At 69.1% G+C, this 56660-nt stretch carries 50 protein-coding genes, 2 tRNA genes and 3 pseudogenes (1 of these 55 running past the window's edge); 27 read left to right on the top strand and 28 right to left on the bottom strand.

Annotated elements, in window-relative coordinates:
• Positions 1 to 55: the 5' portion of an ABC transporter ATP-binding protein gene (locus tag M6G65_RS00280; protein WP_238197570.1), read on the bottom strand. The gene continues 689 nt to the left of window position 1, outside the view; 55 of the gene's 744 nt are visible here — the first part of the coding sequence; it begins with the start codon at positions 53 to 55; the stop codon falls past the left edge of the window.
• Positions 48 to 806, bottom strand: a complete 759-nt coding sequence (locus tag M6G65_RS00275) for an ABC transporter ATP-binding protein (protein WP_238197571.1) — start codon at positions 804 to 806, stop codon at positions 48 to 50. Before M6G65_RS00275 ends, M6G65_RS00280 begins: the two co-directional genes overlap by 8 nt.
• Positions 807 to 1006: 200 nt before the next feature.
• Here M6G65_RS00275 and M6G65_RS00270 point away from each other — a divergent pair, with 200 nt between their 5' ends.
• The 3 genes from M6G65_RS00270 (at position 1007) to M6G65_RS00260 (ending at position 3781) form a co-directional block, all read left to right on the top strand.
• On the top strand, positions 1007 to 1885 hold the full coding sequence (locus M6G65_RS00270; protein ID WP_238197572.1) for a 2-dehydro-3-deoxygalactonokinase: 879 nt from the start codon (positions 1007 to 1009) through the stop codon (positions 1883 to 1885).
• Positions 1882 to 2517: a 2-dehydro-3-deoxy-6-phosphogalactonate aldolase gene (locus M6G65_RS00265; protein ID WP_250103423.1), complete on the top strand. Its 636-nt coding sequence runs from the start codon at positions 1882 to 1884 to the stop codon at positions 2515 to 2517. Before M6G65_RS00270 ends, M6G65_RS00265 begins: the two co-directional genes overlap by 4 nt.
• A gap of 97 nt (positions 2518 to 2614) precedes the next feature.
• Positions 2615 to 3781, top strand: coding sequence for a DSD1 family PLP-dependent enzyme (locus M6G65_RS00260; protein ID WP_238197574.1), 1167 nt, complete (start codon positions 2615 to 2617; stop codon positions 3779 to 3781).
• A 15-nt stretch (positions 3782 to 3796) separates the two neighbouring features.
• On the opposite strand, the gene M6G65_RS00255 is transcribed toward M6G65_RS00260, so the two are convergent.
• The 5 genes from M6G65_RS00255 to M6G65_RS00235 all read right to left on the bottom strand — a co-directional run bounded on the left by M6G65_RS00255 (position 3797) and on the right by M6G65_RS00235 (position 6597).
• Complete coding sequence (locus tag M6G65_RS00255; protein WP_238197575.1) at positions 3797 to 4039, bottom strand: hypothetical protein; 243 nt, start codon at positions 4037 to 4039, stop codon at positions 3797 to 3799.
• 147 nt (positions 4040 to 4186) lie between these two features.
• Positions 4187 to 4360, bottom strand: a complete 174-nt coding sequence (locus M6G65_RS00250; RefSeq protein ID WP_238197576.1) for a hypothetical protein — start codon at positions 4358 to 4360, stop codon at positions 4187 to 4189.
• Between the two features lie 146 nt (positions 4361 to 4506).
• The gene (locus M6G65_RS00245; protein WP_250103422.1) at positions 4507 to 5427 is read right to left on the bottom strand and encodes a histone deacetylase family protein; all 921 of its coding nucleotides are present in this window, start codon (positions 5425 to 5427) and stop codon (positions 4507 to 4509) included.
• Positions 5424 to 6365, bottom strand: a complete 942-nt coding sequence (locus M6G65_RS00240) for an NAD(P)/FAD-dependent oxidoreductase (protein ID WP_238197578.1) — start codon at positions 6363 to 6365, stop codon at positions 5424 to 5426. The genes M6G65_RS00245 and M6G65_RS00240 overlap by 4 nt, the downstream gene beginning before the upstream one ends.
• A gap of 147 nt (positions 6366 to 6512) precedes the next feature.
• Positions 6513 to 6597, bottom strand: a tRNA-Leu gene (locus tag M6G65_RS00235).
• Positions 6598 to 6723: 126 nt separating this feature from the next.
• Here M6G65_RS00235 and M6G65_RS00230 point away from each other — a divergent pair.
• Both M6G65_RS00230 and M6G65_RS00225 read left to right on the top strand, forming a co-directional pair.
• Positions 6724 to 7305 carry a YqaA family protein gene (locus tag M6G65_RS00230; RefSeq protein WP_192706871.1) on the top strand — a complete coding sequence of 194 codons (582 nt, stop codon included), beginning with the start codon at positions 6724 to 6726 and terminating at the stop codon, positions 7303 to 7305.
• Positions 7306 to 7307: 2 nt separating this feature from the next.
• A complete protein-coding gene (locus M6G65_RS00225; RefSeq protein ID WP_238197579.1) occupies positions 7308 to 7796 on the top strand; it encodes a disulfide bond formation protein B in 489 nt (162 codons plus the stop codon).
• Between the two features lie 87 nt (positions 7797 to 7883).
• On the opposite strand, the gene M6G65_RS00220 is transcribed toward M6G65_RS00225, so the two are convergent.
• The 4 genes from M6G65_RS00220 to cpdR form a co-directional block, all read right to left on the bottom strand.
• Positions 7884 to 8339 carry a DUF1178 family protein gene (locus M6G65_RS00220; protein ID WP_238197580.1) on the bottom strand — a complete coding sequence of 152 codons (456 nt, stop codon included), beginning with the start codon at positions 8337 to 8339 and terminating at the stop codon, positions 7884 to 7886.
• Positions 8340 to 8359: 20 nt separating this feature from the next.
• The gene (locus tag M6G65_RS00215) at positions 8360 to 9217 is read right to left on the bottom strand and encodes a carbon-nitrogen hydrolase family protein (RefSeq protein ID WP_238197581.1); all 858 of its coding nucleotides are present in this window, start codon (positions 9215 to 9217) and stop codon (positions 8360 to 8362) included.
• Positions 9210 to 9479, bottom strand: a complete 270-nt coding sequence (grxC, locus tag M6G65_RS00210) for a glutaredoxin 3 (RefSeq protein WP_192706867.1) — start codon at positions 9477 to 9479, stop codon at positions 9210 to 9212. The genes M6G65_RS00215 and grxC overlap by 8 nt, the downstream gene beginning before the upstream one ends.
• Positions 9480 to 9619: 140 nt before the next feature.
• Positions 9620 to 9976: a cell cycle two-component system response regulator CpdR gene (gene cpdR / locus M6G65_RS00205; RefSeq protein ID WP_003603128.1), complete on the bottom strand. Its 357-nt coding sequence runs from the start codon at positions 9974 to 9976 to the stop codon at positions 9620 to 9622.
• 206 nt (positions 9977 to 10182) lie between these two features.
• On the opposite strand from cpdR, the gene M6G65_RS00200 reads away from it, so the two are divergent.
• Positions 10183 to 11085 carry an N-formylglutamate amidohydrolase gene (locus M6G65_RS00200; RefSeq protein WP_250103421.1) on the top strand — a complete coding sequence of 301 codons (903 nt, stop codon included), beginning with the start codon at positions 10183 to 10185 and terminating at the stop codon, positions 11083 to 11085.
• A gap of 385 nt (positions 11086 to 11470) precedes the next feature.
• Here the strand turns inward: M6G65_RS00200 and M6G65_RS00195 are convergent, their stop codons facing one another.
• On the bottom strand, positions 11471 to 12340 hold the full coding sequence (locus tag M6G65_RS00195; RefSeq protein ID WP_250103420.1) for a UTP--glucose-1-phosphate uridylyltransferase: 870 nt from the start codon (positions 12338 to 12340) through the stop codon (positions 11471 to 11473).
• Positions 12341 to 12516: 176 nt separating this feature from the next.
• On the opposite strand from M6G65_RS00195, the gene galE reads away from it, so the two are divergent.
• The 3 genes from galE (at position 12517) to M6G65_RS00180 (ending at position 16240) form a co-directional block, all read left to right on the top strand.
• A complete protein-coding gene (galE, locus tag M6G65_RS00190) occupies positions 12517 to 13509 on the top strand; it encodes a UDP-glucose 4-epimerase GalE (RefSeq protein ID WP_250103419.1) in 993 nt (330 codons plus the stop codon).
• Positions 13510 to 13513: 4 nt separating this feature from the next.
• The gene (locus tag M6G65_RS00185) at positions 13514 to 14722 is read left to right on the top strand and encodes a lytic murein transglycosylase (RefSeq protein WP_250103418.1); all 1209 of its coding nucleotides are present in this window, start codon (positions 13514 to 13516) and stop codon (positions 14720 to 14722) included.
• Between the two features lie 153 nt (positions 14723 to 14875).
• Positions 14876 to 16240: an SGNH/GDSL hydrolase family protein gene (locus M6G65_RS00180; protein ID WP_250103417.1), complete on the top strand. Its 1365-nt coding sequence runs from the start codon at positions 14876 to 14878 to the stop codon at positions 16238 to 16240.
• A 24-nt stretch (positions 16241 to 16264) separates the two neighbouring features.
• Here M6G65_RS00180 and M6G65_RS00175 read toward each other — a convergent pair whose 3' ends face one another.
• Together M6G65_RS00175 and gltB are read right to left on the bottom strand one after the other, a co-directional pair.
• Complete coding sequence (locus M6G65_RS00175; protein WP_250103416.1) at positions 16265 to 17698, bottom strand: glutamate synthase subunit beta; 1434 nt, start codon at positions 17696 to 17698, stop codon at positions 16265 to 16267.
• Positions 17699 to 17799: 101 nt separating this feature from the next.
• Positions 17800 to 22515, bottom strand: coding sequence for a glutamate synthase large subunit (gltB, locus tag M6G65_RS00170; protein ID WP_347710471.1), 4716 nt, complete (start codon positions 22513 to 22515; stop codon positions 17800 to 17802).
• 622 nt (positions 22516 to 23137) lie between these two features.
• On the opposite strand from gltB, the gene M6G65_RS00165 reads away from it, so the two are divergent.
• Entirely contained in the window at positions 23138 to 23920 is a 783-nt protein-coding gene (locus tag M6G65_RS00165; protein ID WP_238194470.1) for a hypothetical protein, read from the top strand.
• Between the two features lie 4 nt (positions 23921 to 23924).
• Here M6G65_RS00165 and fdhD read toward each other — a convergent pair.
• Positions 23925 to 24762 (bottom strand): annotated as a pseudogene (gene fdhD / locus M6G65_RS00160) (formate dehydrogenase accessory sulfurtransferase FdhD).
• Between the two features lie 298 nt (positions 24763 to 25060).
• On the opposite strand from fdhD, the gene coxB reads away from it, so the two are divergent.
• The 10 genes from coxB (at position 25061) to M6G65_RS00110 (ending at position 34448) form a co-directional block, all read left to right on the top strand.
• Positions 25061 to 25900 carry a cytochrome c oxidase subunit II gene (gene coxB / locus M6G65_RS00155; protein WP_250103414.1) on the top strand — a complete coding sequence of 280 codons (840 nt, stop codon included), beginning with the start codon at positions 25061 to 25063 and terminating at the stop codon, positions 25898 to 25900.
• Between the two features lie 55 nt (positions 25901 to 25955).
• Complete coding sequence (ctaD, locus tag M6G65_RS00150) at positions 25956 to 27584, top strand: cytochrome c oxidase subunit I (RefSeq protein ID WP_250103413.1); 1629 nt, start codon at positions 25956 to 25958, stop codon at positions 27582 to 27584.
• A 200-nt stretch (positions 27585 to 27784) separates the two neighbouring features.
• Positions 27785 to 28735 carry a heme o synthase gene (locus M6G65_RS00145; protein WP_238194467.1) on the top strand — a complete coding sequence of 317 codons (951 nt, stop codon included), beginning with the start codon at positions 27785 to 27787 and terminating at the stop codon, positions 28733 to 28735.
• Between the two features lie 5 nt (positions 28736 to 28740).
• Positions 28741 to 28905 carry a hypothetical protein gene (locus M6G65_RS00140; RefSeq protein ID WP_192706855.1) on the top strand — a complete coding sequence of 55 codons (165 nt, stop codon included), beginning with the start codon at positions 28741 to 28743 and terminating at the stop codon, positions 28903 to 28905.
• 10 nt (positions 28906 to 28915) lie between these two features.
• Positions 28916 to 29527 (top strand): cytochrome c oxidase assembly protein, encoded by a 612-nt coding sequence (locus M6G65_RS00135; RefSeq protein ID WP_238194466.1) that lies wholly within the window; start codon positions 28916 to 28918, stop codon positions 29525 to 29527.
• A 156-nt stretch (positions 29528 to 29683) separates the two neighbouring features.
• Positions 29684 to 30547, top strand: a complete 864-nt coding sequence (locus M6G65_RS00130) for a cytochrome c oxidase subunit 3 (protein WP_192706853.1) — start codon at positions 29684 to 29686, stop codon at positions 30545 to 30547.
• A gap of 149 nt (positions 30548 to 30696) precedes the next feature.
• Positions 30697 to 31071 (top strand): DUF983 domain-containing protein, encoded by a 375-nt coding sequence (locus tag M6G65_RS00125; protein WP_238194465.1) that lies wholly within the window; start codon positions 30697 to 30699, stop codon positions 31069 to 31071.
• Positions 31068 to 31826, top strand: coding sequence for an SURF1 family protein (locus M6G65_RS00120; RefSeq protein WP_238194464.1), 759 nt, complete (start codon positions 31068 to 31070; stop codon positions 31824 to 31826). Before M6G65_RS00125 ends, M6G65_RS00120 begins: the two co-directional genes overlap by 4 nt.
• Before the next feature lie 213 nt (positions 31827 to 32039).
• The gene (gene sfnG, locus M6G65_RS00115; protein WP_238194463.1) at positions 32040 to 33155 is read left to right on the top strand and encodes a dimethylsulfone monooxygenase SfnG; all 1116 of its coding nucleotides are present in this window, start codon (positions 32040 to 32042) and stop codon (positions 33153 to 33155) included.
• A gap of 39 nt (positions 33156 to 33194) precedes the next feature.
• Positions 33195 to 34448, top strand: a complete 1254-nt coding sequence (locus M6G65_RS00110; RefSeq protein ID WP_238194462.1) for an SfnB family sulfur acquisition oxidoreductase — start codon at positions 33195 to 33197, stop codon at positions 34446 to 34448.
• Positions 34449 to 34523: 75 nt separating this feature from the next.
• Here M6G65_RS00110 and M6G65_RS00105 read toward each other — a convergent pair whose 3' ends face one another.
• The 4 genes from M6G65_RS00105 to M6G65_RS00090 all read right to left on the bottom strand — a co-directional run bounded on the left by M6G65_RS00105 (position 34524) and on the right by M6G65_RS00090 (position 37725).
• On the bottom strand, positions 34524 to 35942 hold the full coding sequence (locus tag M6G65_RS00105; protein WP_238194461.1) for a TadE/TadG family type IV pilus assembly protein: 1419 nt from the start codon (positions 35940 to 35942) through the stop codon (positions 34524 to 34526).
• A gap of 323 nt (positions 35943 to 36265) precedes the next feature.
• Positions 36266 to 37153, bottom strand: a complete 888-nt coding sequence (locus M6G65_RS00100; protein WP_238194460.1) for a cation diffusion facilitator family transporter — start codon at positions 37151 to 37153, stop codon at positions 36266 to 36268.
• A gap of 97 nt (positions 37154 to 37250) precedes the next feature.
• Entirely contained in the window at positions 37251 to 37472 is a 222-nt protein-coding gene (locus M6G65_RS00095) for a hypothetical protein (RefSeq protein WP_238194459.1), read from the bottom strand.
• Positions 37473 to 37476: 4 nt separating this feature from the next.
• A complete protein-coding gene (locus M6G65_RS00090) occupies positions 37477 to 37725 on the bottom strand; it encodes a hypothetical protein (RefSeq protein ID WP_238194458.1) in 249 nt (82 codons plus the stop codon).
• A 98-nt stretch (positions 37726 to 37823) separates the two neighbouring features.
• Between M6G65_RS00090 and queA the strand changes: the two are divergent.
• Both queA and tgt read left to right on the top strand, forming a co-directional pair.
• Positions 37824 to 38882, top strand: a pseudogene (gene queA / locus M6G65_RS00085) (tRNA preQ1(34) S-adenosylmethionine ribosyltransferase-isomerase QueA).
• The gene (gene tgt, locus M6G65_RS00080; RefSeq protein ID WP_238194456.1) at positions 38879 to 40015 is read left to right on the top strand and encodes a tRNA guanosine(34) transglycosylase Tgt; all 1137 of its coding nucleotides are present in this window, start codon (positions 38879 to 38881) and stop codon (positions 40013 to 40015) included. The pseudogene queA and the gene tgt overlap by 4 nt, the downstream one beginning before the upstream one ends.
• Before the next feature lie 9 nt (positions 40016 to 40024).
• Here tgt and M6G65_RS00075 read toward each other — a convergent pair whose 3' ends face one another.
• The 3 genes from M6G65_RS00075 to M6G65_RS00065 form a co-directional block, all read right to left on the bottom strand.
• On the bottom strand, positions 40025 to 41071 hold the full coding sequence (locus tag M6G65_RS00075) for a hypothetical protein (protein ID WP_238194455.1): 1047 nt from the start codon (positions 41069 to 41071) through the stop codon (positions 40025 to 40027).
• A 50-nt stretch (positions 41072 to 41121) separates the two neighbouring features.
• Positions 41122 to 41198: transfer RNA gene (locus M6G65_RS00070), tRNA-Pro, on the bottom strand.
• Positions 41199 to 41282: 84 nt separating this feature from the next.
• Entirely contained in the window at positions 41283 to 41981 is a 699-nt protein-coding gene (locus M6G65_RS00065; RefSeq protein WP_250103412.1) for a 4'-phosphopantetheinyl transferase family protein, read from the bottom strand.
• Between the two features lie 129 nt (positions 41982 to 42110).
• Between M6G65_RS00065 and M6G65_RS00060 the strand changes: the two genes are divergently transcribed.
• From M6G65_RS00060 to M6G65_RS00045, 3 genes and pseudogenes are all read left to right on the top strand, one after another.
• Entirely contained in the window at positions 42111 to 43406 is a 1296-nt protein-coding gene (locus M6G65_RS00060) for an MFS transporter (protein WP_238194453.1), read from the top strand.
• 65 nt (positions 43407 to 43471) lie between these two features.
• Positions 43472 to 45905: pseudogene (gene ligA, locus M6G65_RS00050) on the top strand (NAD-dependent DNA ligase LigA).
• Between the two features lie 72 nt (positions 45906 to 45977).
• Complete coding sequence (locus M6G65_RS00045; RefSeq protein WP_238194451.1) at positions 45978 to 46847, top strand: 3'-5' exonuclease; 870 nt, start codon at positions 45978 to 45980, stop codon at positions 46845 to 46847.
• A gap of 7 nt (positions 46848 to 46854) precedes the next feature.
• Here the strand turns inward: M6G65_RS00045 and M6G65_RS00040 are convergent, their stop codons facing one another.
• Together M6G65_RS00040 and M6G65_RS00035 are read right to left on the bottom strand one after the other, a co-directional pair.
• Entirely contained in the window at positions 46855 to 47919 is a 1065-nt protein-coding gene (locus M6G65_RS00040; RefSeq protein WP_238194450.1) for a threonine aldolase family protein, read from the bottom strand.
• A 19-nt stretch (positions 47920 to 47938) separates the two neighbouring features.
• Positions 47939 to 48847 carry an amino acid ABC transporter substrate-binding protein gene (locus tag M6G65_RS00035; RefSeq protein ID WP_250103410.1) on the bottom strand — a complete coding sequence of 303 codons (909 nt, stop codon included), beginning with the start codon at positions 48845 to 48847 and terminating at the stop codon, positions 47939 to 47941.
• A 149-nt stretch (positions 48848 to 48996) separates the two neighbouring features.
• Here M6G65_RS00035 and M6G65_RS00030 point away from each other — a divergent pair, with 149 nt between their 5' ends.
• Positions 48997 to 49941, top strand: coding sequence for a LysR substrate-binding domain-containing protein (locus M6G65_RS00030; protein WP_238194448.1), 945 nt, complete (start codon positions 48997 to 48999; stop codon positions 49939 to 49941).
• Positions 49942 to 49943: 2 nt separating this feature from the next.
• On the opposite strand, the gene M6G65_RS00025 is transcribed toward M6G65_RS00030, so the two are convergent.
• Positions 49944 to 52145 carry a 3-hydroxyacyl-CoA dehydrogenase NAD-binding domain-containing protein gene (locus M6G65_RS00025; RefSeq protein ID WP_250103409.1) on the bottom strand — a complete coding sequence of 734 codons (2202 nt, stop codon included), beginning with the start codon at positions 52143 to 52145 and terminating at the stop codon, positions 49944 to 49946.
• 113 nt (positions 52146 to 52258) lie between these two features.
• Here M6G65_RS00025 and M6G65_RS00020 point away from each other — a divergent pair, with 113 nt between their 5' ends.
• Complete coding sequence (locus tag M6G65_RS00020) at positions 52259 to 53035, top strand: EAL domain-containing protein (protein ID WP_238194446.1); 777 nt, start codon at positions 52259 to 52261, stop codon at positions 53033 to 53035.
• A 31-nt stretch (positions 53036 to 53066) separates the two neighbouring features.
• On the opposite strand, the gene M6G65_RS00015 is transcribed toward M6G65_RS00020, so the two are convergent.
• From M6G65_RS00015 to dnaA, 3 genes are all read right to left on the bottom strand, one after another.
• Complete coding sequence (locus M6G65_RS00015) at positions 53067 to 53567, bottom strand: DUF2059 domain-containing protein (RefSeq protein WP_238194502.1); 501 nt, start codon at positions 53565 to 53567, stop codon at positions 53067 to 53069.
• Positions 53568 to 53686: 119 nt separating this feature from the next.
• On the bottom strand, positions 53687 to 54895 hold the full coding sequence (locus tag M6G65_RS00010; RefSeq protein ID WP_250103408.1) for an acetyl-CoA C-acetyltransferase: 1209 nt from the start codon (positions 54893 to 54895) through the stop codon (positions 53687 to 53689).
• Between the two features lie 271 nt (positions 54896 to 55166).
• On the bottom strand, positions 55167 to 56660 hold the full coding sequence (gene dnaA, locus M6G65_RS00005; protein WP_238194444.1) for a chromosomal replication initiator protein DnaA: 1494 nt from the start codon (positions 56658 to 56660) through the stop codon (positions 55167 to 55169).

Below are 56660 nucleotides of genomic sequence, written 5' to 3'. Positions count from 1 at the left end.
GGAGCGAGCCGGTCACGGCGGCCGGAGCCGGAGTCTTCAGGGCCGCTTCAGGCATGTCCCGCCCCGATATACGCTTCCACCACGCGCGAATCCTTGGAGACGGTGGCGTAATCGCCCTCGGCCAGCACCTGGCCGCGGGCCAGGACGGTGATGCGGTCCGACAGGGACGCCACCACCGAGAGATTGTGCTCGACCATCAGGATGGTCCGGTCCTTCGACACCCGGCGGATCAGCTGCGCCGTACGTTCGACATCCTCGTGGCCCATGCCCGCCATCGGCTCGTCGAGCAGCAGCATCTCGGGATCGAGGGCGAGCGTCGTGGCGATCTCCAGGGCGCGCTTGCGGCCGTAGGACAGCTCCACCGCCAGCACGTCGGCGAAGTCCGAGAGGCCCACGGCCTCCACCAGCGCCAGCGCCTCGCCGTTGAGCGCCCGCAGAACCCGCTCGGGTCTCCAGAAGTCGAACGAGTCGCCGCGCCGCCGCCGCTGAAGCGCGATGCGCACGTTCTCCATGACTGTCAGATGCGGGAACACCGCCGAGATCTGGAAGGAGCGCACCAGCCCGAGCCGGGCGACATCGGCCGCCTTCACGCCGGTGATGTCGCGGTCCTTGAAGCGGATCGTCCCGGCCGTCGGGATGAGGAACTTCGTCAGGAGATTGAAGCAGGTCGTCTTGCCGGCGCCGTTCGGCCCAATCAGCGCGTGGATCGTCCCACGTTCGACCTGCAAGGCTACGCCGTTGACGGCCCGGAATCCCTTGAATTCCATCGTCAAGCCGTCCGTCGCCAGGATCACGTCCCGTGCCAAGCGTGTCCCTCCCGGGTATGAATTCTTGCCTGCCATATCGCCGATGCAAGCGGGACCAGTCCATCGCAAACGCGCGATGCGGCGCGACAATCCCCCGGGAGTGATATTCAAACGTTCGCGCCGAAGCCGGTCCCGTATGCCGAGCTTGACCGGCTGACACCACGCGATTAACTCAGACAAATATCGACCGGGAGGGCTCGATGGCCGATCGCGCGGCCTACATCGCCATCGATTGGGGCACGACCAACCGCCGGGCCTACGCGATGACGCGTGAGGGTGCGGTGCTGGACAGCCTGCACGACGAGCGCGGGGTCCTCGCCCTCGCGACAGATCAGTATCCGGCCGAGATCGCGGCGCTCCGGGAGCGTCTGGGTACCTATCCGGTCATCGCCGTCGGAATGGTCGGCTCCACCCGGGGCTGGCTCGAGGCGCCCTACATCGCAGCTCCCGCAACACTGGAGAGCCTCGCCGACGCCTGTGCCGAGGCCGCCCCGGGCGTGCACATCGTTCCAGGCGTCGCCCTCCGCGACGGCAAACGGCCGGACGTGATGCGGGGCGAGGAGATCCAGATCTTGGGCGCGATCCGCGCCGGCACCGCACCGCCGACGGCGCTGTTCTGCCAGCCCGGCACACATAACAAGTGGATCGAAACCGTGGACGGCGCGATCACAGACTTCACCACGGTCATGACCGGTGAGGTCTTCGCCCTTCTTCGCCATCACGGCGTGCTGGCCGGGATGCTGGACGGCCCAGTCGCCGACGGCGCACCATTCCGGAGAGGGCTGCGCCGCGGGATCGCCTCGCACAACGTCGCCGCCAGCCTGTTCGAGGTCCGCGCCGGCGTCCTGCTCGGCTGGCTGGCGCCCGACGACGCCGCGGCCTATGCCAGCGGAATATTGATCGGCACCGATATCGGCACCCGGGAGGATCTCGCCCGCCGCCCGGTCCACGTGGTCGGCGGCGGGTTCCTGAGCGCGCTCTACGCCGTCGCCATCAGAGAGGCCGGCGGAATGCCGGTGCTCGTGCCGGACGGATCTACAACGGCCGGCATCCACGCCATCTGGAGTTTGCGGGCATGACCATCCGCGATCGGTTCGAGACGGCCTTCGCCGCCTGCCCGCTCGTTGCCATCCTGCGCGGGCTGACGCCCGACGCGGCACCTCACGTGGGCGACGCGCTGGTCGAGGCCGGGTTCACGCTCGCCGAGGTTCCGCTCAACTCGCCCGAGCCGCTGCGGAGCATCGGGCTTCTCTCCAAACGCCTGGCCGGACGCGCCCTCGTCGGAGCCGGCACGGTCCTGACGCCGGCGCAGGTCGGGGCGGTCGCCGACGCGGGCGGAACTCTGGTGGTCTCGCCCAATACCGATGCCGCCGTCATCGGCGCGACGGTGGGAGCCGGCCTCATCGCGTTGCCGGGCTATCAGACGCCGACCGAAGCCTTCGCGGCGCTCGCGGCCGGAGCCACGGCGCTCAAGCTGTTTCCCGCCGATGTCGCCACCCCCCTCGCCTTGAAGGCGCACCGGGCGGTGCTGCCGGCTGGCACGCGCGTTCTCGCGGTCGGCGGCGTCACGCCCGACAGCATCGCCGGCTGGCGTCAGGCCGGCGCCGACGGCTTCGGCCTCGGTTCGAACCTCTACCGTCCGGGCAAGGCGGCGGCCGACGTCGCCCGCGATGCGGCCGCTTTCGTCGCGGCCATCCGGCACGCCGGCTGAGAGACCCGCACCGCCCACTCCCGTCGAGATCCCGGCTTGGACCCGGATCCCGGGCAGCCTATCAGGCTGCTGCGTCAGCGAGGACAGGAGCGGGTCGATGATCGGTCAGAGCGGGACGAGTACGGAGCGCGACGGCCTCGACGGGCTCGACACCCCCTGCCTCGTCCTCGACGCGGATAAGCTGCAGGCGAATATCGACCGGATGCGCGGGCAGCTCGACGCGTTGCACGTCACCCTGCGTCCGCATCTCAAGACCGCCAAATCCCTCGACGTCGCGCGCGCCGCCATGGCGAGTCCCAATGGTCCGGCCACCGTATCGACCCTGCGGGAGGCCGAGTATTTCGCCGAAGGCGGGATCCGCGACATGATCTACGCGGTCGGGATCGCGCCGCACAAGCTTGATCGGGTCGGTGCGATTCGCCGGCGCTGGAACACGGACCTCGCGATCATCCTCGATTCGGTTGCGCAGGCGGAGGCGGTGGCGGCCTGGAGCCGTCAGAACGGCGATCCCCTGCCGGTGCTGATCGAGGTGGATGCCGACGGTCACCGCTCCGGTGTCGCGCCGCGCGATGCCGACACGCTCGTCGCCATCGGCCGCGCGCTCTCCGACGGCGCCGCCCTGCGCGGCGTGCTGCTCCATGCCGGCGACAGCTACGGGCTGAGCGACCCCGCCGCGCTGCGCGCCGCCGCGGAGGCCGAGCGCAGAGCCGCCGTTGCGGCCGCCGCGATCCTTCGCGAGGCCGGACTGCCCTGCCCGATCGTCAGCGTCGGCTCGACCCCGACGGCCCGCTACGCCAAGACCCTGGAAGGCGTCACGGAGGTGCGCGCCGGCGTGTTCATGATCGGCGACCTGTTCCAGGCCGGCGTCGGCTCCTGCGCGGTGGACGATATCGCGCTCACGATCCTCACGACGGTGATCGGGCACCAGCGCGACAAGGGCTGGATCATCACGGATGCCGGCTGGATGGCGCTCTCCCGGGACAGGGGCACGGCCCGCCAAGCGGTCGACCAGGGATACGGCCTCGTCTGTGACCGGGCCGGCCTGCCCTATCCGGATCTGATCGTGCAGGACGCCAATCAGGAGCACGGCATACTGGCGCTGCGAAAGGGCTCGTCCGCCGCCCTGCCCCACCTGCCGATCGGCACGCGCCTGCGCATCCTGCCGAACCACGCCTGCGCGACCGGGGCCCAGCACGACCGCTACCACGTGATCCGCGGTGGCGCGATGACCGGCCAGATCTGGCCGCGCATCAACGGCTGGTGAATCAGTTACGCGGTTTCAACGGCGGGCAGCCACCGACCGCATCGGAGCGTCGGATTCCTCCATGACGGTCCGGCATCCGGGGCTGAGGGTGGCGCGCCTCTCACGGAGGCAGGCCGTGATCGCGCCGGCATTCGGAATCTGGGCGGCGCATAGGCGCAGCACGTCGGGTTTGCATGCGGTGCGTTCGGCCCGCGTCCCCGCAAGTGCCGGCACCGCTCCGGCAACGATGGCCAGCAGGGCGAAGGTGGCGGACTTCATCGAGCCGTATCCTCTCCGGCGAAGCGGCAGGCGCGTACGCGCAGGTCGCGGGGCCGGGCAAGCACGCCGGTAACCGCCGGGGTTTCCGTCGGATCGGTGCACAATCTGTCGCAGAGCTGCGGAGAGCTTTGCGGGAGAGCCGCGGGCTTACGGGCGCCCGGCAGGCGTGATCGCGCCCGTGATGGCGGGCTCGCCCACCGCCACGCCAGGCACCGGCGACGTGCGCTGTCGGTCGAGCTTGTCGGCGGACACAAGTGCGGCTGCGATCAGGGCCGACACGGCGAGCGTCGCCTTCACCACGTCCCAGACCCGCGCGAGCATGGCCAAACCTCAGGGGCGTCACTGCGTGAAAGCCGCGGATGCACCTCGAAGGGCCGCGGTCCTGCCATCCTGTGAGGCAGCCGTTCCCAAAACCTTTCCCGATTCGGGCGCAAGCGCTGTCGCTCGCGACCTGATGCATTCAGGCCTCACCTGTGGGGTGGGCGCGTCGCGGCCTCGGCCGCCAGGGCCTCGAACACCAGCGCGTGCCGCTGGGCCAGCGCCTCCACATCCGTCGTGTATCCGCCGCCGATCACCGCCACGAGCGGAATGCCGCGGGCCCGGGCCTGCGCGACGACGAAGCGGTCGCGAGCCAGAAGGCCCGCGTCGGAGAGGCAGAGGCGCCCGAGCCGGTCATCCCGGTGGGGATCGACTCCGGCATTGTAGAAGACCAGATCCGGCGCCAGCGCATCGAGCAGCGGCGGCAGGCGCGTCCGCAGCACTTCGAGGTAGCCGGCATCGCCGAGCCGGTCCGGCAGACCGACATCGAGATCGCCGGCGATCTTCTGGGCGGGGTAGTTGTTCTCGCAGTGGATTGAGAGCGTGAACAGCTCCGGACACAGGGCGAGGCAATCCGCGGTGCCGTCGCCCTGATGGACATCCAAGTCAACCACGAGGGCCCGCCGGACCAAGCCCTCGGCCTGGAGCGTGCGGGCCGCGACCGCGACGTCGTTCAGCACGCAGAAGCCGGCGCCCTGCTGCCGCCGGGCATGATGGCTGCCGCCGGCGGCGCTCCCGGCCAGCCCCTCCGACAGCGCCAGGCGCGCCGCCAGCAGGGTTCCGCCCACAGACGCGCGCGAGCGCCGGACCACGGCCGGATCGACCGGCAGACCGATCGCACGTTCAATCTCGCGGGACACCGTGCCGGTCAGCACCGCCTCGACGTAGCGATGATCGTGCGCGCGGACGAGGATTTCGGCGGTGGCCAGCTCTGGCGTCACGAAGCCGAGCGGCGCGAGCCCTTTGGCGATCAGCGTCTCCGCCAGCAGCCCGTACTTGCGCATCGGGAGGCGGTGCCCGGCCGGCAAGCTCGCCTCGTAAGCCGGGTGGAACGCGATCGGCGGGATCATGCGTCCCCGTTCAGGTCGGCCGCAATCGTCCGGGCCAGCGCCGCCCCGCTGTCGTAAGCAGCCTCGATACGCGCCCCGAGGCACCAGTCGCCGGCCGCGCCGAGACCGAGAGCCGGATCGTACAGGCTGGCCACGTCCAGGGCCGTCTCGACCTGTGCGTAGCGCCAACGATGGGCTTCCGCATGGGTCGGCCGGAGCGATACGCGCAGTTGCCGCGCCGCAGCCTCGATAAGGCTGGCGATGATCGTCTCGCGCGGCTCTTCCAAATGGCGGCGCGACCAGCCGGCCGTTGCATGAATCGTCAGGCGAACGCCTTCCGGGCGACCCGGCTTCGACGCATCGGAAGCGATGAGGCCGACCGGATCCTCTCGCGGCTCGATCAGGCCGCCGGTCAGCCCGCCTTCGGCGGCCAGCATCACCGACCAGCAGGGCGCGTACGAGGCGCGTCCGACATCGGCCAGCGCGTATCCGGATCCGTCGAGCAGAGCGGCGATCTGCGGCGCCGGAAAGGTGACCGCCACGGCGCCGAACGGGCCGTGCACCCCACCGCCAGCGTCGTCGAGATACCACGCCCCGTCGTCCCGTCGGATCCGCATGATCGTGGTCGCAGATCGCACGGACAGGCCGGCCAGGAGATCGCCAACCGGCGCGGTCATGTCGGGGACGCCGACCCAGCGCTCCGACCCGACCCAGGGGGCGACGATCCCCCGTTTCTCCCACGCCGCGAGGCGCGCCGCGAAGGCGGATCCATGCGCCCGCATGAACTGGGCACCGTGGTCGAATTGCAGGGACGCGCTCCGGCGGGTCGCCATGCGGCCGCCGACCGCCCGCCCCTTGTCGAAGACCTGCACGGTCAAGCCGGCATCGGCGAGCGTTCGGGCGGCGGTCGCGCCGGCCATGCCGGCCCCGAGGATCGCGACGGTTCGGCGCTTCTTCACACCCTCGATCCACTCCCAAGATCGGCCCGCTCAGTCGGGCACGTCAGAAAGTAGGAGCGTGGCCAGCAAAGTCAGGGCGAAGGCTTGGATGGTTGCGCGGCACCGTGCGTGCAGGATGCCGCAGCCGTATCCCGATCAAGGGGCGCATGGTGCGGGTAGAGGGAATCGAACCCCCACGCCTTTCGGCTGGCGATTTTGAGTCGCCCGCGTCTACCAGTTCCGCCATACCCGCGTGCCCGGCGCTCTTCGCACGAACCGGCCGCGGGGGCCAAGTGGGTTTTTCGCGCCCGCGGTCGATCTGGCCAAGACCGGGCACCTATGCTCAAAGGGCGACCGGTCTTTCCATCCAGGATGTTGAATGCTCCGCCGGCTCTATGCGTGGATCCTGGCCCTCAGCGGCCGGCCCTCCGCGCCCTACGCGCTCGGCGCCGTGGCATTCGCCGAAAGCTCGTTCTTCCCGGTCCCGCCCGACGCCATGCTGGTGCCGATGGCGGTCAGCCGTCCGGACCGGGTCTGGTTCTACGCGACCATCGCCACGATCGCGTCCGTTCTCGGGGGTCTCGTCGGCTACGCGATCGGCGCGCTGCTGTTCGACTCCGTCGGCGAGTGGCTGATCCGCCTGTACGGCCTTCAGAACTCAGCCGCGACGTTCCAGGATTCGTACGCGCGCTACGGCCATTGGGTGATCCTGCTCAAAGGGCTGACGCCCATTCCGTACAAGCTCGTCACGATCACCTCGGGCTTCGCCCATTACAGCCTGTTCTGGTTCACGGTGCTGTCGATCGTTACCCGCGGCGCGCGGTTCTTCATCCTGGCCGGATTGCTCGGACGTTACGGCGTCCAGATTCGCGGCGTTCTGGATCGGCACCTCAACGCGGTGGCGGCGATCTCCGTCGCCGTCATCGTCCTCGGCTTCCTCCTCTTCAAAGTGATCCTGTAGTGATGAACACGGCGGCAGCACTGCGTGTGAAGACGGCTGGCCTGTGGCTTGCGATCTTCTCCGCCCTCACGGTGGGGACCGTTCTCGTGATGCAGTACGGATACGGTTACGCGCCCTGCAAGCTCTGCCTGACCGAGCGTCTACCCTTCTACGCCGCCCTGCCGCTCGGTCTTGTCGCCCTGCTGGCACCGGAGCGGATCGGCCGGATTGCCCTCGGTCTCGCCGCCCTCGGCCTCCTTTATGGGGCGGGCGTCGGGGTCTATCACGCCGGCGCCGAGTGGGGGTTCTGGCCGGGACCGTCCGATTGCGGCGGCGGCACCGGCGCCAACCCCGGTCAGGTGGGCGACTTCCTGAACGCGCTGGGATCCACGAAGGTCGTGGACTGCTCCGTCGCCGCGCTTCGGGTGCTTGGGATCTCCCTCGCCGGCTGGAACGCGCTCGTCTCCTTCGCGCTGGCCTCCCTCGCCGGCAGCGCGGCTGCGCGCCCCTGACCGGGCCCGTGTCTTCAGCCTGGATGATCCCGGTTCAAGGCATGCGCCTGAAGGCTTGGCCACCGCCCTGGAGGATGAACCGCAGGTTCAGTTGCGATCGTCGGGCAGGATCGGGATCGCGGCCACCTCGATGCCCTCTTCGATGAGCGCGCGCGCCTCTGCGGGGCTCGCCTCACCGTAGATCGAGCGGCCCTCCGCCTCACCGTAATGGATCTTGCGGGCCTCCTCGGGGAAGCGTGCGCCGACATGTTCCGAATGGGCGACGACGTGTTCGCGCAGCGCCCGCAGCATGGCCCGGACCTGTCGTTCCGGCTCCGCAATCAGGGTCTGCGGCTGGTCCGATTGCTCCGGGACTGGCACAGATGAGCGCTCGCGGTCCGTGCGGGCGACACGCGGGACCATAAGGGCCTTGCTGACTTTCGCGCTGTCGCAGACCGGGCAGGTCACGAGCCCGCGTGCGGCCTGTTCATCGTAGGAATCCGAGGACGGGAACCAGCTCTCGAAGCCGTGCCCGGTCTCGCAGACGAGACTGTACCGGATCATTCTCTTGCTTGCTGTTCTGTCTACTGTGCGGCCCGGATCTGAGGACCAACCCGTTCGACGGAGAAGGTGCGGCCGTGCTTCAGCGAAGGGATGCGCGCCCGGGCATCGGCGACCTGCGCGAGGTCGATCTCCGCCAGAATCACACCAGGCTCTGAGCCGCCCGCGTCGGCGAGGACGCGGCCCCAGGGATCGATAATCAGCGAATGGCCAAAGGTCTCGCGGCCGTCCTCGTGAAGACCGCCTTGAGCCGCCGAGATCACGAAGGAGCCGGTCTCGATCGCGCGCGCCCGTTGCAGGACATGCCAGTGCGCCTCGCCGGTCTGATGGGTGAAGCAAGCCGGCGCGGTCAGCACCTCCGCCCCCGCCTCGGCCAGGGCCCGGTACAGGCCCGGAAACCGGACGTCATAGCAGATGGTGAGCCCGAGCATGGCCCATGGCGTCGCCGCGACCACCGCGCAGGCGCCGCCGGTATAAGTCGCCGATTCCCGCCAGCGCTCGCCGCTGGGCAGGTCGACATCGAAGAGATGAAGCTTGTCGTAGGAAGCGAGGATCTCGCCGTCCGAGCCGATCAGGTAGGCGCGGTTGGCGATCTTGTCGCCCGACCGCACCGCGATCGAGCCGATCTGAACCACCGTGCCCGTCTCTCGCGCGGCCTCGCGCAGGGCGGACAGGGTCTGGTCCTGATCTTCGCCGGTGACGTGTGCGAAGAGACGCTCCCGGCTTCGCTCGACCAGAGACGTCATCTCGGGGGTCTGGACATAATCCGCACCGCGCGACGCCGCCTCACGGACGCCGGCCACAGCCGCATCGCGGTTCACGCCCGGATCGCGACCGGAGCGCATCTGCACGCAGGCGGCCGTGAAGCGCGCGTCAGGCATCGGCCGTGTCCTTCAGCAGCCGATCCAGCTTGCCCGCCCGATCGAGCGCGTAGAGATCGTCGCAGCCACCGACATGCGTGCCGCCGATGAAGATCTGCGGCACGCTCGTGCGGCCACCCGCCTTCTCCACCATGGTGCCGCGTGCGCCCTGCACGCGCTCGACGTCTATCTCCTGGAAGGCGACGCCCTTCTCCTTCAGCAGGCTCTTGGCCGCCGAGCAATAGGGGCACCAGGCCGTGGTGTAGATGGTGACCGGCTGCATGGCGTTCATCGTCCCGCGCGTGATCTCCTGCCATATAGGAGCGCGCCATCCGAATTGCCTATGCCCGTGTGGTCACAGGAGGACTCGCCCTCCTGCTGCGGCGTGCCGAAGGCCGGCACTCTGCTCCGCCGGTCTTGCTGTCAGGCCGCCAGCAGCTTCTCGACCTCGTTGACGAGGTCGCGCAGATGGAACGGCTTGGACAGGACCTTGGCGTCCTTTGGAGCCTTGGAATCCGGGTTCAGCGCGACAGCCGCGAAACCGGTGATGAACATGACCTTGATGTCGGGGTCCAGTTCGGTGGCCCGTCGCGCGAGCTCGATGCCGTCCATCTCCGGCATCACGATGTCGGTCAGCAGCAGCTCGAACGGTTCCTCGCGCAGCCGGTTGTAGGCCGAGAGGCCGTTGTCGAAGGACAGGACGTCGTATCCCGCATTCTGCAGCGCCTTCGCCAGAAACCGGCGCATATCGTTGTCGTCTTCCGCCAGCAGGATTTTCATCGGCCGGATCCGAGCCTTCGAGTCGCGTTGTTGATCCCATAAAGGGAGGCGATGGTAAACAAGGTGTTAGGATGGAGCCCGCAGCGCCCGCCGCGTGACCCTTTGGCGACGGCACCCTTGGCGGGCACCGAGTGGACAGGCGGTCGATCGCGCCGCACAGTGCGGACCTGCCGTGCTTTCACAACCGCCGGGGTGTCCACCAGCCGATGATCGCGCCCGTACCGGTCGAGCCAGACGTCTTCGGATTTGCCCCCGCCTTCGCGGTCGGCGAGCCGGCGGCGCACATCCTGCCCTTCGTCTTCAATACCGGCCATTCCGGAGCCGTCTACCCCCCCGACTTCGTCGCGGCGTCCCGGCTCGACGCGCTCACGCTGCGCCGCTCGGAAGACGCGTATGTCGATCGCCTGTTCGCATCGGTGGTCGCCCTCGGTGCGCCGCTCCTGCGGGCCAACTTCCCGCGCGCGTTCCTCGACGTGAACCGCGAGCCCTTCGAACTCGATCCGCGCATGTTCGAGGGCCGGCTGCCGTCGTTTGCCAACACGCGCTCGATGCGGGTCGCCGGCGGGCTGGGAACGGTTCCGCGGGTTGTTGCCGACGGGCAGGAGATCTACGCGCGCAGGTTGCCGGTGACCGAGGCGACGGCACGGATCGAGGGGCTCTACAAGCCCTATCACCGCGCGCTGCGCGGCCTCGTCCAGCGCACGGCGCGCAGCCACGGCCATTGCGTGCTCATCGATTGCCACTCGATGCCGTCCTCAAGCCTCGGGCGCGATCCGGAGATGAAGGCCGACGTGGTGCTGGGTGACCGCTACGGGACGGCCTGTGCCCCGAGCCTCATCAGCGGGTTCGAGGCCGCTTTTCGCGCGCGGGGTTTCCGCGTGGTTCGCAACAAGCCGTATGCAGGCGGCTTCATCACCGAGCATTACGGCGAGCCGAATCTCGGGCGCCATGCCTTGCAGATCGAGGTCAGCCGCGGGCTCTACATGAACGAAGGCAGCCTCGCGATGACGGCAGGCTTCGATGATCTCGCGGAGGCGCTGACATCCATCGTCGCCGAGGTCGCGTCCGATCTGGGCGATCTGACGCCCCGCAGAATGGCTGCGGAATAGAATCTGGAGACCCGGCGTTCGCCAAGAGAACGCGGCGCCCAAGAAAAAGGCCACTCCCGAAGGAGCGGCCCGAAGTCTAGGGAGGAAACGCCCAAGAAGGGCTGCGTGACCGCGACGCCATCGCGATCCCGCAACGCACAAAATAAAGTGCGCCGCACAAGACGCAAGGGCAATCTGAGCCCGGCCTCCGCCTTCAGTGCATACCTGAGCCGCGTGTCCGAAGCGTTCGCTGGTCTCCGGCGCTCAGCGAGCGGAGGGAGCGTGCCCACGCGTAGACATGGCTCGGCCGCGTTGCCGCGCCGAGCCATCTTGGCGTCATCAGGAATGATGCCGCGAGCGCCTAAGCCTTCCCTGCCGAGATCCGCAGGCCAGAAGGCCCGCCGCCTCAGCCTTGCTCCTTCAGGAGCTTGGCGATCTCGGACTGCAGGGGCCCTGCAAGATCCTCGCGCTCCAGGGCGTAGGCCAGGTTCGCCGTCAGGAACCCGAGCTTGGAGCCTGTGTCGTAGGTCCGGCCCTCGTAGTGCATGCCGAAGAAGTCCTGCGACTCCATCAAATCGATCATCGCGTCCGTGAGCTGGATCTCGCCGCCGGCCCCCTTCTTGCCATGCTCGAGAATCCCGAAAATCTCGGGCTGCAGGATGTAGCGGCCGGAAATGATGAAGTTCGAGGGCGCCGTACCCTGCTTGGGCTTCTCGACCATGCCGGTGATCTGGAAGGATTGCCCGTAGGTCTCGCCGACGCTCACGATCCCGTACTGGTGGGTCTCCTCGGGCGCGACCTCCTCGACGGCAATGACGTTGCCACCGTGACGCTCGTAAGTTGCCAGCATCTGCTGCATGCAGCCGCGGCTCAGCATGTCCGGCAGCAGCACGGCGAAAGGCTCGTCGCCCACAATCTCGCGGGCACACCACACCGCGTGGCCGAGGCCGAGGGGCGCCTGCTGGCGGGTGAAGCTGGTCTGACCGGCCTTCGGCAGATCCTTCTTCAACTCCTCGTAGGCCGCAGTCTTCCCACGCTCTTGCAAGGTGTGATCGAGTTCGAAGGCGATGTCGAAATGGTCCTCGATGACCGCCTTGCCGCGCCCCGTGACGAAGATGAAGTGCTCGATGCCGGCTTCGCGCGCTTCATCGGCGACATGCTGAACGACGGGTCGGTCGGCGACCGTGAGCATCTCCTTGGGGACCGCCTTGGTCGCGGGCAGGAAGCGCGTGCCCAGGCCCGCGACGGGCAGGACGGCCTTGCGGATCGGTTTCATCGAAAGGTAACCCCGGCAACGGAACGGAAGAACGTGGTCAACGGTGCGGCCTGTCAGATAGGCTATCGCGAAGCGTCGCAAGAGCGCTACGGCAATAGTAAGAGGCAAACCGCCGTAAATATACCGTCTGCATGGGCGTGCGCGGGCGTGGCGAGAACGGCACCGGAGGGGGTGACATGGCGGTTCTTGTGACGGGAGGCGCCGGCTACATCGGCAGCCACATGGTTCTGGCACTGCTCGATGCCGGCCATGAGGAGGTCGTCGTCCTGGACGATCTGTCGACGGGCTTCGACTGGGCTGTCCCGGAAGGCGTCAAGCTTGTGGTCGGCGACGTGGCGGACCAAGCGCTCGTCACACAGACGATCCTGCAGCACAGGATCGATGCGCTGGCTCATTTCGCCGCCCGGATCGTGGTGCCGGACTCCGTGTCCGATCCGCTGGGCTACTACCTTGCCAACACCGTGAAGACGCGCTCCCTGATCGAGGCCTCGGTGCGTGCCGGCGTGCGGCATGTGATCTTCTCGCCGACGGCAGCCGTCTACGGTGAACCGGAGGTCGTGCCCGTCCCCGAGGATCTGCCGCTGAAGCCGATCAACCCCTACGGCCGATCGAAGCTCATGAGCGAGTGGATGATCGCCGACGCAGCGGCCGCCCATGGCTTTTCCTACGTGATTTTGCGGTACTTCAACGTGGCCGGCGCTGATCCGGCTGGCCGCTCCGGGCAGTCGACGCCCAATGCCACGCACCTGATCAAGGTCGCCACGCAGGCCGCCCTCGGGCAGCGCGAACGGCTCGACGTGTTCGGGACCGACTACGCGACGCCCGACGGCTCCTGCCTGCGCGACTACATCCAGGTCTCTGATCTTGCCGCAGCCCACAGGGTCGCGCTCGATCACCTGAGAGCCGGCGGCGAGAGCCTGACGCTGAACTGCGGTTACGGCCGCGGCTACTCAGTGCTCGAGGTCATCGATGTGGTGAAGCGGTTGTCCGGCCGCGATTTCGAGGTGCGTCTTTGCCCGCGCCGGCCCGGAGATCCGGCGCAGATCGTCGCCGAGGCGGCGCTGATCCGCGATCGGCTGGGCTGGAAGCCCCGCCACGACGACCTCGACGCGATCGTCGCCCAGGCGCTCGCCTGGGAGCAGCATCTCGGCAAGCGCAATCGGCTCTGACCGGATGCCGTCGCGCAGAACGCTGCTGGCTGCCAGCCTGTACACGGCCGCTGGCCCGATCCGGGCCGCCGCGGCCGCAGGCGACGACGGCGCGTTTCGGGCCTTCATCGAGGCCCTGCGCCCCGACGCCGCTTCACGCGGGGTGTCCGCACAGACGTTCGACGCGGCCTTTCGCGGGATCGCTGCGCCGGACGAGGCGGTCCTGGCACGCATCCGGCGTCAGACCGAATTCGTGCGGCCGGTCTGGGACTATCTCGTCGGCGCCGTGTCGGCGGGGCGGATCAATCGGGGCCGGGCGCGAGCCGCGGCGCTCGCAACGACCCTGAGGCAGATCGAGGGTCGGTACGGTGTGCCGGGCCCGGTGATCCTGGCGTTCTGGGGCATCGAATCCGATTTCGGAGCGAGCGCGGGCAGCATCTCGACGGTCCGGGCCCTGGCGACCCTCGCCCAGGCGCAGCACCGAGGCGACCTGTTCCGGGACGAGCTCCTGGCCGCGCTGACGATCCTGGAGCGCAAGGACATCACCCCCGAGCGCATGAGCGGCAGCTGGGCGGGTGCCATGGGCCAGGTGCAGTTCCTGCCCTCCACCTATCTGGCCCACGCGGTCGATTTCGATGGTGACGGCCGCCGGGACATCTGGACGAGCGACGCGGATTCGCTGGCTTCCATCGCCGCCTATCTCAAGGATCTGGGCTGGGATCCGTCCGTATCCTGGGGCTATGCGGTGCTGCTGCCGGACGGCTTCGACCTGTCCCGCTATACGGGCGACCTGAGCGCGTTTGCGCAAAGAGGCGTCCGACGTGCGGATGGGAAACCGCTGCCGAAGGGCGGTCGCGCCAGCCTGTTCCTGCCGGGCGGGTTGGGTGCGCCGGCCTTCCTGATCACCGACAATTTCGAGGTGATCCGCCGCTACAACACGTCGGATTCCTACGCGTTGGCCGTCGGCCACCTGGCCGACCGTCTGGATGGCGGTCCGCCGCTCACAATGCCGTGGCCGGCGGCGGGAGCGCGACTGGATGGCGCCGGGTTGCGGGCCCTCCAGACCGCGCTCGCGGGGGCCGGGTTCTACGATGGACCGACGGACGGCCGTGCCGGCCCGAAGTTGCGCGAGGCGGTCCGGCGTTATCAGATCAGCGTAGGCCTGCCGGCAGACGGGTACGCCACACCGAACCTTCTCGCGCGGATTCAGGGCGGCACAGAGCGCCGCCCGTAAGGTCGCGCACAGGGTCTTGCCCGGGAGCCGGGCCGATTTCGCGCGAGCCGTTCCGCAATGGCGCCGTTCGGGATAAGGTCGCAGGATGCGCATGAAAGTCGCTGATCGGCGTCCCGCGATACGCCCTGTGCTTCACGGCCTGGAGACCTTGCTGTGCCGGCCTGCCTGTCGCTGCTCGGCAGCGTGCCGGCGCTGGCGCAATGGGGCGACGGCTACCAGCAGCCCGGTGCCGGTGCCACTTACGAGGCACCGCCGAGGCGGCGGTCCCGCGACGCGTATTACCGGGACGATGGGACCTACGGCCGCCAGCCTCGCTACGCGCCTCAGCAGGAGGCGCCGCGACAGTTCTACTGGCCCTGGGAGGACCGGCCCCAGCCCGTCGCCCCTCAGCCCGAGCGAACCTATCGGGCGCCGCGACCCCGGCCGAACTATGCCCCGGTCGAAGCGCAGCGCCCGGCGCCCGCGATCAAGCGGCGCGTGCGTCCGGCCCGGGCGCCGACCCCGCCCAAACCCGCCATCGCCAAGAGCGAGCCGAACGTCCAGATCGCGGTGTTCGGCGATTCGCTGGCCGATCATCTGGCGAAGGGCCTCGATGACGTCTTCGAGGACAATGCCGATGTCGCGGTTCTCGATCGTGCCAAGGGCGACAGCGGGCTTATCCGCAAGGACGTCGTTGATTGGCCCAAGGTCGCGCAGGATTCCCTGCAGGGCAATTCCAAGATCCGTTACGCGCTGGTCATGCTGGGCGCGAACGATCGGCAGCCGATCCGAGACGGCGACGAGACCGTCGATCCGCTCACGGATCGCTGGCGCGCCCTGTACCACGCGCGCGTCGACGCCCTCATCAAGGTCTTCACCGACAAGAAGGTGCCGCTGGTCTGGGTCGGCCTGCCGCCCGTCCAGAGTGAGGCCCTCAGCCGGGATCTCGCCGCGATCAACGACATCATCCGCGATAGCGTGACCAAGGCCGGCGCGACCTACGTCGATATCTGGCCCGGCTTCGTGGATGACCGGGACAGGTACGCCGCCTCGGGCCCGGACCCGGAGGGCCAGATTGCCAAGCTGCGCACGGCGGACGGGGTCCATTTCACGAAGGCCGGCGACCGGAAGCTGGCGCATTTTGCCGATGTCGAGCTGAAGCGGCTGATGGGCACGGCGCCGCAGCCGGCCGACCAGCCGCCGACAGCCACGATCGCGCCGAGCGCGCCGCCCGCGGCTACGGGTCCGAGCCTCGACGGGTCTCCGCAGCTCACCGACACGGCGGCGATCGATCGCCAGATCACCGCGATGCTTCCGAGCCTGCCGGAGCCTCCGGGCGTTCCGGCCCTGCCGGTGAAACCGGCGGCTGGACCGGTGGTCCCGCTCAGCCGGGCCGAGGTCTCACCCGGCGGCGCGCTGCTGAGCGGCCGGCCCCGCGATCCGGATAATCTCGGCACGGTCGAGCGGACGCTCCTGCGCGGGAACGCGCCCATGCCGCAGCCCGGCCGCGCCGACGATTTCCGCTGGCCGCCCGGCTGACGCCGGACGGCTCTTCGGATCGCCCTAGCGCGGCAGGACGCTCGAACCCATCAGCGTCTCGCCGATGGCGCGCGCCGCCTGCCGTCCCTCCCGGATCGCCCAGACCACCAGGGACTGGCCGCGCCGCATGTCGCCGGCTGCCCAGATCTTGGAATCCGACGTCCGGTAATCGTCCTCGTTCGCTTCGACGTTGCCGCGCTTGCTGACACCGATGCCCGACTGCTCGAGGAGCCCCTTCTGCACTGAGCCGGCGAAGCCGATCGCCATGAAGACCAGATCGGCGGGCAGCACGAATTCGGTCCCGGCGATCGGTTGGCGCTTAGCATCGACTCGGGCGCAGACCACGCCGGTCAGCTGCCCCTTCTTGTTGCCTTCGAGGCGGAGCGTCGCGGCCTGGAACTCGCGCTCGGCGCCTTCGGCCTGGCTGGAGGAGGTCCGCATCTTCGTCGGCCAATAGGGCCACACGGTCAGCTTGTCCTCGCGCTCCGGCGGCCGCGGGCGGATGTCGAGCTGTGTCACCGACAGCGCACCCTGCCGGAACGCCGTACCGACACAGTCCGAGGCGGTGTCGCCGCCGCCGATGACGACGACGTTCTTGCCGCTGGCCAGGATCGGCACCTCGCCGTTGCCGCGCATCGGCTCGTTGTTCACCCGCCGGTTCGATTGGACGAGGTACGGCATCGCGTAATGGACGCCCTCCAGCTCCTGTCCGGGAAGCTGCGGGTTGCGGGGATCCTCCGCGCCGCCGCAGAACATCACGGCGTCGAACTCGGCCTTGAGCTCGTCCACCGACTTCGTCACGCCGATGTTCTGGTTGTAGTGGAAGACGACGCCTTCGGCCTCCATCTGGCGCACGCGCCGGTCGATGTGGCGCTTCTCCATCTTGAAGTCCGGGATGCCGTAGCGCAGCAGGCCGCCGGCCTTCGGCTCGCGCTCGAACACGTGGACATCGTGCCCGACCCGGGCGAGCTGCTGGGCGGCCGCCATGCCGGCCGGCCCCGAGCCGACGATCGCGACGCGCTTACCGGTGCGGGTCTGCGCCGGCTCGGGCTTCACCCAGCCCATGTTCCAGGCGCGGTCGGCGATGGCCTGCTCGATCGTCTTGATCGCCACCGGCTGGTTCTCGAGATTCAGCGTGCAGGCCTCCTCGCAGGGCGCGGGGCAGATGCGGCCGGTGAACTCGGGGAAATTGTTGGTCGAATGGAGGTTGCGCGAGGCCTCCTCCCAATCCGACTGGAAGACGAGGTCGTTCCAATCCGGAATCTGGTTGTGGACCGGGCAGCCGGTCGGGCCGTGGCAGAACGGGATGCCGCAATCCATGCAGCGGGCCGCCTGCTTCGTGAGGTCGTGCTCGTCCAGCGGCAGCGTGAACTCGCGGAAGTGCCGAACCCGGTCGGCGGCGAGCTGATACTTCTGCTCCTGCCGGTCGAATTCGAGGAAGCCTGTGATCTTGCCCATTGGTCAGCCCCTGGGCCGGCCAGTCTGTGACTGCGCTGCCCGCATCGTCTCGTCTCGTGTGTGCGGGACCGGGCGGCGCACCGCCCGGCCTCGTGCGCCGGCTACTCCGCGGCCACCGGCATCCGCGCCATCTCCATCTCACGGAGCGCCCGGCGATACTCCACCGGCATCACCTTCACGAACTTGGTGCGGTAGGCCGACCAGTTGTCGAGGATGGTCTTCGCCCGCGGGCTGCCCGTGTACTTGAGGTGATTGGTGATGAGCTGCGTCAGACGCTCCTCGTCGTGGCCCGACATGTCGGCCAGAATGTCGACCCGGCCCTTGGTCTCCAGGTCGCCGTCCTGGTGGAAGCGGCGCATCAGGTCGTCCTCCTCCTCGACGGGCTCCAGATCGACCATTGACAGGTTGCAGCGCGCCGAGAATGAGCCGTCCTCGTCGAGCACGTAGGCGATGCCGCCCGACATGCCAGCCGCGAAGTTGCGGCCGGTCTCGCCGATCGACACGACCACACCGCCGGTCATGTACTCGCAGCCATGGTCGCCCATGCCTTCGACCACCGTGATGGCGCCCGAGTTGCGCACGGCGAAGCGCTCGCCGGCCGCGCCGCGGACATAGCACTCGCCGGCGATGGCCCCGTACAGCACGGTGTTGCCGACCATGATGGTCCGATCCGGCGGCGATTTCAGCGCATCGCTCGGCCGAATGATCAGCTTGCCGCCCGACAGGCCCTTGCCGACATAGTCGTTGCCGTGGCCGGTCAGCTCGATGGTCACGCCCGCCGCGACCCAGGCGCCGAAGCTCTGGCCGGCGGTGCCGGCGAGCTTCACCACGATCGTGTCGTCGGGCAGGCCTTCATGGCCGTGCGCCTTCGCCACCGCACCCGAGAGCATCGCGCCCGCCGCCCGGTCCGAGTTGCGGATCGTGTCGGTGAGGACCACCGGCTCGCCGGTTTCGATGGCGTGCTGGGCCCCGGCGATCAGGCGGCGGTCGAGGACCGTGTCGATCGGGTGGTGCTGCACATCGACGTGGCGGATCGCCGTGCCCTCGGCCACCGTCGGCCGGTGGAACAGCTTGGTGAAGTCGAGCCCGCGCGCCTTCCAGTGGGCGATGGCCTCGACCTTGTCGAGCACGTCGGAGCGGCCGACCGCCTCCTCCAGCTTGGTGAAGCCGAGGGACGCCAGGATCTCCCGCACCTCCTCGGCCACGAAGAAGAAGTAGTTCACCACGTGCTCGGGCGTGCCCTTGAAGCGCTTGCGCAGCACCGGGTCCTGGGTGGCGACGCCCACCGGGCAGGTGTTCAGGTGGCACTTGCGCATCATGATGCAGCCGGCCGCGATCAGCGGGGCGGTCGAGAAGCCCATCTGATCGGCGCCGAGGAGTGCCGCGATGATCACGTCGCGCCCGGTGCGGATGCCGCCGTCCGCCTGGAGGGCGACGCGCCCGCGCAGGTTGTTGAGCACCAGCGTCTGCTGGGTTTCGGCGAGCCCCGTCTCCCACGGACCGCCTGCGTGCTTGAGCGAGGTCAGCGGCGCCGCGCCGGTGCCGCCGTCGAAGCCCGAGATCGTGATGTGGTCGGCCCGAGCCTTGGCGACGCCGGCCGCGACGGTGCCGACGCCGACCTCGGAGACGAGCTTCACCGAGACGTCCGCCGACGGGTTCACGTTCTTCAGGTCGAAGATCAGCTGGGCCAGATCCTCGATCGAGTAGATGTCGTGGTGCGGCGGCGGCGAGATCAGGCCGACGCCCGGTGTGGCGTAGCGGACCTTGGCGATCTTGGCGTCGACCTTGTGGCCGGGCAGCTGGCCGCCCTCGCCGGGCTTGGCACCCTGCGCGACCTTGATCTGCATCATGTCGGAATTGACGAGGTATTCCGTCGTGACGCCGAAGCGGCCGGAGGCGACCTGCTTGATCGAGGACCGGCGCGAGCGCCCGTCCGGCAGCGGCTTGAACCGCTCGACCTCCTCGCCGCCCTCGCCCGAGTTCGAGCGGCCGCCGAACGAGTTCAGCGCGATGGCGAGCGTCTCGTGCGCCTCCTTGGAGATGGAGCCGTACGACATGGCGCCCGTGGCGAAGCGCTTGACGATCTCGGAGGCCGGCTCGACCGACTCGAGCGGAACCGGCGCGCGACCGATCTCGGCGGCGGACTTGAGGCGGAACAGGCCTCGCAGCGTCTTCAGCTGGTGCTCCTGCTGGTTCACCAGCGCGGCGTATTCCCGGTAGCGCTCGGGCACGTTCAGGCGCACCGCATGCTGCAGCGTCGCCACCGTGTCGGGCGTCCAGGTGTGGGTCTCGCCACGCAGCCGGTAGGCATATTCGCCGCCGACATCCAGCGCGTTCCGGTAGACCGGCGCGTCGCCGAAGGCGTCGCGGTGACGGCGAGCCGTCTCCTCGGCGATCTCCGCCATGCCGACGCCCTCGATCGTCGTCGCCGTACCGAAGAAGTCGCGGCCCACGAAGGTCGAGTTGAGGCCGACCGCGTCGAAAATCTGCGCGCCGCAATAGGACTGGTAGGTCGAGATGCCCATCTTGGACATCACCTTCAGCAGGCCCTTATCGATCGCCTTGATGTAGCGATAGATGATCTCGTCGTCGGTGAGGTCCGGCGGGAACTCATCCTTCATCTGGAGGAGCGTCTCGAAGGCGAGATACGGGTTGATCGCCTCGGCGCCGTAGCCGGCCAGGCACGCGAAGTGGTGCACCTCGCGCGGCTCGCCCGACTCGACCACGAGGCCGACCGAGGTCCGCAGACCCTTGCGGATCAGGTAATTGTGCACGGAGGCCGTGGCCAGCAGCGCCGGGATCGGGATCCGGTCCGGCCCGACCGCCCGGTCGGTCAGCACGATGATGTTGTAGCCACCGCGCACCGCCGCCTCGGCACGGTCGCAGAGCCGGTCGAGCGCCCCGTCCATGGCGGCCGCACCGGTCTCGGCCGGGTAGGTCATGTCGAGGGTCTTGGTGTCGAACCGGTCCTCGAAATGGCCGATCGAGCGGATCTTCTCGAGATCCGCGTTGGTGAGGATCGGCTGGCGGACCTCCAGGCGCTTGCGCCGGGACGCGCCCTCCATGTCGAGAAGGTTCGGCCGCGGCCCGATGAACGAGACCAGGCTCATCACGGCCTCCTCGCGAATCGGGTCGATCGGCGGGTTCGTGACCTGCGCGAAGTTCTGCTTGAAGTAGGTGTAGAGCAGCTTCGACTTCTCGGAGAGGGCCGAGAGCGGCGTGTCCGTGCCCATCGAGCCGACTGCCTCTTGGCCGGTGACGGCCATGGGCTGCATCAGCAGCTTGAGGTCTTCCTGCGTGTAGCCGAAGGCCTGCTGGCGATCGAGCAGGCTGACATCGCCGCGCGACTCGCGCGGCTGGACCGGGCGCAGCTCTTCCAGGACGATCTGGGTGTTCTTGACCCAGTCGGCATAGGGGTGCGCGGCGGCGAGTTCGCCCTTGATCTCCTCGTCGGAGACGATGCGGCCCTTCTGAAGGTCGATCAGCAGCATGCGGCCCGGCTGGAGGCGCCAGGACTGCACGATCTTCTCGTCGGGGATCGGCAGGGTCCCCATCTCGGAGGCGAGAACCACGAGACCGTCGTCGGTGACGATGTAGCGGGCCGGCCGCAGACCGTTGCGGTCGAGGGTCGCGCCGATCTGGCGGCCATCGGTGAACGCCACGGCGGCAGGACCGTCCCACGGCTCCATCAGGGCGGCGTGGTACTCGTAGAAGGCGCGCCGCTCCTCGCTCATCAGCGGATTGCCGGCCCAGGCCTCCGGGATGAGCATCATCATCGCGTGGGCGAGCGGGTAGCCGCCCTGCACGAGGAACTCGAGGGCGTTGTCGAAGCAGGCGGTGTCAGACTGCCCCTCGTAGGAGATCGGCCACAGCTTCGAGATGTCGTTGCCGAACAGGTCGGAATCGACGCTCGCCTGGCGGGCCGCCATCCAGTTGACGTTCCCGCGCAGCGTGTTGATCTCGCCGTTATGCGCGACCATCCGGTACGGGTGCGACAGCCGCCAGGTCGGGAAGGTGTTGGTGGCGAAGCGCTGGTGTACGAGGGCAATCGCAGAGACGAAGCGGTCGTCCTTCAGGTCGAGGAAGTAGCCGCCGAGCTGCGTGACCAGCACCATGCCCTTGTAGACGATGGTCCGGGTCGACACGGAGACCGGGTAGAACTCCTTCACCCGCGGGTCGCCGAGGCCGTAGACCTTGTTGGAGATCACCTTGCGGGCGACGTAGACGCGGCGCTCGAACGCGTCCTGGTCGGCAACCGAGGCCGGACGGCCAATGAAGACCTGACGGTGATGCGGCTCGGTCGCCTTCACGGCCTCGCCGAGATCCTCCGGATCGACCGGCACGTCGCGCCAGCCGAGCAGCGGCAGCCCCTCGGCGGCGAGCGCTGATTCGACGATCTCCTGAATGATCGCACGCGGCTCCTCAGCCTTCGGCATGAAGAACTGGCCGATGGCGTAGTCGCCGGCCGGCGGAAGCTCGAAGCCGAGGCGCGAGCACTCCTCGGCGAAGAACCCGTGCGGAATCTGCGTGAGGATGCCGCAACCGTCGCCCATCTTGGGATCGGCGCCGACCGCCCCGCGATGATCGAGGTTCTCGAGGATCTTCAAGCCCTGTTCGACGATGGCGTGCGAGCGCCGGTCGTGCATGTCGGCGATGAAGCCAACGCCGCAGGCATCGCGCTCGTGCGCCGGGTCGTAGGCACCCTGCGCTTTCGGCAGGGCGGGATCGCGCACCGTGAGCGGCATCGCGCCACCGCGCGGAGCCGCAGCCTGGACCGTGGAAGCAGCAAACTCTTCAGCGGGTCTGCGATGTGACATGCTTCGTCTCGTCCTCAACCTCGACACCGTCCGCCGAACCTTTGGCTCACGAGCACGTTTCGTGCCCGTCAGCCGTCGGTGCCCGCCGCTCCGACCTCATGTCGCAGGCCATGCGGCCGGTCCCTCCCGGGACACGTCCGCCACCCTGCGTTCATCGAGGACCCAGACCGCTCGAGGAGCGGTGCGCTGGCGCGCCCGTATCCGTCTGCCGGATTTCTCGCCCGCGCGCGAGACGGCGACGGCCGGGATGCACGGCCGATGGGACAGTTCTGCTGTCCTAAGTCGCGAAATTGCCAGATTGAAATGTTTTCAGCAAGTGACCGCGAGACGCAGCGGACCGATCGCTGCGGAAGGCCGGTCCAGCCCTGCTCTTCCGCCTCCGCAATCTCGCCCGAATCGCACGCTCTACCCGGCTGGCCGAGCACAAGCGGCATGCGGGGCAACGACCTCGCCGGCATGGTCGTGGTCCGGATCAACCGGTCCGGGCCATGCCGGAACCGGGTACTCTGCCGGGTCTCCAAAACGGGAACGCACCAGAGTGACAATCAAGCTCAGAACGGCTTCACGCTTTCGGATCGCCGCAAGGACGGCGGTCTGTGCGGCCCTCCTGTCGGGCGCAGGCGTGCTGGGATTGTGTCAGAGCGCCAACGCCCAATTCGCCTTCGAGGAAGAGGTCCTGCCCCCGCGGGTCGTGGCGTGGCGCCTCGCCGACCGCGGCTTCACGGGTGTGAGCCGCCCGCGCTTCGACGGCCGGGTCTACGTGGTCGATGCGGTCAGTCCGACGGGCGTGCCGGTCCGGCTGTTCGTCGATCCGGGCATGGGGGCGATTGTGGGCCGGCAGCGTCTCGGCGCGCCGGAGACCTATGCGAGGCTCGAGCGTCCGGCCCCCGGATTCGGTTGGACCGAGGAGGATGCCGGCCCCCGGCGCGTGGCGCGGCCACTTTCCCCGGAAGATGACCCAACTCTGCGGCCTCAGCGTCGGCCTGCGGGCGAGGCTATGCGTCCTGAGCCGAATCCCGATGGTGTGAACCCCGACAGCGTCGGCCGGCCGGCGCCGGCGCGGAAGATCGCCCGGGTGAATCCGGTCCGCCCGCCGGAAAAGGCAGCCCGCCGAGTCAGCCCTGAGGCGCCGGCACCGAAGCTCGCGCCCGCCGAAGCGGCGAGGACCGAGTCGGGCCCGGACGCCAAGCCGGAGACCAAGTCGGCGGCCATCGACAAGGCGCCGCCGCCAAACCCCGCACCCACCCCGGCGGCGAAGACCTCCGAGAGCACCCTGGCCGCAACCTCGAAGCCGCCGGCTCAGGACTGGAAGGACCCGCCGGCCGACAAGAAGCCCGTGCGGGTGATCGGGGGCGCCACCGTCGTTCCCGGTACTGCGGAGAAGGACCAGGGCGCGGCACAGTGATCCGCTAGGGCACGAGCAGCCGCTCCGCGCCGGTAAAGACCGTGACCGTGTCGGCGCGGGCGATGGCGCAGAGCGTCAGCCCGTTCGCCCGGGCCCGTTCGAGCGCCAGCGAGGTCGGAGCCGAGATGGCGACGATGACGGCCGCGCCGAGGCGGGCCGCCTTCTCGACCATCTCGAACGAGCAACGGCTGGTGATCACCAGGAAGCCCTGATCGACCTCTGTGCCGGACCGCATCAAGGCGCCGATCAGCTTATCCAGAGCGTTGTGCCGGCCAACATCTTCACGGACAGCTGCCAAAGAGCCGTCGAGCCGTGCCCAGGCGGCCGCGTGGACCGCCCGTGTCTCAGCGCCGAGAAGCTGGGCCGCGTCGAGATTCGAGAGCGCGGCGGCAATCGCCGGCAGCGTGACCCGAACGGCCGGGGCATTCCGCAGCTGTGCCTGCGGGAGCTGCGCCAGATCCTCGATCCCGCAGACACCGCAGCCGGTGCGGCCGCTGATCGCGCGTTTGCGCGCGGTGTTCGCGGAGACGTCCAGGCGCGAGTTCGACATGGAGACGCAGCCCATCCTCGCCGACCTCGACGCGCGTGGACCGGATCTCCGACGCGCTCTCGGCGATGCCCTCCGTCAGGCTGAAGCCGTAGGCGAAATCCTCGAGGTCGGCGGGTGTCGCCATCATGACGGCGTGCGGGACGCTGCCGTAGACCAGGTTGACCGCCGACTCGACCGCAAGGGCCCGCGTATCGGAGCGCGGCGGCGCGCCCGTATAGGCCAGGACCTGCATCGGAACGCGCACCGACGCGGAGGGCAGTTCAGTGGGCAGGCTCTCGGCAACCGTCGACATTCAGAACTCCGATGGCGGACGTGAACCGTATTCATCGGCCGCTCCGCGATGCAACGGCCCGGGTACGAATTGCACAAACGGCCGGTGCGACCGCGCCACGCACGGTCTTGAAGTGCTTGGAAAGCGCGCGATGCGACGCTTGTGCGGTTGCACCGCGTCGGCCCTTGTGGTCTGAAGCGCCGGTCGGATAATGCCGGGTGACACAACCGGTACTCCGTCACGTCGGTACAATCCCGCACGCAATCAAGACGGGAAGGTCCGGCGTCAGCCAGATTGTCAGGGGAGCCACGAGAGGCAGATGCGGACGGTGCGGACGATCAACCGGTCACTCTGGAGCCTCGCCGCCTTCGGCGCCCTGCTCTCCCCGATATCGCTTGCTCACGCCGCGGGCTTCGGTCAGCCCGTGCCGTGGGAAATGAGCCGTCAGGTTCAGGTGACCGAGAACGGTCGCGACATCCTCAGCTTCGAGATCGGCCTGCACTGGCTGTCGCTCGGCATCTCAGTGTTCGTGCTGGGCCTGATCCTGTGGTGCATCTTCCGCTTCGGCGAGAAGCGGAACCCGACGCCGTCGCGCACCACCCACAACACCGCCATCGAGGTCGCCTGGACCATCGTTCCGGTGCTGATCTTGGTCGCGGTGGCGATCCCGTCCTTCCGCCTGCTGCGCACGCAGCTCTCGGATCCGAAGGCCGACATGATCGTCAAGGTCATCGGCCACGCGTGGTACTGGTCCTACGAGTACCCGCAGACCGAGGCCGGCGGCGGCTTCACCTTTGACGCCAACCTCGGCGAGGACAAGCAGCCCCGCCTGCTGCAGACCGACAACGAGATGGTCGTCCCGGTCGGCAAGATCGTGAAGATCCAGGTCACCGCCGCCGACGTGCTGCATTCCTGGGCGATGCCGGCCTTCGGCTTCAAGATCGACGCCGTGCCCGGCCGCCTCAACCAGATGTGGTTCAAGGCCGACAAGGAAGGCACCTTCCACGGCCAGTGCTCCGAGCTGTGTGGCCAGCGCCACGCCTACATGCCGATCGTGGTCCGCGTGGTCAGCGAGCAGGCCTACGCCGACTGGCTGAAGGAGGCGAAGACCAAGTACGCCCGCATCGACAACGGCACGAGCTTCGCCGAGGCGCGCTGAGCCCCGGCTGACCGGACCGAACCGAACCCATCAGATCCACAAGGCACCCGAATCCATGGCTACAGCCGCAGCCCATGCAGAGGCCCACGAGGTCCACGACCATAAGCCGTCGTTCTTCGCCCGCTGGTTCCTGTCGGCGAACCACAAGGACATCGGCACCCTCTACCTGCTCTTCGCCTTCTGCGCCGGCATGATCGGCGCCTTCCTCTCCTTCGGCATCCGGATGGAGATGGAGCAGCCCGGCCTGCAGTACTTCTCGAATCCCGCGACCTACAACGTGTTCGTCACGGGCCACGGCCTCATCATGGTGTTCTTCATGGTGATGCCGGCGCTGATCGGCGGCTTCGGCAACTGGTTCGTGCCCCTCATGATCGGCGCGCCCGACATGGCGTTCCCGCGCATGAACAACATCTCGTTCTGGCTGACGGTGGCGGGCTTCTGCTCCCTGCTCTGCTCGCTGTTCGTCGAGGGCGCGCCCGGCGCGTCCGGCGCCGGCACCGGCTGGACCGTCTACCCGCCGCTCTCGACCGCCGGCCATCCCGGCCCGGCCGTCGACTTCGCGATCTTCGCCCTGCACCTCTCGGGCGCGGGCTCGATCCTCGGCGCGATCAACTTCATCACCACGATCCTGAACATGCGCGCCCCGGGCATGACGCTGCACAAGATGCCGCTCTTCGCCTGGGCCGAGCTGGTCACTGCCTTCCTGCTGCTGCTGTCGCTGCCGGTGCTCGCGGGCGCCATCACGATGCTGCTCACCGACCGCAACTTCGGCACGACCTTCTTCGACCCGGCCGGCGGCGGTGACCCGATCCTGTACCAGCACCTGTTCTGGTTCTTCGGTCACCCCGAAGTGTACATCATGATCCTGCCGGCCTTCGGCATCGTCTCGCACATCATCGCCACGTTCTCGCGGAAGCCCGTGTTCGGCTACCTCGCGATGGCCTACGCCATGGTGGCGATCGGCGTCGTCGGCTTCGTCGTGTGGGCCCACCACATGTACACGGTCGGCCTGTCGCTCCAGACGCAGTCCTACTTCGTGTTCGCCACGATGGTGATCGCAGTGCCGACCGGCGTGAAGATCTTCTCGTGGATCGCCACCATGTGGGGCGGCTCCATCCGCTTCACCGCCGCGATGCACTGGGCGGTCGGCTTCATCTTCCTGTTCACCGTCGGCGGCGTGACCGGCGTCGTGCTGGCCAACTCGGCCGTCGATAAGTACCTGCACGACACCTACTACGTGGTCGCCCACTTCCACTACGTCCTGTCGCTGGGCGCTGTGTTCATCATCTTCGCCGGTGTCTACTACTGGTTCCCGAAGATGACCGGCCACATCATCCCGGAATGGGCCGGCAAGCTGCACTTCTGGCTGGCCTTCATCGGCGCGAACGTCCTGTTCTTCCCGATGCATTTCCTCGGGCTCGCCGGCATGCCGCGTCGTTACGCCGACTATCCGGACGCCTTCGCCCAGTGGCACAAGGTCTCGACCTACGGCGGCCACATCTTCGGCCTCAGCATGTTTGTCTTCGTGATCGGCGTGGTCCTCGCCTTCCGCTCGAAGGAGCGGGCTGCGGACAACCCGTGGGGCGAAGGTGCGACGACCCTGGAGTGGACGCTCCCCTCGCCGCCCCCGTTCCACCAGTTCGAGACGCTGCCCCGCATCGTCGACGAGCCGGGCGCACACTGATAAACCCTCCGCGAGGGCCGCATCGGCGGCCCTCGCCCTTCCCCGGAGGCCGGATCCCGACCTCCCGGCAAGGGCGACCGATAAGGGCGATACGCCCGGGCCGCGCTCAACGCGCGCCCACCCTTGTAACAAGTCGATTTCGAGAGACGACTCGGCCGTGACGCGCGCGGCCGGGCGCCGGCACAGCAGCGGCAGACGCGATGACAAGCCTCACGAACAGCATCGGACCGGACGTCCCGGCCCCCGCCCTCTCGGCGGCCGGCGGCGACGTTCCGGACTATTTCGCCCTGCTGAAGCCGCGGGTGATGGTGCTGGTGATCTTCACCGCGCTCGTGGGCATGGTCGTCTCGCAGGGCCACGTGCAGCCGGCAATCGGCGCGATCTCGCTGCTCGCCATCGCGATCGGTGCCGGTGCGTCGGGCTGCCTCAACATGTGGTGGGACGCCGACATCGACGCCGTCATGAGCCGCACCGCCACTCGGCCGATTCCATCGGGCCGGATCACGCCGGAGGAGGCCCTCGGCTTCGGGCTGTTCCTCTCGGTGGCCTCCGTGCTGGTGCTCGGCCTCACGGCGAACTGGCTGTCCGCGGGGCTGCTGGCCTTCACCATCGTGTTCTACGCGGTGGTGTACTCGATGTGGCTGAAGCGGGCGACGGCGCAGAACATCGTCATCGGCGGCGCTGCCGGCGCCCTGCCGCCCGTGATCGGCCAGGCGGTCGTCACCGGCTCGGTCGGCATCGAGTCGCTGATCCTGTTCGCGATCATCTTCATCTGGACGCCGCCGCATTTCTGGGCGCTGGCGCTGATCAAGGCCGACGAGTACGCCCGCGCCGGCATCCCGATGATGCCGAACGTCGCCGGTCCGGCCTCCACGCGCCGCCAGATCGTGTGGTACTCGCTGTTCCTGGCGCCGCTCGGGCTCGCGCCGGTCGCGCTCGGCTTTGGCGGCCTGCTCTACGCGGTAATCGGTGTGGTTGGCGGCCTCGGCATGGTCGCCTTCAGCATCCGCGTGCTTCGGAACCGCGAGGGCGAAGCCGAGAAGCGCGCCGCCATGGGCATGTTCGGCTTCTCGATCCTCTACCTGTTCGCGCTGTTCTCGGCGCTGCTGGCCGAGCAGAGCTTCGGCCTGTTCCGCCCGGTCCTGGGCTGATCGCCATGCCCGAGCCCGACGTCCAGTATCGCCCGCTGACCCCCGCCGAAGAGGCACGCCGCCGGAAGCGCTCGGTGGCGATCGCCCTGGCGCTCGGCGCCTGGGTCTTGCTGTTCTTCGTGCTGACGATCGTCAAGCTCGGGCCGCAGATCCTCAGCCGGCCGCTCTGAAGAGGTCGCGATGACCGCAAACCGTCCCGATCCCGCCCGCGGCGCAACACGGACCGCGTTCGCTTGCGCCGGGCTCGCGGTCGGCATGATCGGCCTCGCCTTCGCGTCGGTGCCGCTCTACGACGCCTTCTGCAAGGCCACAGGCTATGACGGCACGCCGCGCCAGGGACCGGCGCTCGCGGCATCGGCGGCGCGCACCGACGACAGCATGGTCGTGCATTTCGACACGAACGTCGCGCCGGGGCTGCCCTGGAAGTTCGCGCCCGAGGCGAACAGCATCGACGCGAAGCTCGGCGAGACCAAGACCGTCTTCTTCCGGGTGCAGAACACCGGCAGCAAGCCGTCCACCGGCGTGGCCACGTTCAACGTCCAGCCCGGTCTAATGGGCGGCTACTTCGTCAAGATCGCCTGCTTCTGCTTCAACGAGCAGACGCTGCAGCCGGGCGAGACTCTGGACGTGCCCGTGGTCTTCTATGTCGATCCGGCGGTCCGCGACGATTCCAACACCGCGCATCTCTCGGAGATGACGCTGTCCTACACCTACTTCGCCTCGAAGAACGGTCAGCCGGTGACGGCCGCCGTGGCGAATTCCGGTTCTTCGGGCACGAAGCGGGATTTCTGATCGCGGACCCGTGACAAGACGGGCCCGCACCGACTACACGTGCGGACAAGCTTGGGTGTGGTCCGTGCCGCGCCCGGCCAACAAGTCTGCCAAGAGCAAGCGACAGGCCGGAAGCCGGGAACGGCGCAGGGCGCGAGGGTGAGGAGCGACGGGACGATGGCCGAGGCGCACGCCAAGAATCATGACTTTCACATCCTGAATCCGAGTCCGTGGCCGCTGATCGGCGCCTTCTCGGGCTTCCTGATGGCGTTCGGCGCCGTCTTCTGGATGAAGAGCCTGCAGATCGGCACCCTGACCCCGGGCCCGTACATTTTCGGCGCCGGGACGATCGGCGTCCTCTACACCATGTTCTCGTGGTGGAAGGACGTGGCGCACGAGGCCAATTCCGGCGATCACACCCGCGTCGTCCAGCTGCATCACCGCTACGGCATGATGATGTTCATCGCCTCCGAGGTGATGTTCTTCGTCGCGTGGTTCTGGGCCTATTTCGAGGCCGCGCTCTACACCGCCGACCCGATCCAGGTCTCCCGCGTGGAGTTCACCGGCGGCGTCTGGCCGCCGAAGGGCATCGAGGCGTTCGATCCGTGGCATCTGCCGCTTCTCAACACGCTGATCCTGCTCACGTCCGGCACGACCGTCACCTGGGCGCACCACGCCCTGCTCCACGGCGACCGGAAGGGGCTGAAGTACGGCCTGTGGCTGACCATCATCCTCGGCGTGCTGTTCACGGCCTGCCAGGCCTACGAGTACAGCCACGCCGAGTTCGGCTTCTCGGGCAGCATCTACTCGTCGACCTTCTTCATGGCGACGGGCTTCCACGGTGCCCACGTCATCATCGGCACCATCTTCCTGGCCGTCTGCCTGTTCCGCGCCTATGCGGGCCAGTTCACCCCGCGGCAGCACCTCGGCTTCGAGTTCGCCGCTTGGTACTGGCACTTCGTCGATGTCGTGTGGCTGTTCCTGTTCGCCGCCATCTACGTGTGGGGCTCGGGCGTCTTCCACGGCGGCGGCGCCCACTGAGGCGATCCATCCCGCCGCTGCATGGCGGCTTTGCGAAGGGCGGCTCCGGCCGCCCTTTTCGTATCCGGCCGCCGCGAATCCCCATATCGCGGTGGAGGGCCCGGACGCCGCGTGATCGCGGTATCCCCGGCCTGGTCTGGAGTGTGCACGTGGATCAACGACATTATGCGGCGCTGCCCCCGATCCCGACGGGCTTGCGGGGCCGCTGCCCACGCTGCGGCGAGGGCCACCTGTTCAAGGGCTACCTGACCCTGCGCCCGTCCTGCGAGGCGTGCGGGCTCGATTTTGCGAGCTTCGATTCGGCGGACGGTCCGGCCTTCTTCGTGATGTCGATCGTCGGCCTGATCGTGGTCGGTCTCGCCCTCTGGATGGAGATCACCTACGAGCCGCCGATCTGGGTCCACGCGCTCGTGGCTGGCACGCTCTCGATCGGCCTCAGCCTGATCCTGGTCCGGCCGCTCAAGGGCATGCTGATCGCGCTCCAGTACAGCAACAAGGCCGAAGAGGGACGCTTCGAGCGGTGACCGGATCGCGTTGCGCTGCGTGGCGGGACCTCGTCGCGCCGGGGCTAGCCTCCCTGATCGCCCTGGCGATCCTCCTGGGCCTCGGAACCTGGCAGCTCCAGCGCAAGGCCTGGAAGGAGGATCTGATCGCCCGGATCCTGCAGCAGAGCCGCGCCGAGCCAGTCGCGCCGCCGGCACCGGATACGTGGAACGAGGCTCGTGACGAATTCCGTCACGTCCGCGTCTCGGGCCACTTCCTCAACGATCGCGAGACGCTGGTCCACGGCCTCGCCGCGGGAGAGACCCCGGGCCGGGCCTTGCAGGGCTATTACGTGCTCACGCCGTTCGCGCGCGTCGAGGGCGGTACCGTTCTGGTGAACCGCGGCTTCGTGCCGACGGAGCTGAAGGCGAAGGCTGACCGGCGCGACGGGCTGGTGGAGGGGCCGGCGGTCGTCACCGGGATCCTCCGCGCCAGCGAGGCGCGCGGGATGTTCGTACCGGAGCCGGACCCGGCGCGCGGCGAGTGGTTCAACCGCGACGTCCGTGGCATCGCGGCCGCCCGGGGCCTGACCGACGTGGCGCCCTACCTGATCGAGGCCGATGCGGTCCCCGGCCAGACCACGTGGCCGCGCGGCGGCCAGCTGCGGGTCGATCTGCCCAACAACCACTTGCAATACGCGTTCACGTGGTTCGGCCTTGCGGCCTGCCTGGTGGCGGTCTTCTCGGTCTTCGCGTGGCGGCGTTTGCACGATGCCGACGCGTCGCGGACCGCATAGAACAAAGCCGCGTCGGGTGCCGCTCCCGAAAGAAAAGTGTCGTCCATTGGCGCGCCAAAAAAGCAGCGCATTCCTTTGACCTGAGACGATCGCGACGGAATACTTTCCGTGTTCTTGAGCGATCGACCGCCTTCTGCATCGTGTATTCAGTTTGCGGCGATCATCCGAAGAGAACACGACGCGCTGACGTCGTGCAATCAGAGGTTACGCCGGATGACCAGCCATTTCGTCGACCAGGCGCCGCGGGAGCCGATCCGCTTCGCCTATTGGGTGCCCAACGTGTCGGGCGGCCTCGTGATCAGCAAGATCCCGCAGCGGACCAGCTGGGACGGCGCGTACAACCGCCGCCTCGCGCAGATCGCCGAGGAGGCCGGGTTCGATTACGGCCTGACCCAGATCCGCTTCACGGCCGGCTACTGCGCGGAGTACCAGCACGAGTCGGTGGCCTTCAGCCATGCCCTCCTGGCCGCCACGTCGAAGCTCAAGGTGATCGCCGCGATCCTGCCGGGGCCCTGGAACCCGACGCTCGCCGCCAAGCAGATCGCCACGATCTCGCAGCTCAGCGGGGGCCGGATCGCGGTCAACATCGTCTCGGGCTGGTTCTCGGGCGAGTTCCGGGCGATCGGCGAGCCATGGCTCGACCATGACGAGCGCTACCGCCGCTCCGAGGAGTTCATCCGCAGCCTGCGCGGGATCTGGACCCAGGACAGCTTCACCTTCCGCGGCGACTTCTACCGCTACAGTGACTACACGCTGAAGCCGAAGCCCCTGGAGCCGCTGCCCGAGATCTTTCAGGGCGGCTCGTCGCGGGCGGCGCGCGACATGGCCGCCCGGGTGTCCGATTGGTATTTCACCAACGGCAACACGCCGGAGAACATCCGCGCCCAGGTGGACGACATCCGCGCCAAGGCCGCCGAAACCGGCAACCATCCGCGGGTCGGCGTGAACGCCTTCGTGATCGCGCGCGATACCGAGGAAGAGGCCCGGGCGGTCCTGCAGGAGATCATCGATCACGCCGATCCGGATGCCGTGAAGGCCTTCGGCCACGAGGTGAAGAATGCCGGCAAGGCCTCACCGGAGGGCGAGGGCAATTGGGCGAAATCCAGCTTCGAGGATCTCGTCCAGTACAACGATGGCTTCAAGACCAACCTGATCGGGACGCCCGACCAGATCGCCGAGCGGATCCTGGCCCTCAAGGATGCCGGGGCCGACCTCGCGCTGCTCGCCTTCCTGCACTTCCAGGAGGACGTGGCGTATTTCGGCCAGCACGTCATTCCGCGGGTCCGCGCCCTCGAATCCGCGCGCGAGAAGCGCGCCGAGGCGGCCTGACCGGTCCGCATCGAAGCCACCTGTCTGTCGGAGTGAGCCATGAACATTGCTGTCGATGCGCGCACGCTCGAACCGCAGCGCCCGGGGGCACCTGGTCCTGCGCGTCCGCCCTCCCCCGCCCACGTGATTCGTGACGATGCCGAGGCGCTGGCCGTCGCCCGACGCCTCGCCGGCGCGTTTCGAGCCGGCGCCTCCGAGCGCGACCGGGATGCGATCCGGCCGCTCGCCGAGCTCGATGCCTTCTCCCAGAGCGGCCTGTGGTCGATCAACGTGCCGCGCGCCTATGGCGGTCCGGAGGTCTCCTACCGGACGCTCGCGGCTGTGATCGCCATCATCGCGGCGGCCGATCCGGCGATCGCGCAGATCGCCCAGAACCATCTGGGCATCGTGGCGGCGATCAGGACCGTCTCGGACGAGGCGCAGAAGCGGCTCCTGTTCGGGGCGGTCCTGCGCGGCACCCGCTTCGGAAACGCCTTCTCGGAGCGGGGCACCAAGCGGGCGGCCGATTTCGAAACCCGCTTCACCGACCACGGCGACTATGTCGTGGTGCGCGGCCAAAAATTCTACGCCACCGGGGCGCTCCTCGCGCATCTCGTGCCGATCGTCGCCCTCGATGACCAGGGGCGTGCCTGGTACGCCATCGCCGAACGGGACGCGCCGGGGCTTACGGTCATTGACGACTGGTCGAGCTTCGGCCAGCGCGGCACGGCAAGCGGCACGGTGCTGATCGAGGATGTGCGTGTGCCCAAGACCCATCTGGTCCCGGCGTGGAAGGGGTACGAGGCGCCCAAGGCCGATGGTGCCGTGTTTCAGATCATCCAGGCGGCGGTCGATGCCGGGATCGGCCGCGAGGCCCTGGACGACACCGTCCGGTTCGTCCGCGAGAAGGCGCGGCCCTGGATCGACAGCGGGCTGGAGCGCGCCTCCGACGATCCTTACACGATTCAGGCGATCGGCGACCTGACCATCCGCCAGCACGCCGCGGAGGCGCTCCTCGACCGCGCCGGTCTCGCCCTGGATGCGGCGGTGGCTCAGCCGAGCGCGGAGAGCGTCGCGGCGGCGCAGCTCGCCGCGGCCGAGGCGAAGGTGCTGACCACCGAGGTCGCGCTGGCCGCCGCCAACAAGCTGTTCGAGCTGTCCGGCACCCGCTCGACGCTGGCCGCCGAGAATCTCGACCGGCACTGGCGCAACGCCCGCACGCACACGCTGCACGATCCGGTGCGGTGGAAATACGCGATCATCGGCAACCACGCCCTGAACGGCGTGAACCCGCCGCTCCACGCCTGGAGCTGAGGGAGGACGGTCGCGCGGCCACGATGCTCACCAGAGACCGGGATGACGACGCGGCGCGACGGGCGCCGCGTTTCGTCACTGCGTCAGCAGGATCTTCCCGTTGACCGGCCCGACGCCCTTCGGCACCGGAACGCTGGTCGCGTCGTAATTGGCGTTCAGATACAGGGTCGGCCCGTCGTAGAGGTCCAGCAGCTGCACGACGATGACGGTGTAGGCGGACTGGTCGCTGACGGCCGCGCTGCCGTCGATGATCAGCCGGCCGGAGGGCAGGTAGATCGTGCCCAGCATGGTGCGGGCATTGTTGCTGATGATCCGGTACTCGCGCAGGGGTTTGGACGGCGGTCCGGGCGGTGACGGCGGCGAGCCGGCCGGCCCCGGCGGCGGCGGCACGGGCGCGGAGACGCCGGGCTGCTCGGTCATCAGGAAGCCCGCGAGCGGTCCGCTGACCGGCGCCGCGAGGCTGATCGTCGTGTTGGCATCGAAGCGCAGGCCGGCGGCGTCGCCCATAAAGTAGAAGCCGACATCCTGACCCGTCATGCTCGCTTGGCCGTCCACGATCAGCGGACCATCCTTGATGATGTAGACGCCCGGGTTCAGCGTGACGTTTGCAGACCCCGAGATGTGCAGCCCGCCGCAATAGGTGCCGGGATCGAGCGTCGTGCTGGCGGTGATGGCGACGTTGCCGGCGGCCGGTCCCCCGGGCCCCTTCCCGGGGCCGGGCCCGGCCGACGCGCTCACCGTGACGCAGCTGCCGGGCACCGGCGCCTTGACGGTCACGGCCAACGGGTCGGCGATGGCCGGGCATCCCGACGTGACGGGCGGCGCGAAGTTGGCGCGGCTCGTGTTCGAGCCACCGACGCTGCAGATCGTGTCGGCTTTGGCGATGGCGTTGTCGTCGCCCTGGATGGCCTTCGGACTATTCGAATCCGCGTAGAGGGAGCAGGACGTCGCCGACAGGTTCGCGTTCTTCTCAAGATGAAGGCTGCCGACGGCGGCCGGGTCCAGCGTGAGCAGGCACAGGCGCATCTTCCCCATGATCGTCGCGGTTGAGCGCACGGTGATCGGCACAACCTTGAGCCCGACGAAGGCGCCGAAGGCCAATTTGAATTGATCGGTTGCGGTCGCCGAGACGCTGGTCTTGTCGCTGCTGACGCTGACCACCACGGAGAGCGGTCGATCCGGCGGCGATGGCGCGTTTTCCGCGACGAGACGCTGGACAATGCTGGCCACAGCCGTGGCGTTCGAGGGGGAAAGCTTCAGCGTATTGCCTCCGCCGAGCACCGCTGCATCGACGGCATTCTGCATTTGGCTGCGGCGGTAGACCATGCGGCTGTAATCGATGCCGCCCCCGACGAGGCCGAGAAGGACGGTGCCGGCGAGTCCGAAGATGAGGGCGACGGCGCCGCTTCGATCGGCGGTAAGTCGTGACCAAGCGCGGCGCGTTCGGTTTTTGCGGATTTCGGAGCGCGTCGGAATCCTGCGCGGCCTGGCCATACCGGCCTCATGTGCGATTGTGTTCCCCCGAACACCGTAGCGACACCACAAATACGTAAAGATTATCTTCGTTCAGATTGTAAAGGCGGGATCTCAAGCTGATTTGTCTAATCGGGGAAGAAGGATTTGTTTCTGAGCGACCAGCTGTGGCAACACAGGCTCGGAACGCCGCTCTGTTTGCCAGCCGGATAGAGAGCCCGCTGACTCGTAGATCGCCCGTTCGGGCGGCCGACCAGCGGCCCTGCGCAATCGGCGCCGAGCGCTGAACTGACCGCTGAGACCGGTGTGTCGTCGCATCAAGGCTCTCGTGCCGTTCGAGACAGCTAGAGCACCGGCAGGCCCCGCGCCTTCGCCTCTTCGCCGGGCTCGACGTGGATCGTCACGACCGCTCCTGGAATCGTGGTCTCAAGCGCCGATTCCAGCCGGTCGCAGATGGCGTGTGAATCCTCGACCGTCATGGCGCCCGGCACCACGAGATGGAAATCGATGAAGGTCGCCTGCCCGGCTGAGCGGGTCCGGACGTCGTGGGCTTCCAGCGCCCCCTCCCCGTGCCGCGAGATGAGCGCGCGGATCTCCGACACCATCTCGGCGGGAGCAGCCCGGTCCATCAAGCCGTCGACCGATTCGCGCACCATCCGGAAGCCCGACCACAGGATATTGAGCGCGACCAAACCCGCCACGACCGGGTCGAGGACCGGGTACCCGGTGAGCACAACGGCACCGACGCCCACGAGGACCCCTCCGGAGGTGACCACATCGGCGAAGACATGGCGCGCATCCGCGATGAGGGCCGGGGAACGCCACCGGCGCCCCCAGCGCATCAGGGCGACAGCCCAGACGGCGTTGACAATGCTCGCGCCGACATTGACCGCCAGACCCACGGCCGGCGCGTCGAGGGGCCTGGGGGCGAGCAGACCGAAATACGCCTCGCGCAGAATCAAGAGCGCCGCCACGACGATCAGCGCACCCTCGATCACCGCGGAGAAGAACTCGGCCTTGTGGTGACCGTAGGGGTGATCCTCGTCGGCCGGACGCGCGGCGACCCGCAGGGCCACGAAGGCGCCGACCGCCGCGACCACGTTGATGATGCTTTCCAGCGCGTCCGAGTACAGCGCGAGGCTGCCGGTGAGCCACGCGGCGTAGAACTTCAGGGCCGTGACGGCGCCGCCGATACCGGCACTGAGCAGGGCGGCTTTCTGGGTGCGGTCCATGGGATCTGCCGAGCAGGTGTCGACGGGCCCATACGGGAACAGCGGCGGCCAAGGCCACGGCAAAGGTTCGACGCTGCCGAATAGAAATTAGCCTCGGCTAAGCCTCTGGGTCGCGCAACGCGGGATCGCGCGCGGCCTCGCGCGCGCGACTGACCTGCGCCTTGGCGCGCGCGGCCTCGGCCTTTCGCAGGTAGCGGCGGCGCTGCCACGCAAAGCGCGCGCTGCTGGCCAATCCGTCCAGGCGCGCGGCCTCGCGCTCCCAGTAACCGAGAAGCTGCCCGTCCAGGGTGACCCTGCGCGGGCGTCCCGCCATCGTCATGGTCTTAGCCTCGCTCGGCGGGCGGCTCGCCCGTCTCGGACACCATCAGCGCGTCCGGATCGTTGCGGAAGCTGCCGGCCCCGGCATCGGGCACCGGCACCGCCGGGCTGCCGAAGGGCTGGCTCGGATAGGCGGCCTCGAACTTGTCCCGGGCCTCGTCCGGATTCGCGGCCTTAAGGACGATCTCCGCCGTCCCGGGCAGAGGCCAGCGTGGATCGGCTTCGTCACGGGGGCGCACGGCGAACCAGGGCATCGGGGCAGCGTCTCGCGTCTCGGTGACGCGTGAAACGGGCGGGTCTCGAACCGGTTCCGCGGTTGAAACTGGGTGCCGTTCGGTGCAGGCAGCCGGCGATGCGCGTGGATCTGTTCGATTTCGACCTGCCGGAGACCAGCATCGCCCTGCGTCCGGCCGAGCCGCGGGATGCGGGGCGAATGCTGATCGTGCGTCCGGGCGAGGCGCCGGTCGACCGGTTCGTGCGCGACCTGCCCGGCGCCTTGCGGCCCGGCGATGCCCTGGTCTTCAACGACACGCGGGTGATCCCCGCCCGGCTCAACGGCGTGCGCACCCGCCCCGGCGCGCCGGTCAGCGGACCGAGGTGCTGCTGCACCTGCGCGAGGCGCCCGACCGCTGGCGTGCCTTCGCGCGTCCGGCCAAGCGGCTGAGCCCCGGCGACGCGCTGCGCTTCGGCGACCTGACGGCCACGGTGGTTGAGAAGGGCGAGGCCGGCGAGGTCGTGCTCGCCTTCGATCGGGCCGGACCGGACCTCGACGCCGCCATCGCGGCCGGGGCGCGCTGCCCCTCCTTACATCGCTGGCAAGCGCGCCACCGACGCGCGCGACGCCACCGATTATCAGACGGTCTACGCTCGGAACCCCGGGGCGGTGGCGGCGCCGACCGCCGGCCTCCATTTCTCCGAAACGCTCCTGGCGGATCTCGACGCGGCCGGCCTGCGGCGCCATCACGTCACCCTGCATGTCGGCGCCGGCACCTTCCTGCCGGTCAAGGCCGACGACACCGAAGGGCACCGGATGCACGCCGAGATCGGGCTGCTCGACGCGGCTACGGCAGAGGCGCTCAACGCCACCCGGGCCGCCGGCGGCCGGATCGTTGCGGTCGGCACGACGGCGCTGCGTCTGCTGGAAAGCGCTGCCCGGCCGGACGGTACGCTCGCGCCGTTCTCCGGTCCCACCGACATCTTCATCACCCCGGGCTACCGCTTCCGCGCGATCGATGCCCTGGTGACGAACTTTCACCTGCCGCGCTCGACCCTGTTCATGCTGGTCTCGGCCTTCTCGGGACTGGAGACGATGCACGCCGCCTACGCGCACGCGATCCGAGCCGGCTACCGGTTCTACTCCTACGGCGACGCCAGCCTGCTCTTCCCGGGCCCCGGCGCGGATACCCCATGACCGATCCCGTTCCCTTCGGCTTCACCCTGCTGGCGCAGGACGGCACGGCCCGCACCGGCGAGATCGCGACGCCGCGCGGCACCATCCGCACGCCGGCCTTCATGCCGGTCGGCACGGCCGCGACCGTGAAGGCCATGTATCCTGGGCAGGTCCACGAGCTCGGCGCCGACGTGGTGCTCGGCAACACCTACCACCTGATGCTGCGTCCCGGCCCTGAGCGCATGGCGCGGCTCGGCGGCCTGCACCGGTTCATGAACTGGGACCGGCCGATCCTGACCGATTCCGGCGGGTTCCAGGTCATGTCGCTGTCGGCGCTGCGGAAGATCGACGAGCAGGGCGTCACCTTCCGCTCGCATATCGACGGTACCGCCCATCACATGAGCCCGGAACGCTCCATCGAGATCCAGGGCCTGCTGGGCTCCGATATCCAGATGCAGCTCGACGAGTGCGTCCGCCTGCCGGCGGATCACGCGGCGATCGAGAAGGCCATGCACCTGTCGCTGCGCTGGGCCGAGCGCTGCCGCGTCGCCTTCGGCGAGCAGCCGGGCCGGGCGATGTTCGGAATCGTGCAGGGTGGCGACGTGCCGGCGCTCCGGGTCGAGAGCGCGCGCGCCCTGACCAACCTCGACCTGAAGGGCTACGCGGTCGGCGGCCTCGCGGTGGGCGAGCCGCAGGAAGTGATGTTCGCCATGATCGAGACCGTCGAGCCGCACCTGCCGCAGGCCAAGCCCCGCTACCTGATGGGCGTCGGCACGCCGGACGACATCCTGGGCGCGGTCGCCCGCGGCATCGACATGTTCGACTGCGTGATGCCGACCCGCGCCGGCCGTCACGGCCTCGCCTATACCCGCCACGGCCGGGTCAACCTGCGCAACGCCCGCCACGCCGAGGACACGGCGCCGCTCGACGAAGCCTCGACCTGCCCGGCGGCACGGGACTATTCCAAGGCCTACCTGCATCACCTCGTCCGGTCGAACGAGATCCTGGGCATGATGCTGCTGACCTGGAACAACCTCGCCTATTATCAGGACCTGATGAAAGGCGCCCGGGCCGCGATCCGCGAGGGCCGGTATGCGGATTACTGCGCCGCCACGCGCGAGGGCTGGGCACGGGCCGAGCGCGCCGCCGCCTGAGCGCCCGCGTCAGGGATGCGCGAGCACGCGGTAGACACCGTCCGGATCATCCGCTCCCGTCGTCGCCGCGGCCTTGAGATCCGCCACGATCCGGGCGGCCACCGGCAGCCGGTAGTGCAGCGCGTCCCAGTAATTCGCGTCTGAGGTCGTGAGCGGCGAGACGCGGCGGAAATCCACCACCACCGCGCCGCGGCGGGCGCCGACCGCCGCGACCCGGGCCTTGCACGCCGCCTCGCGCCATCCGGCGGGCGTGCCGGGCGCGCCCTGGGCCACAGCGTGCACCGGCATGAAGGCGATGAGCTTCAGCGCTCCCGCCGGGACGCGGTCGAGGATCGCGCCGAGCCGGGCGATGGCTGGCATGGGCTCGTCCGGCCCGTCGGCTCTCGCTGCGGGATCGACGGCGCCGGCACGGATATGGGCGCGGGCGCGCGCGGGATCGTAGCGGTCTTCCGGCGGCGTGAAGACCGCGTAGCCGTCGCGGCGGATGCGGGGACGCGTGAGGCCGAGTCGGGCGAGACCGGCCTGCACGGCGACCGTGGCGGAACGCAGGCTCACCTGCCGCAGCACGCCCCACGGCGCGCCCTCCGCGTAGAGCCAGTCCGGGAAGGCGTTGGCGGTCCGCGCCGGCGGATCGGCGGCGCACCATGTGACGTCGAGTCCGAACAGGATTGCCCGCACCGGCCGGTGCGCCAGGAACAGGTCCGCGAGGCGGATCTGCTCGTCGGGCGTCGCGGCGTTCACCGCGAGGTTGGCGAACCGCGCGTCGAACGCGGGGTTGAGGGCGGCGGGATCGAGCAGGCGCGCCGTCGATGTCCCGAAGACCGCCGCGTCGAACCGGCCGCCGCGGGCGATCTGCGGATAGGAGAGCCGCTGGTTGGCGTCCATGATCGGCCCCGGCGGCCGTCCCGGCCCGGCCCGCAGGCCGTAGGGATCGAGCATGGCGATGAGGACGACCACCGCGATGCCCAGCAGGGCGGCGCAGCCGACGAGGGTGCGGGCGAAACCGGACCAGTCGGCGGGCCGAGCCGCCGCGGGGTCGCGCGCAGGCGTACCCATCGACCCAAGAGAGCCGGTCTGATCCATCTGCTGAGGCTGGCGGGAAATCTTGGTCGGAGTGGCAGGATTTGAACCTGCGACCCCCACGTCCCGAACGTGGTGCGCTACCAGACTGCGCTACACTCCGAAGGCCGTCCTGCGTCTCCGCCAGGGCCGGCGAGCGGGTGTATAGCCGCGCCTTTCCCGGGCCGCAAGCGCACTCTTGCGGGATTCAGCCGAGATCCTTCGGCCAATCGGCCGGAAGCCTGTGCGACGTCACCTTTGCGTCGGACGACCGGACGGCGACCGTCGCGGCGTAGTCGGGGCCGACGTCGAGCTCCGCCAGGGTCCAGCCGCCCGCACCGGGCCACCGCAACAGGCGCGGCGGCGCGGGCGGCAGGGTGACGCTGAAGCGGTCGAGGGGAAGCGACAGACCCGTGCCATGCGCCTTCACGACGGCCTCCTTCCGGGTCCAGAGACCGTAGAACACGCCCTCGATCGCGTCCGGCGGCAGCGCCATCAAGGTGGCCACCTCGTCGGCGGCGAAATGCGTCCGCGCGATCTGGCCCGCATCCGGGATCGGCCGGACCAGCTCGACATCGACCCCGATCGCGGCCGCGGGCGCGAGGCCGATCAGCGCGCGCGCCCCGGAATGAGACAGGTTGAAACTGAGGGCTCCCCGGGCGGATCCGGCGAGTTCGGGCTTTCCATCGGCGCCGGCCGCGAACCGGATCTCGGCCGGATCGCAGTCGAGCGTTTCGGCGAGGATCCGTCGGAGCGCGGCGTGGCTCGCCACGTAGCGTGCCCGGTCCACGGGCCGCAGGAACCGGTCCGCCCGGTCGCGCTCCGGTCGATCGAGCACGGTCCAGCACAGGTCGAGCTGATCCGGAGAGACGGCGAGATCGGCGATCCAGACGTCGGCCGCGCTCACGCGACGCCTCGCCGCGGTGGTGGACAGAGGCTAACGTCGTCGGAGTGAGGCGGCACGGGGGGACGCGTCCGGTGAGAGCGGGATGAGGAGCATCGTCGTCCTACGCCGGGCCGGCAAGGGCCGCCGGACGTGAGCACCCCGACGGCCGCTCTGATCCGCAGCGCCCCCTGGACGCTGCCGAGCCTGGCGACACGCCGCGCCCGCTACGGCGTCTTCTTCGCGACTTACCTGTATCAGGGGCTGATCGCCGGTTTCTCGCTTACCGCGCTGGCCAATCACCTGGCGGCGCGCGGCGTCTCGGCGGCGGAGGCCGGGTTCCACTTCGCCCTCGCCGGCCTGCCCTGGACCCTGCAGCCGATCCTCTGGGGGCCGCTGATCGACCGCGCCGGCGATTTCCGCATGGGGCGGCGGCGCCCCTTCGCCGTTGTGGCGATCCTGTGCGCCCACGCCGCGCTCGCGCTTCTTCTCCTGGCGCGACCCGACCAGGTCGGCCTGCTGGGGCTGATCTTCCTGGCGCACAGCCTGTTCGCCTCGCTCCTTGATACCGCCTGTGACCGCATGATCATGGACCATGTTCCGGCTCTGGAACTCGGCCGGGTCAGCGCCTGCACGCGGGCCGGATTTGTGGCCGGGACCAGCCTCAGCGCCGCGTTCTTCTCCTGGATGCTCGCTGCGGAGGGGCTCGTCGCGAGCGCGCACTGGCTGCTCGCCGTCGCCGTCCTGGCGAGCCTGCCGATGCTGCTGATCCGCGAGGCGCCGGGCGACGCGTTCGCCGCGCCGGGCCGGCGCGGGCCGCCGCCGCGGCGCCTGCCCTTCCGTCGCTTCCTGCGCCGGCTCGGCGTGGCCCTGCGGCGACCCCGGGCCTTGCGGCTCCTCGCCCTCTGCTTCGGGCTCGACGGGGCGCTCGGCCTGTTCGAGCTGCCCTTCTCGGTCGATCTGCTCCAACGCCAGGGCTGGGATCCCGCCGCCCTCTCACGGCTTCAGGCGGGGCTGGCGCTGGCGAGCGGCACGGCCGGCGCGCTGGCGATCGGCCTGTGGGCGGACAGGGCCGGCGCGGTGCGGCCGCTGCGCGCCCTGCTGGTCGCCAGCGCCGCCGCCTTCGCGCTGGCCGCGGCCCTGATCGGTGCGGGGCTCGTCGGACCGGCCGGGCCGGTGATCCTCGCGCTCACCGACATGCTGCCGGGTCTGCTGATCGTCGCGCTAATGCCGGCCTTGCTGCAGGCCAGCCGCGGACGCGCCGGGGCGGCCACGCAGTTCGAGGTCTACATGGCGGCGATGAATCTGGGCTCGGTCGCCGGGACGGCGCTCGCCGGCTGGCTCGTCCCCGTCCTGTCACTCTCGGTCGTGGCCGCCCTCGTGGCCGGTGTGTTCCTGGCCGCGGCCCGGATGGTCAGCCGCGGCGATCTGCTCAGCCCCCGCGGGTGAGGGAAATCGGGGATGCCGGCCCGAGCCCGGCTCCCGGCCGGCCCGGGATGCGTTAGAAGCCCATCATGGCCGCCGTGAAATCCGAAACGCCCGATCTCGACCTGACCGCCGAGGAGGCGCGCGCCGAGCATGCCCGCCTATCCGAGGCGATCCTGGAGGCCGACCGGCTCTACTATCAGGAGGACGCGCCCGAGATCTCGGATGCGGAGTACGATCGCCTGCGCCGGCGGCTGGAGGACATCGAGACCCGCTTCCCGGACCTTGCCGGGACGGGCGCGGCCAGCACGTCGGTCGGCGCCAAGCCGTCGGAGAAGTTCGCCAAGGTGCGGCACGCGGTGCCGATGCTGTCGCTGGGCAACGCCTTCGGACGACGCCGAGGTGGCCGAGTTCGTCGCACGCGTGCGCCGCTTCCTCGGCTGGCCCGACGAGACGCCCCTCGCCTTCACGGCCGAGCCCAAGATCGACGGCCTGTCCCTGTCGCTCCGCTACGTCAACGGCCGCCTCGACACCGCGGCGACCCGCGGCGACGGCGAGGTCGGCGAGAACGTCACCGCCAATGCCCGCACCGTGCAGGACATCCCGGCGGCGCTCGCCGGGTCCGGATGGCCGGAGATCTGCGAGGTGCGCGGCGAGGTCTACCTGTCCCACGCCGACTTCGCCGCCATCAACGCCCGCCAGGAGGCGGCCGGCAAGCCGCTCTTCGCCAATCCGCGCAACGCCGCCGCCGGCAGCCTGCGCCAGCTCGATCCGGGGATCACCGCATCCCGGCCGCTCAAGTTCTTCGCCTATGCCTGGGGCGAGCTCTCGGCGCCGATCGCGGAGACGCAATCCGGCGCCCTGCAGCGCTTCGCGTCCTGGGGCCTGCCGGTAAACCCGCTCACCGAGACCTTCACCGACACCGCGGCGATGCTCGCGCATTACCGCCGGATCGAGGCGGACCGGGCCGGGCTCGGCTACGACATCGACGGCGTCGTCTACAAGGTCGGCGACCTCGCGCTCCAGAAGCGGCTCGGCTTCGTCTCGCGCTCGCCGCGCTGGGCGCTCGCGCACAAATTCGCCGCGCAGGAGGCGACGACCGTCGCCGAGGACATCGTCATCAACGTCGGTCGCACCGGCTCGCTGAACCCGCTGGCCAAGCTGAGGCCGGTGACCGTCGGCGGCGTGGTCGTGTCCAACGCAACCCTGCACAACGAGGGCTACGTGAAGGGCGTCGGCGCCGACGGCGAGCCGATCCGCGACGGCCGCGACATCCGGGTCGGCGACACCGTGACGGTGGTCCGCGCCGGCGACGTCATCCCGAAGGTGATGGATGTCGACCTGTCGAAGCGCCCGGCGGATTCGCAGCCCTACGCCTTCCCGGAGACCTGCCCGGCCTGCGGCAGCCGCGCCGTGCGCGCGATCAACCCGCGCACCGGCCGCGCCGACGCGGTGCGCCGCTGCACCGGCGGACTGATCTGCCCGGCGCAGGGGGTGGAGCGTCTGAAGCACTTCGTGTCGCGCAACGGCTTCGACATCGAGGGCTTCGGCGAGACCTATATCGAAGTGCTGTTCGAGGCGGGGCTCGTGCGCCAGCCGGCCGACCTGTTCCGGCTCGATTTCGAGAAGCTGAAGGCCGCCATCGTGGCGCGGCGCGAGGCGCTGTCGGCCGAGCGGCGGGCAGAATCCGGCACGGCCGAGCCGCCCAAGAAAGCTTCCAAGAAGAAGGGCGAGGAGGAAGACAAGGCGATCAAGAACCTGCTCGCCGGCGTCGAGGCGCGCCGCCAGGTCCCGATGAACCGCCTGCTCTTCGCCCTCGGCATTCCGCAGATCGGCGAGGCGACCGCCAAGGCTTTGGCCAAGCGCTTTTCCGACATGCCGGCGCTGATTGCGGCGATCCGCGCCGCATCGGCCGCACAGCCGGGCCCCGACTGGGTCGAACTGACGGCCGTCCCGCGGGTCGGGGGCACGACCCGGGACCGCCTGCTCGATCTCGGCTACCCCGAGGACGGCGCGACGCCGGCCAAGGAGCGCGCCCGCCTCAGCACTGTGCAACGCGAGAATCTGCTCGCCCATTACGGCGACGCCGACGCCGTGCGCGCGGCGATCGCCCGGGCGGCCGAGCAGCGCCCCGGGGATGCCTACAGGGTCTTCGCCGATGACGGCGAGATCGGCCCGGTCGCCACCGACGCGCTGCTCCTGTTCTTCGCCGAGCCGCATAACGCCGACGCCGTCTCGGCGCTGCTCGACGCGGTCGAGGTCGAGCCGATGGAGCGGGCCGCTTCGGCCTCCGCCTTCGCGGGCAAGACCGTCGTCTTCACCGGCACGCTGGAGAAGATGACCCGCAACGAGGCCAAGGCGGTGGCCGAGCGCCTCGGCGCCAAGGTTTCCGGCTCGGTCTCGGCCAAGACCGATCTCGTCGTCGCGGGTCCGGGGGCCGGGTCAAAGTTGAAGGACGCCCAGAAGCACGGTGTGCGGGTGGTCTCGGAAGACGATTGGCTCGGGATGGTGGCGCAGGGTTGAAGCCGGAGTCCCGGCAGCCTAGACCGCTTGGGGAACACCCCGAGAACTCCTGCCCGCCATGGTTGACCCGCGATGACGGTCCTGGCCCTCGACTTCGAGACGGCCAACGAGCGGCGTGACAGCGCCTGCGCGGTCGGGCTCGCCTGGATCGCGGACGGCCGGGTGATCCGCCGGGAGAGCCACCTGATCCGCCCGCCCGAGATGCGCTTCGCGCCGGGCAACATCCGGGTCCACGGGATCCTGCCGGCGAACGTCGCCGACAAGCCGGGCTTCGGTGCCGTGATGGCGCCGTACCTCGATGACCTCGCCCGCGGGCTCATCCTCGCCCACAACGCGAGCTTCGACATCGGCGTCCTGCGCGCCGGGCTCGCCCGAGCCGGGCTGCCGGTGCCGGACCTCTCGTATCTCTGCACGGTCCAGGTCGCGCGCCGGGTCTTTCCGGCGCCGGAAGGCTGCGGCCTCGGCAAGGTGGCGCGACGCCTCGGCATCCGCTTCGAGCATCACGATGCCGGCGAGGATGCCTATGCCTGCGCGGAGATCGCCCTCGCCGCGATGCGCGAGAGGGAGGCGGCGGATGTCCACGGCCTCGCGGCGACCATCGGCCTGCCGATCACGCGGGCGACGGGTGGCCCTGCCCAGCCCCGCCGTGACCCCGGGGGGATCAGTGGGCGGGCTATGGCAGCCTTCCCGGCCGCGTCCGCGGCGCTGAGCTTCACCATGCGGGGATCGACCGGCAACCGCTACCACGTCGCGTTCGAGGAGCGACCGGGCGGTCCGCAGCTGCGCTGCACCTGCACGGCCGGTCGCTACGGCATGCGCTGCCGCCACGTGAAGGCGCTGGAAGTCGGCGACATCACCGACCTTCTCTCCGACAACGCCTCCGACGTCGTGCTCCTGGCGCGCATGCTCGGCGCGAAGGCCCGCGCTGTCGGGGCGGCCTGAAGCGCGGTCAAACCGCCTCAAGGCAGATTCGGAAGGCCGCGATCGCGCGTTCGATGTCGGCGGCGGTGATGTGCCGGTGCGTGACCAGCCGCAAGCGAGCCTCGCCCAGCGGCCGGGTTCGGATTCCGGCGGCCTCGAGATCGTCGACCCAGCGCGCGCTGCCGCGCCCGGTCGCGGCGAGGTCGACCTGCACGATGTTGGTCTGGGGGCTGTTGGCCGACAGGAGAGGCCTCAGCGCGTTCAAACCTTCGCTGAGCTGCCGCGCGCGTGCATGGTCCTCGGTGAGGCGCGAGCCCATGGCGGTGAGAGCTTCGAGGCCCGCAGCCGCCATGACCCCGACCTGCCGCTGCGTGCCGCCGATCATCTTGCGGAGGCGCCGCGCCGCCGCGATCACCGGCTCGCTCCCCGCCAGGACCGCACCGACAGGCGCGCTCAATCCTTTCGAGAGGCAGAGCGAGACCGTATCGACACTTGCCGAGACCTCGGCTGGCGCGATGCCGAGATGCGCGGCGGCGTTGAACAGACGCGCGCCGTCGAGATGGACCGGGATGCCTCGCGCCCGGGCGAGGCTGGATACGGCCGCCATATGGGCAAGCGGCAGGACGGCGCCGCCAGCGGCGTTGTGTGAGGTCTCCAGGGCGATCATGCCGGTTCGGAGCGGGCTCGCAGCCGGACGAAGTGCGTCCTCCAGCTGATTGAGGTCCATGGCGCCATCAATGCCGGCAATGCCGAGCAGGAAAGCGCCCGTGAGTGTGGCAGCGCCGCGCTCGGTGTTGATCATGTGCGCCTGCGCTTCCAGCAGGATCTGCTCGCTGCGCTGGACCTGGGCCAGGATCGCCAGCAGGTTGCCCATGGTGCAGCTCGGCACGAACAGGCCGGCCTCCTTGCCGAGAACCGCCGCGGCGGTCTCCTCCAGCGCACGCGCGGTCGGATCGCCGTCGAGCCCGTCGTCCCCGAGAGGCGCGGCGCACATCTGCGCGTACATGGCCTCGGTCGGTCGAGTGACCGTGTCGCTGCGCAGGTCGACAAAGGTCGGCGATGCGGCGTCGCTGCTGAATTCGTCGCGCTTCATGGGTTCACCCGTGCCGCGTCTACCGGTACGCGGCCTCGTCGCCGGAATCGGTCGGATTGGCCAGGGCACGCGTGAGGACGTCGCTCATCGGCAGCTCGAGATTGATGCCCTTCGGCGGGATGGGCTGCTCGAAATACCGCGCGTAGAGCCGCGCCACAGTGCCGTCCTGGATCAGCTCGACCACCGCCTTGTCGACCGCCGCCTTGAAAGGCGCGTCATCCTTAGGTTCAAGGATCCCGTAGGGGGCGAATTCGAGACCCTTGGTGCCGATCTTGTAGTCTCCCGGGCGCTTGGCCCCGGCGACGGTCGCGTGGGCCAACGCGTCGTCATTGATCGCCCCGGCTGCGCGGCCGGTCTCCACCAGCAGGAACACCTCTGCGGTGTCCTTGGCGGGCATCACCTGGATGTCGAGCTTGTCGCGGACGTTGATGCGGGTCGCGACCCGCTGGGTCTCGCCACCGGCCTGCGCCGAGATCGCCTTGCGGCGGAACGAGGCGATGTCGCCGACGTCCACCGGCGCGTCCTTCTTGGCCACCAGCACCACCTGCGCCACGAACGTGGTCGGCGCGAAGGAGACCAGCTTGTGCCGCTCCGGCAGGTTGCTGGCGGTGCCGCATTCCAGATCGATCGTCCCATTGTTGATCAGCGGTATCCGCGTCGCCGACATGACCGGCACGTGGCGGATGTCGATCCTGGTCAGTCCGAGAGCTGTCTTCAGCTTCTCGGCAACGTGCTCGCATATCTCCAGTGAATACCCAACCGGCTTGGCGTTCTGGTCGAGGAAGCCGAAGGGCGGGGACGCATCAGGAAAGCCGAGGCTGATCTGGCCGGTCGACCGGATCTTGTCGAGGCGCCCCTCCGCCGAGACGGGCGCGGTGATCCCGACGCAGCACAAGGCTGCGATCACGAGCGAGAGCGTCCTCGACACGATCCGTGCCTCCTTCGATAATCCGTCGGACCTCGGTGCTTGAGCCCCACGACGCCGTGCGCCCGGCTCGAAGCTTTGCCGTGCGATCCTAAGGGCTTGGCCAAGCTGGCGTCCAATTCCGATTCATCTGGGGATCATACGGATTTGATATGGCCGAACGACGCCTGACCTTCCGGCACATCGAGGCATTCCGCGCCGTGGTGGCGTCGGGCTCGATGACCGAGGCAGCGCGGCGCCTCCACACCTCGCAGCCGCAGATCAGCCGCCTGATCGGGCAGCTGGAGGCGATCACGGCGCTGCCGCTGTTCGATCGCAGCGGCGGCCGCGTCATTCCCTCTCTCGACGGAACCCGCTTCCACGCCGAGGTCGAGCGTGCCTTCGTGGGGCTGAGCAGTCTGGAGACGGCGGCGGCGCGGATCCGCGCCTTCGGCGCCGAGCGCCTGCGGGTCGCCGCGATGCCCCGCCTCGCGGGGGGCTTGCTCGCCCGTGCCGTGGCCCGATTCAGATCGGAGCATCCGGACGTGATCGTGGCGATCCATTCCGGCGACGACGAGACCGTGAATGGCTGGATCGCGAGCGGCTTCTGTGATGCCGCATTGACCATGCTGTACGGCGAGATCCCGGATGCACGGCTCGATCATGTGGAGACGCGCGCCTGCGTCGCCATTCTGCCGCAGGACCATCCGCTCGCCGCCCGCACGATGCTGGAACCGGCGGACCTTCGCGGCGTGCCGTTTGTGGCGTCTCCGCTCGGAAGCGCCTTGCGGAGCAGCACCGAGGCGGTCTTCGCCCAGGCCGGCATCCCCCTGATGGTCACCGCGGAGGCGGGGCTTGGCGCCTCGATCTGCACGCTGGTCTCGGCGGGCCTCGGCTTCAGCGTGATGAATCCGCTGGCCGCCCACGAGGAGGCCAAGGTCTCGCCGATCGCGATCCGGCCCTTCCTCCCGGCACTCCCGGTGCGCTTCGCCCTGCTGTTCCCGCCCGACCACGCCCGTGGACGGCTCATGCGGGCCTTCGGCGCCTGCGCGCGCGGTGTCCTCTTGGAGGAGCTTGCGAATCTGCCGGACGCGCCGTCGGAGCGTCCGGCAGATTGATCTTACGCGGCGCGCCGATCGGCTTCCGCGTAGAATGTACCGCCCCGCTCGGCCATCGCGGACAAGTTGTCCGGAACGTGGAAGCGGGGGCCGTGCTTCGCCTCGAGCTGGCGGGCGAGCTCCACGAAGGCCGCCGTGCCCATGAAATCGATGTACGACAGGGCGCCCCCGGTGAACGGCGCGAAGCCGAAGCCGAGGATCGAGCCGACATCGGCCTCGCGCGGATCGGTGACCACGCCCTCACCCACCGTGCGGGCGGCTTCCAGCGCCTGCACCACCAGCAACCGCTGCTTGAGCTCGGTGAAGTCGACCGCCTCCGGATCGAGCCGGTTGGGCTGCAGGTCCTTCAAGCCGGGCCAGAGACGCTTCGGCGCGCCCTCGGGATAGTCGTAGAAGCCCTTGCGGTTCTTCCGGCCGAGCCGGCCCTGGTGCTCGACCATCTCGGACAGGATCGCCTTCTGGGCAGGATCGACGGCGCCCTGCCCCACCTGCGCTTCGGTGGCTTTGGCGATCTTGAGGACGAGGTCGAGAGCGACTTCGTCGTTGAGCGAGAGCGGACCGACCGGCATCCCGGCCTGACGCCCAGCACTCTCGATCATCGCGGGCGGCACGCCCTCGGCCAGCATCTTGTGACCTTCGAGGATGTAGGCGCCGACGCAGCGGTTGGCGAAGAAGCCGCGGGCGTCGTTCACGACGATCGGGGTCTTCTTGATCAGGCGCACGTAGTCGAGGGCCGTGGCCAGCGCCGCGTCGCCGGTCGCCTCACCCTTGATAATCTCCACCAGCATCATCTTCTCGACGGGCGAGAAGAAGTGGATGCCGACGAACTGCGCCGGTCGCTGCGAGCTCTTGGCCAGCCCGGTGATCGGCAGGGTCGAGGTGTTGGACGCAAAGATCGCGTCGGGACGGATGACTGCCTCGACCTTCTGGATCACCTCGGCCTTGACCTTGGGGTCCTCGAACACCGCCTCGACCACGAGGTCGCACTCCGCCAGCGCGTTGTAATCCGCCGTTGCGGTGATGCGGCCGAGCAGCGCGTCGCGGTCGGCAGTCTTGGCGCGGCCCTTGTTGATCTGGCCGGTGATGAGCGTGTGGGCGTAGGCCTTGCCCTTCTCGGCAGCCTCCACCGATTGATCGACCAGCACCACCTCGATGCCGGCCTGAGCCGTCACGTAGGCAACGCCCGCGCCCATGAAGCCGGCGCCGATCACGCCGACGCGGCGGAGGTTCGTGGCCGGCACGTCCTTCGGACGGCGCGCGCCCTTGTTCAGCTCGCCCATGGAGATGAACAGCGTGCGGATCATCGCCGCCGCCTCGGTCGAGCGCAGGATGTGGGCGAAGTAGCGGCTCTCGACCCGCAGGGCGAGGTCCATCGGCAGCTGCAGGCCCTCGTACACGGAGGCCAGGATCGCCTTGGCGGCCGGATAATTGTCGTGCGTCTCGCGCCGGTAGATGGCGTTAGCCGGCGGCCAGATCATCATGCCGGCGGGCGAGTAGACCTTCCCGGACGGCGCCTTGAACTTCGGCACGTCCCAGGGCGCCACCGCCGAACCGCCCTCGCGGATCCAGGCCTTGGCCCGCTCGGCGATCTCCGCCTGCGGCGCCACGGCGTGGATCAGCCCCATGCCCTTCGCCATGGGCGCGCGGATCTGCTCGCCCTTGAACAGCATCTGGAGCGCGTCGCCGGTCTGCATGAGCCGCGCGACCCGCTGCGTGCCGCCGCCGCCCGGGAACAGGCCGACCTTGATCTCCGGAAGGCCGACCCGTGTCTTCCCGTCGTCGGAGGCGACCCGGTAGTGGCACGACAGCGCCAGTTCGAAGGCGCCGCCCAGGCACAGGCCCTGGATCGCCGCCGCGAAGGGCTTGCCGCAGGTCTCGAGGCGGCGGAACAGCAGGGAGAGCCGCCGGGACGCCTCGAAGAAGTGGCGCATCGCCACCTCCTCGCCCTGCTCGGCCTTCAGTTGCTCGTAGGCCCGACCGAGGCCCTGCAGCATGGTGAGGTCGGCGCCGCCGGAGAAATTGTCCTTGCCGGTGGCGATGACGCAGCCCTTGATCGCCGGATCGGACGCAACCTGCTCGATGATCTGCTCGAGCTGGTCCATCACCCCCTCGGTGATCACGTTCATCGAACGGCCGGGCATGTCCCAGGTCGCCAGAGCGATGCCGTCGGGATCGGTCTCGAAGCGGAAATCGGTCAGCGTCACGGTGCCGTCCTCCCAGGAAAGCGTCAGCGGGATACCAACGCGGCCACGTTAAGGTTGTGTAGAGCGCGCACGTCCAGGGTCAGCCGGCCGGGGGGTACCGACGGACGCCGTACATGACGAACGATATCGGATGCCGCGCCTGCCGCGCCGGCACCAAACTCGGCTTCGACTTCACGATGGCCTTCCAGCCGATCCTCGATCTGGCGGACGGGTCGGTCTGGGCGTACGAGGCGCTGGTGCGGGGGCCGAACGGCGAGCCGGCCTACACGATCCTCGATCGCGTGACCGATGAGACCCGCTACCAGTTCGATCAGGCCGCCCGCGTCAAGGCGATCGAACTCGCCGGTCGCCTGTTCCCCCGCGATAGCGGCACGCGGCTGTCGATCAACTTCATGCCGAACGCCGTCTACGAGCCGAATGCCTGCATCCGCGCGTCCCTGGACGCCGCGCGCCGGGTCGACTTCGCGCACCAGCGCATCATGTTCGAGTTCACCGAGCAGGAGCGCTTCCGCGACATCGAGCACGTGAAGCGCATCGTCGCCGCCTACCGGAAGCAGGGGTTTCTCACCGCGCTCGACGATTTCGGCGCCGGCTTCGCGGGTCTGAGTCTCCTGGCGAATTTCCGCCCCGATCTGATCAAGATCGACATGGACCTGCTGCGCGGCCTCGACGCCGATGCCGGCCGCTACGCGATCGTCTCCGGGGTTGTCGCGATCGCCCGGGCCCTCGGCGTGACGGTGCTGGCCGAGGGCGTCGAGACCGCGGCGGAACTTGATGCCCTGCGCGGCCTCGGGATCACGCTCGTGCAAGGCTACCACTTCTCCAAGCCCCTGCTGGAGGAGCTGCCGCCGGTCGCGGGCTTCGCCCCGACGACCGCGCGCGCGGCCTGAAGCCAACGGAGCGCGCGCGGCCGGCATCGTCTTACTTCTGGGCCGGCGCCGCGGCGGGCGGCACAGGCGGCTGACCCGGCTGCGGCGAGTTGTCGGTCGCCGAGGCCACGGCCAGCATGTTGAGCAGCTTGGTGACCGAGTTCTGCGAGATCGCCGTCACCGACGAATTCGGGTCGGCGTTCATCGTCTGGAACTTGAGATAGGTCGGATCGGAGTAGATCTCATCGAGATGCTTCAGCTCGGCGAGGCTGAACTTCTCGGCGTAGTCCTTCGACAGCCCCTCGATCATGATGCCGCGCTGTTTCTCGAACTCGGCCGTCAGTTCCTTGCGAACCGCCTCGGCGCGGGCTTCCGGCATCGGCGCGACGGTCTTCTCCAGGGCGACGTTGAACCCCGTCTGAAGATTCTTGATCAGGGTCTTGTTGACGAGGGTCGTGGCCGCGGCGACGCGATCCGCGGCCTCGTCGGCGCGGGCGGCGAGCGGCAGGCTCAGTGTGACGCCCAGGCAGAGCGTCGCGATCAGGCGGTTCAAGGGCTTGTCTCCCATCGATTTATCGTCCGGCCCCAGTACGGGCCGATCGTCGCCCGCGCCTCTAGCAGCGTTCCCGGACTTTGGGGAGCGGCGGCACGCCGCTCCCATGTGGGCGTGCCTCAGACCCGCTCGATGATCGTGGCGGTGCCCATGCCGGCGCCGATGCAGAGCGTGATGAGCGCGCGCTCCTTGCCGGTCCGCTCCAGCTCGTCCAAAGCCGTGCCGAGGATCATCGCTCCCGTCGCACCGAGCGGATGGCCCAGGGCGATGGCACCGCCGTTGACGTTGACCGCCTCGGGATCGAGGTCGAACGCCTGGCAGAAACGCAGCACGACGGCCGCGAAGGCCTCGTTGACCTCGAACAGGTCGATGTCGGACAGGCTCAGCCCGGACTTCGCCAGGACCTTGCGGGTGACGTCCACCGGCCCGGTGAGCATCAGGGCCGGGTCCGAGCCGATGTTGGCGAAGGCGCGAATCCGCGCCCGCGGGCGAAGGCCGGCGGCCTCGCCGGCCGCCTTCGAACCGATCAGCACGGCGGCCGCGCCGTCGGCGATGCCGGAGGAGTTGCCGGCGTGGTGGACGTGATCCACCGTCTCGACATCCGGATGCGCGTCGGTGGCGACGGCATCGAAGCCGCCCATCTGGCCCATCTGCACGAAGGACGCCTTCAGCGCAGCCAGCGACTGCATGTCGGTGCCGGGCCGCATGTGCTCGTCCCGGTCGAGCAGCGAGATGCCGTTCACGTCGCGCACCGGAACCACGGAACCGCCGAACAGACCCTCGGCCCAGGACTTGGCCGAGCGCGCCTGCGAGCGAACCGCATAGGCGTCGCAATCGTCGCGGGTGAAGCCGTACTTGGTGGCGATAAGGTCGGCCGAGACACCCTGCGGCATGAAGTAGGATTTGATGGCGATCGCCGGATCCACCGGCCAGGCGCCGCCCGAGGCGCCGATGCCGATGCGGCTCATCGATTCGACGCCGCCGCCGACCGCCATCTCGTGCTGGCCGCTCATGACCTGCGCGGCGGCAAAGTTCACCGCGTCGAGGCCGGAGGCGCAGAAGCGATTGATCTGCACGCCCGGAACATGCGCGCCGTAATCGGCCACCAGGGCCGCGGCACGGGCGATGTCGCCGCCCGCCTCGCCCACCGGGTCGACGCAGCCCAGGACCACGTCGTCGACGAGGCCGGTGTCGAGCCCGTTGCGGTCCTTGAGGGCGCGCAGGGCGGTCTCGGCCAGCCGAAGGGCCGTCACCTCGTGGAGGGAGCCGTCCGCCTTGCCGCGCCCGCGCGGCGTGCGAACGTGATCGTAGATGAAGGCGTCCGTCATCAGCTCTCCCCCGGGGCGTCGGTTCTCGCCGGTCGGCGACGCGGCCTTACAGGGCCGTCTCGGTTCGCGCCAGTCTGCCACGGCGCGCGCGCCCTCGGCCAGCCCCGAAATGGTCGGGACCGGCGGAGAGCGCGTAACAACGCGGAGGGTTTGGAAGTGATCGTCCGGCCGGCGCGCCGATCAGAACCGATCGAGCGGCGCCTCGCGTGAACCTGGACGTGACCGTCGCCGGACGTGGAAGAATATCGCGTCCAGCGACGCAGGTTTTGCTTCAGTCCTGAAGCATGCGCTTCAGGAGTTCGACCTCATCACCCAGAACCGTATCTTCGCCGATCTGCTTCTCGATCTTGCGCACGGCGTGCAGCACCGTGGTGTGATCACGTCCGCCGAATCGGCGGCCGATCTCGGGGAGGGAGCGCAGGGTCAGCACCTTCGAGAGGTACATGGCGATCTGGCGCGGCTTGACCACGGCGGCGGTCCGCCGCTCCGACAGGATGTCCGACCGCGAGACATTGTAGCGCGAGGCGACGAGCTTCTGGATGTCCTCGATCTTGATGCGCTTCGGCTCGCGGTTCTTCACGAGGTCGCGGATCGCGCTCTCGGCGGTCTCCATCGTCACCGCGGTGCCGGTGAGCGTCGCGTGGGCCAGCAGGCGGTTGACCGCTCCCTCAAGATCGCGGCCATTGGCGGTGATCGCGCGGGCCACGTAGGAGGCCACCTGCGGCGAGACGTCGAAGCCCGGATGCGACGCCCGCACGGCGGCCAGACGCGCCGACAGGATCGAGACGCGCAGGGCCTCGTCGAGGGCGGTGATCTCGACCACGAGGCCGCCGCCGAGCCGCGAGCGCACGCGCTCGTCGAGGGCTTCCAGCTCGGTCGGGGGCCGGTCGGAGGCGACCACGACCTGCCGGCCGGCATCGATCAGCGCATTGATCGTGTGACCGAACTCGGCCTGGATCGACTTGCCCTGGATGAACTGCACGTCGTCGAGGATCAGAAGGTCGATGCCGCGCAGGCGCTCCTTGTAGGCCAGCGCCGACTGGGTCTTCAGGGCGTTGACGAAGCCGTACATGAAGCGGTCGGCCGTCAGGTAGATCACCCGCCGTCCGGCTTCGCGGGCAGCATGTCCGATGCCGTGCAGCAGGTGGGTCTTGCCCAGGCCGACACCGGCATGGAGGTAGAGCGGATTGTAGAGCGCACCCTCCCCCTGGTGGTTGGCCACGCGCTCGGCGGCGGCATGGGCCAGGGCATTGGAGCGCCCGATCACGAAGCTCGCGAAGGTCAGCCGGGCGTCGAGGGGCGTGCCGCTGAGATCGCCGCCGGCTTCCGCGTTCCGAGCATCCTGTGCGGGCGCGACAGCCGCGACCGGCACCGCGGAGCCGGCAGCGTGGAGGCGTGCGAGCGGCCCGCTGGCCGGATTGGGCTTGGCGGCACCCGCGGTGACCGGCCGAACCGGGGCGCCGGTCCCGCGCACGCCGACCTCGATCCGCGCGATTTCCTCGACCTCGGCCTTGAAGGTGTTCAGCACGCGATCGAGATAGTGCGATTCGATCCAGCTCTTGAGGAAGCGGGTCGGCACCGTGAGGCGCGCCGCGCCGCCAGCGACCGACTCGAGCTCTAGGCGTGCGAACCAGCTGGCGAACACGTCCTCGCCGAGTTCCGCGCGGAGCCGGCGCTTCACCCGCGCCCAGGCAGATCCGTAATCGGTCCCGCCGCCGTTGCGGCCACCCTCGTCGTCGCTCGCCACCGTTCCGTCGACACGCAT

The organism is Methylobacterium tardum, assembly GCF_023546765.1.
Classification (GTDB): domain Bacteria; phylum Pseudomonadota; class Alphaproteobacteria; order Rhizobiales; family Beijerinckiaceae; genus Methylobacterium; species Methylobacterium tardum.
The sequence above is the reverse complement of the archived record's forward strand: the minus strand, read 5'-3'. Positions and strand labels throughout refer to the sequence as shown.

Coding starts and splice junctions, on each gene's coding strand:
- M6G65_RS00140 (WP_192706855.1), top strand. CDS start 28,741: ATGCCCGAGCCCGACGTCCAGTATCGCCCGCTGACCCCCGCCGAAGAG.
- M6G65_RS00075 (WP_238194455.1), bottom strand. CDS start 41,071: ATGGGTACGCCTGCGCGCGACCCCGCGGCGGCTCGGCCCGCCGACTGG.
- M6G65_RS00135 (WP_238194466.1), top strand. CDS start 28,916: ATGACCGCAAACCGTCCCGATCCCGCCCGCGGCGCAACACGGACCGCG.
- M6G65_RS00265 (WP_250103423.1), top strand. CDS start 1,882: ATGACCATCCGCGATCGGTTCGAGACGGCCTTCGCCGCCTGCCCGCTC.
- M6G65_RS00100 (WP_238194460.1), bottom strand. CDS start 37,153: ATGGACCGCACCCAGAAAGCCGCCCTGCTCAGTGCCGGTATCGGCGGC.
- sfnG (WP_238194463.1), top strand. CDS start 32,040: ATGACCAGCCATTTCGTCGACCAGGCGCCGCGGGAGCCGATCCGCTTC.
- M6G65_RS00270 (WP_238197572.1), top strand. CDS start 1,007: ATGGCCGATCGCGCGGCCTACATCGCCATCGATTGGGGCACGACCAAC.
- M6G65_RS00255 (WP_238197575.1), bottom strand. CDS start 4,039: ATGAAGTCCGCCACCTTCGCCCTGCTGGCCATCGTTGCCGGAGCGGTG.
- M6G65_RS00020 (WP_238194446.1), top strand. CDS start 52,259: ATGACGAACGATATCGGATGCCGCGCCTGCCGCGCCGGCACCAAACTC.
- M6G65_RS00230 (WP_192706871.1), top strand. CDS start 6,724: ATGCTCCGCCGGCTCTATGCGTGGATCCTGGCCCTCAGCGGCCGGCCC.
- cpdR (WP_003603128.1), bottom strand. CDS start 9,976: ATGAAAATCCTGCTGGCGGAAGACGACAACGATATGCGCCGGTTTCTG.
- M6G65_RS00260 (WP_238197574.1), top strand. CDS start 2,615: ATGATCGGTCAGAGCGGGACGAGTACGGAGCGCGACGGCCTCGACGGG.
- M6G65_RS00040 (WP_238194450.1), bottom strand. CDS start 47,919: ATGAAGCGCGACGAATTCAGCAGCGACGCCGCATCGCCGACCTTTGTC.
- M6G65_RS00110 (WP_238194462.1), top strand. CDS start 33,195: ATGAACATTGCTGTCGATGCGCGCACGCTCGAACCGCAGCGCCCGGGG.
- M6G65_RS00220 (WP_238197580.1), bottom strand. CDS start 8,339: ATGATCCGGTACAGTCTCGTCTGCGAGACCGGGCACGGCTTCGAGAGC.
- ctaD (WP_250103413.1), top strand. CDS start 25,956: ATGGCTACAGCCGCAGCCCATGCAGAGGCCCACGAGGTCCACGACCAT.
- M6G65_RS00010 (WP_250103408.1), bottom strand. CDS start 54,895: ATGACGGACGCCTTCATCTACGATCACGTTCGCACGCCGCGCGGGCGC.
- dnaA (WP_238194444.1), bottom strand. CDS start 56,660: ATGCGTGTCGACGGAACGGTGGCGAGCGACGACGAGGGTGGCCGCAAC.
- galE (WP_250103419.1), top strand. CDS start 12,517: ATGGCGGTTCTTGTGACGGGAGGCGCCGGCTACATCGGCAGCCACATG.
- M6G65_RS00045 (WP_238194451.1), top strand. CDS start 45,978: ATGACGGTCCTGGCCCTCGACTTCGAGACGGCCAACGAGCGGCGTGAC.
- M6G65_RS00145 (WP_238194467.1), top strand. CDS start 27,785: ATGACAAGCCTCACGAACAGCATCGGACCGGACGTCCCGGCCCCCGCC.
- M6G65_RS00130 (WP_192706853.1), top strand. CDS start 29,684: ATGGCCGAGGCGCACGCCAAGAATCATGACTTTCACATCCTGAATCCG.
- M6G65_RS00195 (WP_250103420.1), bottom strand. CDS start 12,340: ATGAAACCGATCCGCAAGGCCGTCCTGCCCGTCGCGGGCCTGGGCACG.
- M6G65_RS00225 (WP_238197579.1), top strand. CDS start 7,308: ATGAACACGGCGGCAGCACTGCGTGTGAAGACGGCTGGCCTGTGGCTT.
- M6G65_RS00090 (WP_238194458.1), bottom strand. CDS start 37,725: ATGCCCTGGTTCGCCGTGCGCCCCCGTGACGAAGCCGATCCACGCTGG.
- M6G65_RS00105 (WP_238194461.1), bottom strand. CDS start 35,942: ATGGCCAGGCCGCGCAGGATTCCGACGCGCTCCGAAATCCGCAAAAAC.
- grxC (WP_192706867.1), bottom strand. CDS start 9,479: ATGCAGCCGGTCACCATCTACACCACGGCCTGGTGCCCCTATTGCTCG.
- M6G65_RS00245 (WP_250103422.1), bottom strand. CDS start 5,427: ATGATCCCGCCGATCGCGTTCCACCCGGCTTACGAGGCGAGCTTGCCG.
- tgt (WP_238194456.1), top strand. CDS start 38,879: ATGACCGATCCCGTTCCCTTCGGCTTCACCCTGCTGGCGCAGGACGGC.
- coxB (WP_250103414.1), top strand. CDS start 25,061: ATGCGGACGGTGCGGACGATCAACCGGTCACTCTGGAGCCTCGCCGCC.
- M6G65_RS00215 (WP_238197581.1), bottom strand. CDS start 9,217: ATGCCTGACGCGCGCTTCACGGCCGCCTGCGTGCAGATGCGCTCCGGT.
- M6G65_RS00185 (WP_250103418.1), top strand. CDS start 13,514: ATGCCGTCGCGCAGAACGCTGCTGGCTGCCAGCCTGTACACGGCCGCT.
- M6G65_RS00095 (WP_238194459.1), bottom strand. CDS start 37,472: ATGACGATGGCGGGACGCCCGCGCAGGGTCACCCTGGACGGGCAGCTT.
- M6G65_RS00175 (WP_250103416.1), bottom strand. CDS start 17,698: ATGGGCAAGATCACAGGCTTCCTCGAATTCGACCGGCAGGAGCAGAAG.
- M6G65_RS00250 (WP_238197576.1), bottom strand. CDS start 4,360: ATGCTCGCGCGGGTCTGGGACGTGGTGAAGGCGACGCTCGCCGTGTCG.
- M6G65_RS00200 (WP_250103421.1), top strand. CDS start 10,183: ATGATCGCGCCCGTACCGGTCGAGCCAGACGTCTTCGGATTTGCCCCC.
- M6G65_RS00030 (WP_238194448.1), top strand. CDS start 48,997: ATGGCCGAACGACGCCTGACCTTCCGGCACATCGAGGCATTCCGCGCC.
- gltB (WP_347710471.1), bottom strand. CDS start 22,515: ATGTCACATCGCAGACCCGCTGAAGAGTTTGCTGCTTCCACGGTCCAG.